This window comes from Shewanella sp. SR1 (assembly GCF_020447145.1).
GTDB classification, from domain to species: domain Bacteria; phylum Pseudomonadota; class Gammaproteobacteria; order Enterobacterales; family Shewanellaceae; genus Shewanella; species Shewanella baltica.
Genome location: NZ_JAJAEF010000011.1, coordinates 1 through 57671 on the forward strand (window position 1 = coordinate 1; position 57671 = coordinate 57671).

Consider the following 57671-nt stretch of genomic DNA (forward strand, 5'->3'; position numbering starts at 1 on the left):
GCCTTGTGGAACCACCTGATCCCATCCCGAACTCAGAAGTGAAACGCAAACGCGCCGATGGTAGTGTGGGGTCTCCCCATGTGAGAGTAGGTCATCGCCAAGCGCCTAATTATCTCATTGAGATGTAACGAAGCCAGCTGAATAAGCTGGCTTTTTTGCGTCTGCAATTTGTAAAACTCAGCCTGTTCTTCATTTCATTAGTAAGTTTTGCTCCCGTTATTCTCTCCACAACACCAAATGTGCTGATTTAGTCCCCATAGCTATCAATGACCAGATACAAAAAAGCAGCCATAAGGCTGCTTTCTTCAATTGATTCACAGCTATCGCGAGGTCTAAGCTTCTTTAAGCCACTGGGCGGCACGTTTAGCGAAGTAAGTTAAAATACCGTCTGCGCCTGCGCGTTTAAAGCAAAGTAGAGATTCCATGACGATGGCCTTTTCGGCTAACCAACCATTTTGGATGGCGGCCATGTGCATGGCGTATTCACCACTGACTTGATAGGCGAATGTTGGCACTGCAAGTTCAGTTTTAACGCGATGCACTATATCTAAATACGGCATGCCTGGCTTAACCATGACCATGTCAGCACCTTCTTGAATATCGAGTGCGACTTCATGCAGAGCTTCGTCACTGTTTGCTGGATCCATCTGGTAGCTGTGTTTGTTGCCACCCTTGAGATTACCTGCTGAGCCTACTGCGTCACGGAACGGGCCGTAGTAGCTCGAAGAGTATTTTGCTGAATAAGCCATGATTTGGGTGTTTACATGGCCTGCTGCTTCTAAGGCTTGGCGAATAGCGCCTATGCGGCCATCCATCATGTCTGACGGTGCAACTATGTCTGCACCGGCTTCAGCGTGTGACAATGCTTGCTTCACTAAAATCTCGGTAGTGATGTCGTTTAGGATGTACCCAGTCTCATCTATGATGCCGTCTTGACCATGAGTGGTGAAGGGGTCCAATGCTACGTCTGTCATGATGCCAAGCTGTGGAAAGGCTTTTTTAAGCTCACGTACAGCACGTTGCACTAAGGCATCGGCGTTATAAGCTTCTTCTGCCATTAAGGTTTTTTTCTCTGCAGGCGTCACAGGGAATAGCGCAATTAATGGGATGCCTAACTCAACCAGTTCTTCGGCTTCTTTTAGTAGCAAATCGATTGAGTAACGTTCAATACCTGGCATAGAGGCGATCTTTTCACTGCGATTGGTGCCCTCTAGAACAAACATGGGATAAATCAAGTCATTGACCGTTAGTTGATTTTCGGCCATGAGACGACGGCTAAAATCATGTTTACGCATGCGGCGCATTCTACGCTGAGGGAAGGCACTGGTAATGATATTCACATTTGACTCCTAATTAGGTACTGGTCCTGCTTGAACTGATGAAAATAAGCTGACTTGATTACGTCCACCATTTTTCGCTTGGTAGAGGGCTTTATCCGCTTGTTCTAATAATTTAGTGCTGTGCTGATCGTTAGTGACGATATCGGCACTGACTCCGATACTGATAGTCAAAGGTATCGCTACACCTTCCCATTCGAAATTGATAGAGGCAACTGCGTCCCTTATCGTTTCAGCGACTTGGAGTGCACCATCTTCTGCTGTATTAGGCAGGATGATAGCAAACTCCTCGCCTCCATAACGTGATACGAGATCTGTTGGCCGCTTTAAATGTTGCTGTAATGTTTGGGCTATGGTTCGTAAGGCTTCATCGCCTGCAAGATGGCCGAATCTATCGTTGATCAGCTTGAAGCGATCGATATCGAGCATCAACAGGGCTATGGGTGTTTCTTGCCTGCGGCTGATCCGGCTTTCAGCGATCAAACGTTTATCGAAAGCACTGCGGTTTTTGACCCCAGTTAAACTGTCGATAGTGCTTTGTTCGGTGAGCTTTTGGTTTACCTCATGCAATTCTCTGAGGGTGATTTCAAGTTCTAAGGTGCGCTCTTGCACCATTTGCTCGAGTTTCTCATTGCTCTCGGCTTCCGCTTTTAGGGCTTCTTCCCGCGCGCTGCGAATTTTCTGTGCTTGCTTCAAGGCCTCTTGCTGAATACGTAACTTAGCTTTGCGTTCATCGTTATAGCGGATGGCTAGCACCAGAGACATAAAGATGATTTCAAACGTCAGGCCGAGCATGACAGGCGTTTGCGGTTTTAAATTGAGGTCAATCACGCTGAGATACAACAAGCTACTGATGCAAGCTCCTGTCAGCATACTCACCCAGCCAATAGTGTACATACGTGCCAGTTTATGGCCATTGATGGCCTGAGTAATAGCAAAGACCATCAGTACCAGGCTGAGCACTGCAACGGAAATGATCTCGATATAGAGCGCCGTTCCATATTGGATAAAAGGCGTGGCGAGTCCAATACATAGGATATACACAGCGCTATAGCGACAAGTCAGCAGCATGCGGCGGTTTAAATATTTGAGCTGTAATATTTTTTCAGTAAACATCAGCGCAAACGCCATAACGATTGGCAGTAAAAACGGCACCATAACTTGCTGTAATATTGGCCAATTTGGCCAGAGGAATCGAAAGGCAAAACCGTTGATGGTAGCGACGAGCAAGGTCATGCTCAGCACATAGCCGGAATAATAGCTGTAACTGAATGAGCCCGATGCAATAGCAATAAAGAGGCTAAAGATACCAATCGCGGCCAGTACGCCGAGTTGGAAACCATGTTCGACGGCGGTGGATTCGGCAATCTGGGCTAAGTCGTTAGATGACCAGAGATTCAACGATACCGCCGCGCTGCCTTCGGTCTGAATATGCAAATAAAAAGTATGGGTATCATCCATGTTGAGCTTAAAAGGATACAGGAAGATATTGCTCAAAAATGGTCGTTCGTTATAGGGAAAGGTGTCGCCCATAAGCACAGTATTAGCGAGCTTATTATTGACTAAATGGTAGATAGTCACTTTGTCTAACAAGGGGTTATCTAACGCTAAAATGCGTGAAAGTGTTTCGTCTGGGCTAGTTAAGCTGAAACTCAGCCAAAAATCATGGCCGCTGAGTTTTTGAATGTCTTTATTGGTGAAGTTGTGCCAATCCGTTTTTGGCAAGGCTTGGATCTCGGTAAACTCCTTCGCCGAAGTGGGGTGGCTCACCATCAACCAAGGCGTAAGGTTTAACGGTGTCGCCGTTGATTCATCAATGCTTAATAGGGTTGCGAATGAAGGTGTTGAACACAGCCATAGCCACAGCAAGAGTATGAGTGACGAGTTTCGTTTAAGCATGGACTCGGTCCAAATTAAAAAAAGCTACGCTATTCTGGTAGCAACGCGCTGCAAACTCATCAGCATTTTCACTGCGCAAGTTTGCAATATAACTCGCGATGTAGGGGAGATATTCGGGCTTGTTCTTACTCGATTTAGGCTTAGGCCGCATGCTGCGAGGCAATAAGTACGGGCTATCGGTTTCGATTAAAATGCGGTTCTGCGGAATAAATGGCACGAGTTGCGCTAACTCTTGGCCACGTCTTTCATCGCAAACCCAGCCTGTAATACCTAAATGCAAATCGAGGTCGATATAGGCTTCCATTTGGGCGTGAGTGCCAGTGAAACAATGTAAAAGCGCGCCACTAAGCTGTGGGCGATATTCCCGCAGGATAGCAATAAAGTCTTGGTGGGCATCGCGTTCGTGCATCAGCACGGGCATTTGCAGTTCAACGGCTAAGGCGAGTTGGGCAATAAATGCTTGGCGCTGGATGGGACGAGGAGAGAAATCACGATTGTAGTCTAAGCCACATTCGCCAATGGCAACCACTTGCGGTGCTTGGCAGAGTTCGGCTTGTCGCTTGCTTGAGTCAGCTTGCCAGCCACTGGCATGGTGAGGATGTACGCCAGCAGTGCAATAAAGTTGATTGGGATATTGTTGGCAAATCGCGATGGCAGCTGCACTTTCAGTTAAATCGCTGCCAATAACAATTAACGGCGAAACCCCTTGGTCCGCCGCCGCTTGTATTATCGATGCTGTGTCTGGCTCGAGTGCGCTGCCAAGTAAATTGACAGCGATATCTATGTATGAGGGCATTAGTTTAGGCGTTTTACCCGTGCCTTGGCATTGCGCTCATCAGTGCCCATTAAGAAAGAGCCTAGGGCTGCTTTTTCAATGTAGACTTTTTCGCCTTGCTTTAAGTTGAACTTACGGCCGTCGGTTTGTTTCCATACCTGACCATTAGTGAATGTTACTTTGATAGCACCGTAGGGATCTTCAGTAATAGACTGTACTTCCAGATAAATCTTATCGACCGTATTTTCTTGAACGCGCTTAGCTTCCATCCCAAAGTCATCGACAATATTAGCGGCTGGTGCTTGGGGCGTGGTGGCCGCTACTGCTACAGCAGTCGGGGCTGCAACGGTTGCTACAGTCGCAGGCGCAACTTGAGTGCTCGCCAAAGCTGGTGTTACGTCTTTGACGCTTTCTGCTAGCTTGTCATAGCAAATCAAGCGGTCGAGTTTATCGGCTGTTGCTGCACATTGGGTTAACTGCTGTTCAATGCTGGCATTTGCTTGGACTGATACCAGCATAATTGCTGCTGCCATAAGAGTTAAGCGCATGAGAATGTTCCTTATTATATTATTCCCCTAACGCCATCGAGGACGTTAGTCGTTTGTTTGTTCGTTATCTTCGTCTGACTCGTCGTCACCTTGCTTACTGTAGAAACGAGCCGCTAATAAACCGCCTTCGAACAATAACAGCATTGGTACGGCAAGCATAGTCTGGGAAATCACATCGGGTGGGGTTAACAGCATGCCCACAACGAAGGCGCCTACGACGATATAAGGACGTTTTTGCTTAAGTTCTTCAGGTGTTGTCACACCAGCCCAGCATAGTAAAACAACGGCGATAGGGATTTCAAAGGATAGACCAAAGGCAAAGAACAGCTTCAGAATGAAGTTAAGGTAACTGGTAATGTCGGTCGCAACTTGAACGCCCTCTGGGGCATTGTTAGCAAAGAAGCCAAAAACGACGGGGAATACTATGTAATAAGCGAAGGCGATACCGAGATAAAACAATAAGGTACTGCTAAATAGCAGTGGCATCACTAAACGTTTTTCATGTTTGTATAAACCCGGTGCGACAAAGGACCAGATCTGGAACAACACATAGGGCACAGCCACAAAAAACGATAATACTAGGGTCAATTTAAAAGGCGCGAAGAAAGGGGCAGCGACATCGGTCGCAATCATGCTGCCACCAAGGGGTAAAGACTGCATTAAAGGTATTGCCATGTAATGGTAGATATCATTTGCCCAGTACACGCTGCAAATGAACACTAATAACACGCTGGCAATGGATTTTAGCAGCTTGGACCTAAGTTCAAGCAAATGGCTGATAAGTGGCTGCTGTTGCGACATGAATTATCCGTTGGCTTTCGGGTTAGAACGGGTATCCGCGCCCTGAGATGGCTCATTTGGAGTAGCGGGAGATGCCGACGTTGGACTCGCCTCTACAGTGGCAGTCGGATTAGCTTGGCTCGCTTGAGCTGGACTAGTTTGAACTGGGCTCGCAACTGGAGAATGTATTTGATTCTCTGACGCAGGCGTGTCTTTTACCGGATCCTGAACTTGATAAGGACGGTTTACCGACTGTGCCGCTTGCTTCAGTTGTTCAATAGACTCTTTGAGTTCAGGTGAGAGGTTAGATAAACCTTTGCTCTCGGCTTTTTTAAGATCTGCATGTAATTGCTCGATCTTCAGCTCCTGCTCAAGTTCTTCTTTTACCGAGTTAGCCATGCGTTTCATCGCACGGATCCAACTCGTTATCGAACGCACCGCAACCGGTAGACGTTCGGGGCCAAGAACCACTAGCCCCAAAACACCGATCAGCAGCAGCTCCATAAAGCCGATACCGTCAAACATAAAGAGTTACGCCTGTTCTTTGTTAGACTCAGGTTTCTTTTCAGTCGCCTGTTGAGTCGTTTGTGCTGTTTTAGCCGCTTCGGTGTCTTCTAATGCCTTTTTATCTTCCTCTGAAGACATAGCGTTTTTAAAGCCCTTAACAGCACCACCTAAATCACCACCCAAAGAGCGTAATTTCTTTGTTCCAAACAATAAGACAACGATTAACGCGATGATAAGAAGTTGCCAAATACTAATGCCACCCATGAAGGTATCCTCTTAATTGATATCGGTTCTATTATGAACCTCTGATTAATTAGTGCTAGCTAAAATTTACGATTCTTTGGCCTAGATCGCCATCCGATAATCCACAACACCGCGCCTGAAATCAGACACACGTAAGGGCTCCACAGTGTAGCGTCTTGGTTGAACAATAACGTGCCGCAGATCAATAAAATTGCAGAAGTGATGAGCAAGTAATTACTCTTGTGTGCTTGCTGCTGATATTTCAGATACTTATCTAGCATTTGTTGCTGAGAACTCAGCAATTTCCTGCCTAATTTAAGATTATCGTAAATTAGCTCAGGGAATTCCGGAAGCTTATCAGACCAATATGGCAGTTTTGTGGATACCTTTTTAAACATTGCCTTAGGGCCCACTTGCTCGGCCATCCACTGTTCTAAGAAGGGTTTCGCCGTTTGCCAGAGATCCAGCTGCGGGTAGAGCTGACGTCCTAAGCCTTCGATGTAGAGTAATGTCTTCTCCAGCAGCACCAGCTGAGGCTGCACAACAATATCGAAGTGGCGTGCGGTGCGGAACAGTTCTAATAACACATGGCCGAAGGAGATTTCATCTAAGGGCTTGTTAAACATGGGTTCACAAACGACTTTGATGGCTTGCTCGAAGGCTTGTAGATCGGTTTTTTCCGATACCCAACCCGACTCGATATACAGCTGCGCGATACGGTGGTAATCACGATTGAAAAATGCGAGGAAGTTTTCCGCTAAATAGCGCTTATCGACTTCGCTGAGTGTGCCCATAATGCCGCAATCAAGGCCGATATAATAAGGATTCTCGGGATGATCGCGGGAGATAAAAATATTCCCTGGATGCATATCGGCATGGAAAAAGTTATCGCGGAAGACTTGGGTGAAAAACAGCTCTACGCCACGCTCGGCCAAGAGTTTAAAGTTAGTGCCCTGTGCCTTCAGTGCGGCGATATCCGATACCGGAATACCGTAAATGCGCTCCATCACCATTAAACGTGGATAGCAAAACTCTTCGTAAACATACGGAATATAAAGCGCGTCTGAATCGAGGAAGTTATTGCGCAGCTTAATGGCATTGAGTGCTTCAAGCTTAAGATTGAGCTCACCTAAAATAGTCACGCGGTAATCTTCAATCACCTCAGAGGGGCGCAGGCGATTCCCTTCACCGAGGAGATAATCGATGACCTTAGCCGTTTGCGACATCAACAGCAGATCGGCTTGGATTTTAGTTTCCACATTCGGGCGCAGCACTTTTAAGACCACGGCCTTGCCGTTGGATTTGAGCGTGGCGGTATGCACTTGGGAAATCGAGGCTGAGGCTAAGGGTGTTTCGTCAAAGTCGTCGAAGTAGCTCTCGATGGGGGCTTTAAGTTCGGCTTCAATCGCTTGACGCGCCAAGGCGCCATCGAAGGGCGGAACTTTATCCTGCAACATGGCAAGTTCATTGGCCCACTCATCGCTGAGTAAGTCACGGCGAGTTGACAGCATTTGCCCGAGCTTAATATACACAGGGCCAAGCTCTTGCATCGCCAGCTTTAAACGCTCGCCGCCAGATTTGCCTTTGTGCTTATTGCGGATCCAAAACAGGCTGTTGCGGGCGAGTTTAAAGTACCAAGGGGTCATCTTTGGCGGTAATACGTCATCTAACCCATATTGCAGTAGAGTTTTAATGACATGATAACCGCGGCGGATACTGGCAAGGGTCATGGCTTAATTTGGTCTCTTAATTTGGCAATCCGTTGTTCGAGCGCACGAGTATCGTCAACTAAGTCATCCATTTGATCGCGAAAATGAATGAGTTCAATCCGGTGTGGCGCAAGGCGATATTCTTCGATAGCGAGTTGCCCCAAATGCGAGCGGGTTTTACGCAGTACTTCAAGTGCTAAGGTTTTAGCCTGCAGTCCCGTGCTCAGTAGTTTATGGGTCAGCCCATCGCCTAAATAGCGCGACAGTGGCTCGGCAAAATCAAACTCTATGCTACGCAGATAATGGCTGAAGCTTTGTAATAGATTGAGGTCACCTTCGAGGCTGAGCTTATCCTGCTTGATGAGTTCGGTGAGGTTAGCACCCTCTGTCACACGGTAGAGCGTCGTGGCATCGGCATGTAGACTGACATCCACATCGCCTTCATAGCGACTCAGCACTTGGATTTCTTTAGCGAAGACCAAGTAAATTGGCCAGCTGAGTTGTGATAATTGAATGCGAAAGACTTTGCCATGTAACTGACGCTGGCGAGCATAGGCGTCGCCAGCTTGGGTCTGAAGTTGCTTCAAACCCGTCTCAATGGCGGCGCAGGCAAGTAACACCACTTCTTGCGGCATCATTAGAATTTATAACCGCGGTGCAGGGCAACAATACCGTCGGTCATGTTGGTGTAATCGACCTGCTCAAAGCCTGCATCGACCATCATTTGCTTGAGGGTCTCTTGGTCTGGGTGCATGCGAATCGACTCGGCTAAATATTCATAGCTGTCGGCGTCTTTCGTAATAATTTCACCCATTTTCGGCAGCACTTTAAAGCTGTATAAGTCATAGACTTTGCGCATCAGCTCGTGTTGCGGCTTAGAAAACTCCAACACTAATAACTTACCGCCTGGCTTAAGCACGCGATTCATTGAACGCAGCGCCGCGTCTTTATCGGTCACGTTACGCAGACCAAAGGCGATAGTGATGATATCGAAGTGGTTATCGGGGAAGGGCAGTGCTTCGGCGTTGGCTTGCACATAGCTCACATTGCCAACGATGCCGCGGTCACGCAGTTTAGTGCGGCCCACTTTCAGCATAGAATCGTTGATATCCGCTAATACCACTTCGCCTTTATCACCCACCAGATGGGAGAACTTAGCGGTTAAATCGCCAGTACCACCTGCAAGATCAAGCACTTTCATGCCAGGGCGAGCACCAGAGACTTCAATGGTGTAACGCTTCCAAAAACGGTGAATACCAAAGGACATAACGTCATTCATGATATCGTATTTAGCGGCAACCGAATGAAACACGCCAGCTACGAGATCGGCCTTTTTATCCGCCTCTACGGTTTTATAACCAAAGTGGGTACTTTTAGATTCACCCTCAGACATCAATGTATTCCTATTGTTTTGCAAAGTATTAGTGGCGAGTGTAAGCCATCGCCTGCATTTGCTGAATCTTTGATCTATCACTCTGTGATCGAGCTAGTAAACTCTCCTTAAGGCGTTAACTTAAAGAGTTTGGCTTTTACCAGTGTTTAGTGTGTCGACCCGATAAAATGGATTGGCATTAGACCACAATATCAGGATTTGGTGAATAGCTTAGCGCCCACAAAGGGCGCAAGCTTAACAGGCTATTGGGCCAAAAAATGACGCCTTGCCTGTACATAGGCATAGATTAACTCGCTGATACTCTGGCCGACATCCCTAAACCCGGCTTCAATACCCGCCTCATGGCAACTCGGCGCAGCCTCGGCTAAATGCAAATAAGCACAAGGGCAGTGGCGGGCGATATAACTGACATAATGCGCCGCATCTAGCAATGGCACACCCGCTGCCGTTGAGGCGCTACTGGGCATTTTAGCGATAGCATCGACGTCGAGTTCCAGCCCTACGGGCAAACCTGTGTCATTCAGTTTGGCGGCGATCTCAAGCAAGGCTTGGCTGAGGCTGATTTCGCGGCGCACCCAAATTTGTTGCAAGCTATGCCAAGTGCCACCAAATTCGCTGAGTTGACTTAGATTGGCTTCGCTGTTTTTTAACTCATGTAAACCCAGTACATGATAGCAACCTAAGGCGCCGCGATCGGCTGCGTAACTAAATCCATTGCCGCTGTGACGACCTTCGAGCAGACGAAAATCCGAATGAGGGTCAAGATTTACCGCTGCAACTTGGCGCTGATAGTGGCCGTAGGACGCCATCAATAAACCATAGGCATTGTTATGCCCACCGCCGATGAGTATGGGTTCTAAACCCGCCTTTAAAATTGCACTAACGATGCGGATCACGCGCTCATCGAGTTGCTCCACCGCATCACGTAATTCATCTAAGGTGACGTTAGTGTTAGCTGTTGTATTACTCGCGGTTTGTTGCTGCAGATCGGCGGTGTTCACTTGGCCTAACACTAGGCATTCGGCGCCAGAAAGAAAGCGATTAGATTGCAGATTGAGCCATTGGCGCATGCTGGTAGTGAACGCATCGGTCGCGCCGCCGCGGCCTAAGTTGGCGCGTGGGCCGATATCTTCACCGACGCCGAAAATGGCGAAGCTTGCCCCGTGGGCTTTGGCAGTGGCGAGTATGGTCTCTAACGTATGTTCGTGGTTAGCCAGATGGACGCATTGGCCTAATTTAGTTTCGCCGGTTCTTGGGCTGACTAATGAGGCAATATCTGTCTGGGTAAAGGGAATAAATTCAGGCATAGATTGATATTCTTATTCGGCCGGAGTCGAGCTATTGTGGCCAGTGTGGCGCGAGGATTCAATGGGGAAACGCTGAAAATAGTGAATAAAAAAGCCAGCTTAGCTGGCTTTCTTGGCTGAACAGTGAGATTACTCAATGTCGAGTGGTTCAGGTGATAAAATCACACCTGTGTTATCAGCATAAATGTGATCGCCGGGTAAGAAAGTCACACCGCCAAAATTGACCGGAATTTCCACTTCGCCCACTGAATTGCCATCAGCACCCACTGGAATTGAGGCAAGGGCTTGAATACCAATGTCCAACTCTTCCAATGCATCCACATCGCGTACAGAACCGTAAACGATAATGCCTTCCCAGTTGTTGCTAACCGCAAGTTCAGCGATAGCACCATCGATCAGCGCACGGCGTAATGAGCCACCGCCATCAACGAGTAAGACTTTACCTTGACCATCCTCTTGTAGGACTTCGGTGATTAGGCCGTTGTCTTCAAAGCACTTGATGGTGCTAATAGAACCGCCAAAAGAGCTACAACCACCGTAGTTACTGAACATGGGCTCGACTACATCTACGACATCTAAGTACATGTCACATAATTCTGAGGTGTTGTATTCCATATTTACACTCCTATTGATCCGCGTTGCGTACAGTTTAGCGAGTTTACGCCAGTATAAAAGGGATTCTTGAAAAGAAAAGTGTTATCAATCACGGTATTGTTGCCACTGGGCCGTTAACACATCTGTAGTAAAGTTTCGTCGTACTTTAGAGCTTATGCGGTAAAACTTGATATTAGTCATTAAATGACGGTTTTTTATTACAACTCTGTTGCATGCTTTGGTATTATATCCCAAGTTTAAATTAACTTACTTAACTTAATTTGCTTTAGGGGCATGGACCCCCCGTTACGCTTATGGACGGTAGAGGGCCTTCGAGAGGTGCCTATGGAAGCTGTAAATACGATTGAAATTATTGGTTATTTTGCCTCTGTAATGGTGGCGATCTCTCTAATGATGAAGAATATCATTTGGTTGCGATGGTTGAATTTTGTGGGATGTACCCTGTTTGTTGTTTATGGGGTGTTTATTTCTGCTTGGCCAGTGGCCGGCATGAATGCGTTTGTTGCTTGTATTAATATTTACCATTTGACTAAAATTTACCGCGCTAAGGCGAATACACCCGCCGCAGCCTAAGTTTATTTGATTGTGTTGCTCTTGGAATTCACATTTAGAGCAACACAATATCCTGCCTCAGCCCTATCGCTATTCCTGAAAAAACCCTTTAGCCCCAGCATAACGTCCCTAGAATCCTTCTAGATCAAAGCTCCAGCCATGCTTCTTGTCATAAAACCTTCGAGCAGATGTCACTTAGCCGTCACAGGTCTTTCTTAGTCTCAAGTTATCTAATAGTGCTTTAGCTAATTCGACTCGGGTTTGACCATTAGTAAACCGTAAATTAGCCAGCAAACGGTAAATAACGAATTCAATCGTGAGTAGGGCCTTGGTGAGTCGGTTGCGTGATACCAAGCACTCTAAGCGTCGTCGAGAGAATGCACAGATTAACATCGCAGTAAAACTCGCTGGCATGCCAGCAAGGAGCCTGTTTTATGTTGAGTTACGTTGCAGACTTAGATAAGCGAATGTTTTGTCATATCGTGAGTTTCACCCAACGTCATGGTTTATATGCCCATGCAAAGCGGGTATCGGCGAGTGGCGATGGGCATGTGTATTTATATTTGTCAGTGGGCTTGATGCTGACTCACGCTCAAGGGCAGGCCTTATTCAACTTGATGTTAGCGAGTTTTCTGGTGGAGTTGCCGCTGTATTTACTGTTGAAAAATAGCATTCGCCGTACACGACCCTGCCATGCGCTTGTGGGATTTGAGAGTGGCTTTGAGCCATCTGATCGCTTCAGTTTACCGTCGGGTCATACGGCCGCAGCCTTTGTGATGGCAATGAGTGTGGCGCAAGTTTACCCAGCAGCGGCTCCTATCGTGTTTTTATGGGCTTTTAGCATAGGGGGCTCACGTATCGCACTCGGCGTGCATTACCCCTTAGATATTTTGGCAGGAGCTTCATTGGGGAGCGGGGCGGTATTGCTGGTTCATCCGGTGATTTAATTCAAACAAGCGCACGTTAATCATTTCATCTCATTAGTTGGAATTCTCCTTCACTCATCAGTTTAAGGATACGTAATGCGAATACTCTACGGAGTTCAAGGCACAGGGAATGGCCACTTAAGTCGTGCACGCGTCATGGCTAAAGCACTGATGAAACAAGATATTGAAGTGGACTTTTTATTTTCGGGGCGTAAGCCTGATCAGTTTTTCGATATGGAATGTTTTGGCGATTATCGCGTACAAGCGGGCATGACGTTTGCGACTCACTCTGGGCGCGTGAATGTGCCGCAAACAGTTCGGCAGAATCTGTCACTATCGTTATTTAAAGATATTAAAGCCTTAGATCTCAGTTGTTACGATCTCGTGCTCAACGACTTTGAGCCAGTATCGGCTTGGGCGGCGCGGCGCCAAGGCGTGCCATCCATTGGCATTAGCCATCAGGCGGCGTTGACTCATCCTGTGCCAAAACTCGGTAGTACTTGGTTTAATGAAATGCTGCTCAATAACTTTGCCCCTGTGGATGTGGCGATGGGTTGTCATTGGCACCACTTTGGTTTTCCTATCTTGCCGCCTTTTGTCGAAGTGGATGCCAGCCCATTCGAACACACGCATCAAATCTTAGTGTATTTGCCATTTGAGGATGCGGATGTGATTGCTCGTTTCCTGTCGCATTTCAGTGACTATCAGTTTTTGGTGTACCACAGCCAACAGCCTAAGGGACAAGTTGCGGAACACATTAAGTGGCACGGCTTTAATCGTGATGGCTTTAAGCAACATCTTGCCAGCTGCGGCGGTGTGATAGGCAATGCGGGCTTTGAGCTTGCCAGCGAAGCATTAACCTTAGGTAAAAAGTTGTTAGTGAAACCACTGATTGGCCAGTTTGAGCAATTATCGAATGTGGCAGCGCTGCAACTTTTGGCGGCCGCAGACAGCATGATGAGTCTCGATGTGAACGTCGTGAAGCGCTGGCTGAAAACCGCATCACCTAATCCGATTGCCTATCCTCAGGTTGGGGATGCGCTGGTTAAATGGATTGATGGCGGCGATTGGCACGATAGTCAGCCGCTATGTAAAGAGCTGTGGAGCCAAGTTACGCTGCCTGATACCTGGCGTTAAATTAGCTCATAAGCTGTGGTGAAAAACTATTTAGGCACTAGCTGGGTCAATGGGGTTAGCGTATAATTTCGGCACTTTTGCTGTTAGCCCCTTTCAGCACGTCTATTTTGGCCTAGCTTGGCCGTTAATTATGTTGTTATAAATGAGCCTGAAAAAGTTTACCCAGTACAAGTTACTGTTTTTAATGTTGTTGTCGCTTTGTGTCTTACTCCCTTTTATTCCAGATCAGGCTTACCACATTCCCAGCCCAGATATTGCGAAGCAAAACTTCCATGTGATTGAGTTTAACGATCAAGGCCAGCCCCATGACGAAAGGCAATGGCAAGGTCTAGAGGCGCGCATATCCCAGCCTGAGCCTGCACAGATCCCAGAATTATTGATCTTTGTCCACGGCTGGCACCACAGTGCAGAGCCTAAAGATGAAAACTTTATCGCCTTCGAGCAGTTTTATCAGCAGATGGCGGCGTCCGATACGCAGCGCAACTTATTGGGTTTGTATATTGGCTGGCGCGGCGATAAATACGATCCCTTCTGGCTCGATGGCTCAGATGATGCGAAAAGCTGGATTGAACCCTTAGATTTCCCTACCATTTTACAGCGTAAACGGGTTGCTAAACGCATAGGTCAGCTAGGTTTATCTCAACTGCTTGATAAGCTCGATGGCTTAGTGACAGAGCATAAACTGCTGCGTTATACCGTAATTGGTCATAGTCTTGGCGGTGCGGTTGTTTTGCATGCCAGCAAAGACCGCATCAAGGCTGCTATCGATCATCAGCAGGATAATCCTAATTTATTCTTACTGTTAAACCCTGCAGTGCCCGCGAAGGAGTACCAGCCACTTGATACCTTGGTGAGCTTAGATAGGCAAAAGCCGAGTATGGTCGTATTGCAGTCGAAGGGCGATTTTGCGGTGAAAGAAGCCTTCAATTACATCAAGGATGGCGAGCGCGCCGTCGGTAACTCTTGGGCTATTACCCACGATATCGACAAATGCTCAGGTGGCAATTGCACTACGCCAATGAAGATGCCGTCGGCCTTGATGGCGCACGATCAAATCCCTGGCTGTATGATGACCTTGCCCCATTCTGGCTGGAAAATTCGTGCTCGTCTGCAGGCCCGTCGTACCGTGCAGACCTGTCCCGATGCCAATATGCAGGCCGTGTGGGTGCTGGCGGTGTCAGATGAAATCGTCTCAGGACACAATGGTATTCTCACACCGGATCATGCCAAAGCCTTGTCTGAAGTGATGAGTATGATTGATTTGTATCGAAATCAATTACCTAAACATGCGGTGGAAAGTCCCGCAAACCAAGATCTCGGTACTTTAGCCCCAGAGTCAGAAGCTGCAACGTCCACACAAGGTGAAGCGCCTGTGCCACAAGAGCCGGTGATGATTGTCGAGCCCTTACCTGAAGAACAAGGTTCACCGACGCCTGAGGTCAACGCACCATTGCAGGAACCAAACGTATCACAGGAACAAGATAAGTCTGCCGTAACTGAGGTACCGCACGCGCCAATCAAAGCGCCAGAACTAGAATCAAAACTTGAGGCTAAGCCAAATGACGGCGCAGAGCCTCAACCTAAGGTTGAGACTGACGGCATAAAGTGATTGAGTGCTAAATAGCTTGACCTTGTTTTGGAAGTGCTTTTAATGTGTGTTCCAAACAATGCGAAAGCGCTTCTTTTTAAAAAAGTGGTTAATGAGTAAATTTATTTTACTCATTAAAATCAAAAACAAATATTTCGACATTCATCGTCAAGTCTTGCGATGGCGTGCTAAGTTCGGTAGGTTATCTTGTAAACTGAAATCAATTTTGGCTTACTATTTATTTAGAGTTATTGGTTTGAGTGAATAAGTATTAGGTATATTAACGTTATTTACAACTTAAGTACTATCAGGGTTAGTGGTTATTAATCAAAAAATAATTAGTGATAAGGCATTATTTTAATTCATTAAACAATGGAGTGTATATGAAGTGTTCAATTTTATCCGCCTTGGTTATTTTTGCGGTATCAAACTATAGTTTTGCAAAAAGTCATAATGTGTACGCGGATGTGCAAGTTACAGATATACAACCAACGAGTGGTTTTATTTGGGAGCGTGAAAATAAAAGTGCTCCTCAATATCCAATGGAACTCGCTCGCTCGAGCATTGCTGGTTGTGCTGTCATGTCTTTTGATATTTCAGAATCGGGTAAGGCCGAAAATATCGAAGTCGTTAAATCTGTTCCTCAAAAATCACTGGGCAAATACTCAAGTCAGATATTAAAAAAATGGAACTGGGTCCCCACTTCCGCTACGAACGTAATGACTTCTGAAAAAAGAACCATAAGGTTAGATTTTTGTATAGGTGATGAGTCGACGGAACAATCTCAAAATGCCTGTAAGCAACAAACGCAATTAGTATGTGGCTAACGTCAACTTAACCATTTCAAGTTGCAAGCAAAGCCAAATCGCTTACTGCGGATTTTTTGTTTGCCACCTGCGCCAAGTAAAAGTGATTAGCGCGGCGAGTATTAGGCTGACAATGGCCCATGTGGGGTATTTGTGCTGGTGGTAAAATGCCAGCATAGGAGCAATTTCATCGCGGATTAACACTGGGCCTAACCCAAAAAGTGCCACCCAAATGCTGGTGGCTAGGGCATTACCTATTACAAATTGCTTAAGTGGCATTTTAGCCAAGCCGCAGCCGATAAACATAAATTGTTTTAATCCCTCAACAAAACGACTCAGCACTAAAGCGGCAATGCCATATTGGCCAATAACGCCATGGATTTTGTCTTCCAATTGCGGTTTTATCCAGCCCTTCTTAAGCAACACATCACCAAAGCGCCAACCGATAAAATATCCCAAACTGTTACCGCAGAGTGCAGCGCAAGCTGCGACGATCAACACCAATGGCAGTGACATTTGCCCTGCAGCAGCTAATAAACTTGCGACAATCAATAAGGATTGCCCCGGCGCTGGAATGCCAAAACCCTCGACGGCAATCGCGACAAATAGCAGCACATAGCCATATTGCTGTAGCCAAGGGGTGAGTTCGGTGATGATATGTTGTAGCGCTTCTGGCATGGATGAAAGTGATCAAATCAGTGGGACAATTAGCCCATCATACTCGCCAACTTCTCTGGCTGGATAGATTTATGAGCAAAGTTTCATGCCAGTTTTAGTTAGCGGCGGTGAATAAGTGTAACGCAGGGGTTATTAGCTTTTACCTGAAATATAAAAAAGGCCGAACTCAGTTCGGCCTTAATGTCAGTACTGTCGCGTCGATAAAACGACTATGCGAATGCCGCTTGTAGCTGTGGAACGACTTGTTTTTTACGGCTTAATACGCCGTCTAACCAGACTTTACCATCGACGGTATCTTTACCGTAGGCGCGTTGGGTCAGGTCGCTATCGTCAGATACGATTAACAGCTCTGAGCCTTCTTTCATGATATCAGTCAGCAGTAACAATACGCTGTGGCGATTGCCTTCCACTTTCAGTGCTTTGATATCGGCTTCTAACTCGGCCTTGATATCGTCAAATACTGACAGGTCGATGACTTCTAACTGGCCGATACCGACTAAGTTACCGTTCATGTTGAAGTCTTTAAAGTCACGCATAACGAGGTCGCGTGCTGGCGTGCCTTGCACAGCTGATTTCACTTTGAACATTTCCATGCCCAGTTCTTTGAAATCTTCAACGCCAGCAATTTCAGCTAACGCTTCAACGCAACGAATGTCGGCAGTGGTGCAAGTCGGTGATTTGAAAATCACGGTATCGCTCAGAATGGCGCACATCATGATGCCAGCGATATTTTTAGGGATAGCGACTTGGTAAAAGTCGAACATCATCTTTATCACTGTGTTGCTGCAACCTACTGGGCGGATCCAGCATTCTAACGGGGTATCTGTGGTCAGATCGCCAAGTTTGTGGTGATCGACAATCCCGACGATCGTCGCTTGGGCGATATCATCCGGTGCTTGAGTCAGTTCTGAATGGTCAACGATATACACTTGCTCGCCAGCGTAGCTGGTTTTGTATTCCGGTGCTTCGAAGCCGAAACGTTCCAGAATAAAAGCGGTTTCGGGTGACAATTCACCTAAACGTGCGGCAATGGCTTCTTCACCGATTTGGTTTTTTAAATAGGCTAACGCGATAGCACCGCAGATTGAATCAGAATCGGGGATCTTGTGACCGACAACGTAAATAGGCATTTCAGGGACTCTCCTTTAAATTTGTGGCAATTTTAGCAATATTTGGCTCGGATCGGAAATAGCCAAAGCGCATATCACTGCGCGCTTAAGACGCTATAACGCTAAAAATCCCGAACTGAGGTTCGGCAAAGATGGCTTAAGGGTTAGATCTTTACTTTTATCACGACTTTACGCACTGCAGTGGCGATATCGCCAGTGCCTGGCATATGCATGTCACCGGGGAAAAATAGCGCAAACATACCCGCTTTGAGTTGCACAAAAGAGGCATTGGCTTTGTTTACCTCGTAATCAAACTCGGCGTAATCGTGTTTGTCAAAATAGGGCTTTGAGGGTGTTTGGCCCGCTAGTGGCAAATAACCAAACTCTTCTTCACCACTGAACACATATTGCACATCGATATATTTTTGATGCACTTCAAAGGGTTCTGTCGATTTATGCTTAGTGTGATAGTCGTTGACTATCACAAAAATATTGTCGCCATCGAGGGGATAATTGCCCACGGGCAGCTGACTAAAGTCTGTGGTGGCAAGATGTTCTAATGCTGTGGCAAGCCGAGGGCTTAGGGATTGATAAATATGGCGGTTTGCTATGGTATCGACGATCATCGGTTACTCGACATGGCGGATGTGAATGAGTGAATTGTAAAGATTATAATCAGATAGTCGCCGTTAGGACATAAGCTTTAGACATAAAAAAACAGGCCGTAGCATGGCCTGTTTTTATATCAAGTGTCACTTTGTTCGCTAAGACGCGCTTAGTAAGTGTATTTAGCTTCTAAGAAGTAATAGCCACCATTAAAACCAAACGGGGTGTTGGTTAATGGGTAGACGAAGATGCCTCCGAAGTTATTGTCATCAGGGCGTTTTTCTGGATACACATCAAACAGGTTTTGTACCCCAGCGGTGAAACTTAGCGCATCGGTTGCCGCGTATCTCACCGACAGATCCATCACCCATTGATCGCTGTAATTCACATCGCCCGTTGAATAGCCGACAGTGTAATCACCAAAGTAGCTGAGGCGAATATTGGTCTTAAAGTCGCCTAGCTCATGGGTCAAGCCCAAGTTACCCGTGTTATGCGGTGTCGCCGAGGTCATGCGAGTTTGTTCAATGCTATCGAATAGTTTAGGGCCGAGTCCGTCTAAAATCTCTGGGAAATTAATATCTTGGATTTCAGTCTTATTGTAGGCATAGGCTAAGTTAGCCCGTAAATCACCCCATGAGCCGATATCAAAATCTTGGCTCACTACAAGGTCTACGCCACGGGTACGGGTATCGACGGCGTTGATAAAGAAGCGCGCCGATTCTGCATTGGTGCCCGCTAACGCGGCTGCTACGGCGGGCGAATCATCTGGCGTCACTGAGCTCGACAGAATAATGCGATCATCGATGGAGATTTGATAGGCATCTAATGTCAGTGCTAAACCCGTGTCATTGGTGTACACCAAGCCTAAGCTAAATGATTGGGATAGTTCGGGATCTAACTCATTAATACCCAGTGCTTTGGTCACTGGCGATAGGGTGTTGAAAGTGCCTGATTCAATAGGCACCAACTGGCCAGTCACAGGATCGGGATTAAACAGCGTCGAGATATTGCTGAAGTACAGTTGTTGTACGCTCGGCGCTCTAAAGCCAGTGTTGATGGTACCGCGCAGGGCTAAGTTATCGGTGAAGTCGTAACGGCCCGCTAATTTCCAACTGGTGTTGCCACCAAAGTCAGAATAGTTTTCGTAACGCAGCGCCGCCGCCCAGTAAAACTCATTGGTTAACTGGTTTTCGAGTTCCATATAAACGCCGGTGTTATCACGGGTTTCATCCACTTGCGACTCAGGGGTAAAACCGGTGAAACCTTGGCTACCCGCAGCGCGGTTGTCGTAACCCCCATTGATGTATGAACCCGTTTCGCCAGCTTCAATTTGATAGCCGTTTTGGCGCCACGACACACCTGTCGCAAACAGGATTTCAGAGTCATTGGCAAAGGCAAAGTAGCGCGAAGCATCAATATTAAGATTGGTTTCACGGGTCGTGAGTGTGCCCGCGTCAAACTCGGTTGGGCTATCTGGGCCTAAAGAGGCGTTTAAGGTATTAACAATATTGTAGTTAAACGAGTTTTCGCCATGACCAGCCGAAGTATCGATATTCCACTCGCCTAGGCTGAATTCATACCCCAGCACTAAGGAAGCATCGATAATTTTAGGATTGATTTGTGGCAAGAAACCATCTGGATAGATTTCAGTTAAGTTACGGGCGTCGAGTGCGCGGCGGTAAAAGGCGCCTGACTTAGTCTCACGTTGGCTGATGCCACCAAACGCATAGAGTTTGCCATCTTTTGTGATGGGCTGGGCAGCGTTGATAAATAGACCTAAGTTGTCATATTCGGCATCGCCGACCTGGTGGCTCTTACGGTTAAATGTGGCTTCGCGGGGATCGGCTGATCCATCGGGTAAATCATTATATTGTTTACGCTCATCTAATCCGGCGCGGTTAGTGCTGTCTTTATGATGGGCTTCTAGTGAGACATTCACAAAGCCATCGTCACTTAAGCTGATGCCGTGGTTTACACCCACACGCCATTGCTCGCCATCACCTATGTAGGTTTGTCCTGCTTGAGCCGAGATGCTACCGCCTTGGTCGCTGTCCTTTAGCACCACGTTGATGACGCCGGCAATTGCATCCGAGCCGTATTGTGCCGAGGCACCATCACGCAAAATTTCGATACGCTTAATAGCTGTCATAGGGATAGCGTTTAAGTCGACGTTAGATGAACCTTTACCCACAGTGCCACTTAAATGCACTAGCGCTGAGCCGTGACGACGTTTGCCGTTAACGAGTACTAAGGTGTGGTCGGGTGACAGGCCGCGCAAACTCGCGGGGCGCACCGCATCTGAACCGTCAGTCACTGAGGAGAATGGGAAGCTGTAGCTTGGAGCGGCAAATTGCAGTGCTTTAGCGGTTTCAGTCATGCCGGTCGATTCGAGCTGCTCGGCGGTGATAATGTCTACAGGGGCAACACTGTCAGTTGCCGTGCGCAGCGCTATGCGTGAACCTATGATCTCGATTTTCTCGAAGCCAGGCTGTAGTTCTTCGGCTTGAACAGCTGGAATGGCCAGTGTGGATGACACTGCCAATACGATAATCCCTAGACGCATAAAAACCTCTCAATGATGTTTGTAACCCGATACTCGAACTTAAGAGTGCAGATTAAAGATAACGTAACAATTCAATGTGGAGAAGGTTATCACTGTAACAATTGTTACATCTAGACATAAATGTGCTAACTCAGAGCCGAGTGTTCTAGTTAATGTTTAAAATGCAGTTGAATATATGGATGAAACCTTGTTATCGGCAGATGTGCTTTGGGTGTTTTGGCGAGTTAAGTCGATGATATGAATTGTTTATTGACGTGCGCCATCGTGGTTTAATGCGTTATTTCGCTTTGATGGCATTTGTTTGAAGGAACACAGATTTGTCAGCGTTACGATTTCTCGCGGGAGCAACGGCATTTAATACCTTGGCAGAACAAGGTCTTAAATCTGAACATTTTACCCAGCTACTTGCCGCCTCTGGTGGACCCAAATGGCTTGGTATCGCTGGGTTAGATAAGTATCTGTTTTCTGAGTTTTTCAAAGCCAGACAGACACCGCTTTATACACTCGGCGCATCTTCAGGGGCGTGGCGTTTAGCGTGTTTGGCGCAGCAAGATCCCCTTGCTGCCTATGGTCGCTTAGAGGATTTTTATATTGGTCAGCGTTACGACAGCATGCCAACCCCGCAGGAAGTCAGTGCGCAAGTTAAAGGCGTAGTGCAGGGGATTTTAGGCGCCAGTGGTGCTAGTGAGATCGTCAATAACGCTCATATCCACAGTCATTTAGTAGTGTGCCGCGGCAAACATTTAAATCGTTTAACGGCTAAGTTACCTCTCGCTGCCGGACTGGTGATGACGGCGGCGACCAACTTATTGAGCCGCCGAAGTTTAGGCTGGCATTTTGAACGTGTGGTCTTTAGTCAACAAGCTGCAGCATCCCCCTTTTTGCAGCTCAATGATTTACCCAGTCGGCAGGCCGAATTAACCGAGGCCAATGTCGATGCTGTGATGTTAGCAACGGGGTCTATTCCGTTGTTGCTAGCCCCAGTGTCGCAAATTGAGGGCGTTGCCGATGGGCAATATTACGATGGCGGCATTACCGACTATCACTTCGATTTGCCTTTATCCCACGCAACTGGCTTGACGCTGTATCCGCATTTCTATCCGACGATCAGCCCAGGATGGTTCGATAAATCCTTGAAGTGGCGTCAAGGTCGAGCCAATTATCACAATGCACTCGTGTTGGCGCCAACGGCCGAATTTGTGGCTTCATTACCCTTTGGCAAAATCCCCGATCGCGAAGATTTTAAACAACTGGATACGGCGCAGCGGATGCAATATTGGCGAACAGCGGTGGCCTTGAGTGAACGTCTGGCCGAGGAGTTTGCCGAGGTTGTTGCTAAGGGAAATGTGCTGGAGCGACTAGAGCGCTTTTAGTTTTAAGTGAGGTTGCCCAGAAAACGGGGTTTAAAATGGCTGGTTTGAAATGCCCTGATTTAACCTAGTTGGGTCGCCAATTTATTTTTGCACTCAACGGCTTCAGGAAGGAAATTATTCCACCTGCTACACTCTAAGGTAATAAGGAATACGAATGCATTGATGTTCGTTTCCTTCTATTTGAGGGGCAGGAGGTTGCTATGCAAACACGAGAAATGGCGTTACTCATGCGCGATGCCTTGTTGCTGCCACAGGGACGGGTAGAGGTTCGTGTGGTCGATCCCGGTCATCTGCGCATGGTGGCCGATGTCTTTAAAGGAAAATATGCGCTCGCTTTTGCCACCACCAGACCCCGCGGCAGTCCGCCCTGTTATCCCACCGCTACCCAGTGCGACATTATCGATTTTAATCAGCTAGAAGACGATTCACTCAGCATAGTGCTCGAAGGGCGCCAGCGCGTTAGCATCCTCTCGGCGGCGCAGGCCAAAGATAAGCTGTGGATGGCGCGCACTTTACCCTGCCGTAACTGGCAAGAAGAGCCGATTAAAGGTGAATTTGAGCTAATAAGCGCTGCATTAGAGCAATTTTATGAGGTGAATCCCGATCTGTTTGAGCTCTATTCCCAAGTGCATTTAGAAGATGCTGCATGGGTAAGCCAGCGCTGGCTCGAGGTTTTGCCCATGTATAATAAAGATAAATTAGTGTTAGTGAATCAGCCAGATTGCCACAAAACCTTGGATTTCGTGCTGCAACTTATCAAGTCCCATGTGGACTGAAAAACCACAAAAAGGCTAGAATAGCGGCTTTCTATAGCCGCTTTTTTTGTGATATGACAGCATCTGCCCGCGCCGCCCAACCTTCTTACATAGTGCTCCCTGTGAATGCCACAGATATACCCACAGTGTTTGCCTTTCTCACGCAGCATTTTGCCCGCATAGGTGAAGATGTGTGGCGTCAGCGGATCCTCGATGGAAAAGTGCATTGGCGCGACGGCAGTTTGATCGCCATTGACACCGAATATCGTCCAGCGGCGCGGGTATATTACTACCGTGAAGTGCCGGTCGAAGCGAAGATTCCCTTCGAAGAACAGATCCTATTCCAAGATGACAATGTCATTTTGGCCTATAAGCCACACTTTTTACCTGTGACCCCAAGCGGCAACTATGTGAACGAATGTCTGGTACATAGACTGAGATTACGCACCGGTATAGACACTATCGCGCCCGCTCATAGGCTTGACCGTGAAACCGCAGGGGTGATCTTGATGACGGTCGCGCCCGAAACCCGCGCCCTTTATCATCAATTATTTATCGACGATGCTATTCGTAAAGACTATCAAGCGATTGCCAAGCTGACACCAGAGATTATTGAACAATACCAACAGGGAAACTTAACTTTGCCCCTGCATTGGACGGTAAAAAACCGCATGCAGCCGAGCGACCCGAGTTTTACCATGAAAATCGTTGGAGGCGAGGCGAATACCCATTCTGAAATCAGCCTAGTGGCCATAAAAGGCGATCTTGGTTTGTTCCACCTGAGCCCGATTACCGGCAAAACCCACCAGTTGCGGGTGCATATGCAAAGCTTAGGTATGCCATTGTTAAACGACAGATTTTATCCAAGCTTATTACCCAAAGGGCCGGATAAGTTTGCGACGCCTCTTAAGTTGATGGCGCAGCGTTTACGTTTCATTGACCCTGTGAGTGGGATCCATCACGACGTGCAATGTGAGGGTTTTGCGTTTTAGTCAGCGGAAAGCATTATTTCCAGTCCGCTTGAAGGAAATGATCGGGTGCAATTGTGCGCTTGGCCCTGTGATGGTATGAATACAAGCTGCAGTATCTGAGTCTCTGCCATAGGGAGCCATATTACGATTGTTTGAAGGAAGTCCATTATGACCAAATCTGCGATGATCTCTATCTTACTTTGCGCTGCGGTATTAGTGGCGGCCATGTTTTTTGGCGACTGGACGAAACAACCTTATTTAAAAGATATTGCCGCAGAGATCCGCAAGGGGACTGCGGTGATCGAACCGAAGAAACCGAGTTCGTCTGCGGCATCGGCCATTGAGGCTGATGATGCAAATCAGCACTCTAAGGTGATTTGGGATCAAATGGTGCATGAAAAGCCGGCGAATAAGCCGCAGCCAGAGGCGTTGATTTTCAATCAAGCCCAGCCGAAGAATGTCGAAACCGATGAGGCTTTATCTAAAAATCTTCCGCCGCTGGATTCGGGTTCTGGTGCCACTCAACCTGAAACGGTTAAACATCATAAACCTGTCTAATTCGTTATTCCTGTTTGGGTGGTTCGAACAAGGTTTCACTCATATCGCCATGTAAAACCGCAATTTTTGTCGGCGCACCATCATCCGCAAGTTCCAAAATCCCAATACCACTTTTATTCACTAAACGTTTGCTCGGTGCACCATTCGGTCTTCTGCCGCGCAGCGACATGCGTTTTCGTTTTGTCAGTAAATTAAGCGGCGAAAAGTGGCCGTAAAGCCAGCCATTGAGTTTATCGAAAATCGGTAACAGCTTCTCGGGGAAGTGATTTTTAATGCCGCTGCAGGTGATCTGGTAGATGTTAGGGCTGCTGCGCCTAAAGCGAATACTGATGTCGTAACTAAAGGAGTAATGCACATCGCCGGAGAGGATAACAAATTCCTCTGGGGTTTTACGGTGCATAAAAATACTCAGTAGCGCGTTGGCGGCACCGGGGTGGGCCATCCAGTTTTCGGCGTCCACCAACAAAGAAGCGCCTATCAGCGTGGCAGTGCGCTGTATCGCCTCAATCAATTTGACCCCAAACATAGGTGCAGGCGAGACGATAATGACCTTCGATTGGCCGAGCAATTCTTGCTGCAAATCCATTAACGCCTCCCAATCCATCAAGCCGGATGGTTTTGCGAGATTGGATTCGCTGCGCCAGCGGCGAGTGCGGGTATCGAGCACCACAAGTTTGGGTGAGGTCGCTAAGGTGTAATGCCATTGCTCAAATTTAAGTAATTCGTCGATGAGCAGATCCTGGCTTTCACTCTGTGGCTGTGCAAAAAAGGCATCGAGCAGCGGGCGGATCTCATCGGTAAATTTATCGGGTGCATTGCCAAGTCCTTGGAACAAGGTATAGCCAATCAGGGCGTTACCAATAATGCGTTTCGAAAATGCATGCTCGTAGGCTGCGAGTTCCCATTTGGCGGTCAGGTTCCAGTCGTCGGTAACGTCGTGATCGTCAAACATCATATAAACGGGAATGTGCGCCATAAAGCGCCTCACCTGCGTCAGCCCAGCTTTAAAGCCGAGCAAGTGTTGCCACTCATTTTGCCAGCGCGCGCTATTCGCGGGTGTTAAGCCATCGACATCCTTGGGTATATTGACTAATTCCCACAGCTCGGGCGACCAAGTGAGTAAATACAAGGCGATGATTTCATTCAGACTGACGAGATGATTCTCGGCGATGGAGGAAGTGAAAATCGGGTGATTGCGATACCAACGCCATAGCGCGGTTTTGGCTGGATATTGAGTGTGCGGCAGCAGATTTTTATGGCGCTGATACAAATCGGCGGGCTGATAATGCAGTGCTTCACTACTCGCTATGTTCGCCCCTTCAAATTGCTCATGCTGAAGGCCAAGCAAGTCGATGACTTGTCCTATGGCGTTTAACATGGGGCCAGCCACATCATCGATATACACTTGATCGCCACTCATCACGATAAGTGCGGGGCGATCGTCCGCTACACCCGTGTCGATTATTTGGGCTAAATGGGTATCGGCGGCGACGAGCGCATCGTCACTGTGGTGATGCGGATTGCGGCAAGAGCCATGGAATACTTGGGTTAATTCTGGGGTAAAACGCACACTTGGCGATGAGGCATCGCCATAGTTGAGCTGACTGATACTGGCAAAAATATCCCCATGTTGAGCGGCGGATACTTGGTAGCTCATGACTCGATTAGGCGTGAGTAACTCTGGTCGCGACAGTATGATTAGATATTGATGGGCGTGCTGCCCGAGTGGCACATAGTGCACATCGGCATCTTGCAGCGGAAACTCCTGTTCCCCTAAGCGCAACGTAAGCTCAGTTAATGGCTCACGACTCATAAACCACAAGGTAAAGTGTGTGGCATCGCAGTGGCGCAGCATAGGGCCTGCCAATATCAGAGGAAGTGTCGGACTCAAATTCAGCCTATTGGTGCTTAGGTTAATCTCAAGTGAGTTAACCCTAAGTAAGTTTGGTTTAAAAGAGTAAACAAGTGCGTTGAATATGAAAAGCTTTTAGAATTGTCAGCCATACACATGAGTTGAAACTGAATGGGGCAATATGGCTAAGATCATGGTAACTGGCGCGACTGGGCTACTCGGCCGAGCTGTTGTAAAACAGCTCGAATTAACGGGACATGAGGTTGTGGCCACAGGTTTTAGCCGCGCAAGTGAACGAGTGCATAAACTCGATCTGACTGCCCCTTTGGCTGTCGAAGCATTTATCGCCCGCGAGCAACCGCAAGTCATAGTGCACTGCGCCGCCGAGCGTCGCCCCGATGTGTCGGAGCAAAATCCGCAGGCTGCATTGGCACTTAACTTAACCGCCAGCCAAGCCCTCGCTATGGCAGCCAAGGCTAATAACGCTTGGCTTATCTATATCTCCACCGACTATGTGTTCGATGGCACTCAGCCTAAGTACGCCGAAGATGCCGCCACTCATCCGGTTAATTTTTATGGTGAATCTAAGTTAAAGGGCGAAGAAATCGTGCTTAACACTCGTGATGATTTTGCCGTGCTACGCTTGCCAATCCTTTACGGCCAAGTCGAGAAGCTGAGTGAATCTGCTGTGCTAGTGCTGGTTAACCAATTGATTGAAAGTCGCGCTCAGGGTGTCGATCATTGGGCGGTACGCAGTCCAACTTCAACCGCCGATATTGCCCAAGCCATAGATAAGATGATTGCACAGCATATTGAAGCACCTATCGTGCAGGGTATTTATCACTTTAGCGCCGCAGAGACCATGACCAAGTATCAGATGCTGCTGACCTTAGGGGAGATTTTACAACTCAGTACGGCGCACTTAACGCCTGAGTCGACACCGACGGATAATGCCAAGCGGCCAAGGGACTGTAGCTTGAGTTGTGCACGTTTAGCGGCGCTCGGTATTCGCTCCGATATTGATTTCGCCACTGGCGCACGCAAAGCATTAACGCAATCGAGTGGCGCACTGGCCGCACTCGGACTCACACTGTAGGAATGGCTATGGCTAAGATCTTAGGGACTAGTCTACAGGCCGCCGACCAAGTCGCATTACTGCGAACCTTAGGATTGCTGCTGCAAATTGGCTTAACCATGTTTGCCGCCGATACTTTTGGTCTTAGCCTGCAAATGGAGCCGTTAGTGCATGTGTTAGTGCTGGAGGTGTTATACCTGTCACTCACATTAGCCTTACGTAAACCTTTGTTTGCCAAGGAACGTGGCCTCTTTATCGCGCTTAGCTTAGACACACTATTTTGGATTTCTTGGCTGCACTTTTCCGGCGGCGCGACTAATGCGTTTATCTCGTTATTACTGCTGCCGATCGCACTTGCGGCTGTGACTTTGCCAATCTGGGCGCCTTGGGCACTGACGGCTATTTCAACCTTAGCCTACAGCTTGATGATTTTTACTGTGCCCGAATCCCCCATGCAGCACCACGGTATGGATATGAGTTCCCACTATTTAGGCATGTGGTTTAACTTTGTGATTTCAGCTTTGGTGATGACAACCAGCGTGGCGCTGATTACTAAACGTATGCGCCGCCAAGATGCGCAGTTAGCTTATATGCGCGAAGGACAATTACGTCAGGAACAACTTTTAGCCCTAGGTACGGCATCGGCGCAGATGGCACATCAACTGGCTACGCCGCTCTCAAGCCTGAGGTTGTTACTCGATGAAGTAAAAGAAGATATGAGCGGCACTTCGATAACGGTTGTGGAGATGGAGACTGCGCTAGGCCGATGTGAACATACGCTCGCCGAGCTGCGATTGGCGACAGAGTCGATCCGCGATCGCCGCCAGCGGCCACAAAAGATCGCTGAGCTGGTGGACGGTTTAAAGCAGAAAACCTTGCTGCTCATGCCACAGACCGAACTAAACTGGTTGTTCACCTGTGCGCCTGATCAGTTGGCAGATCAAAGCATTCTGACCGATATGAGTCTAACGCCTGCCATCATGGCCTTGATTGAGAATGCCGCCCGCGCCAGTGTCGAAACCCTAGGTGCCCCGCAGGTGGATATCAGCTTAGATATCGCGCCAAGTGAAGCTCAAATCTATTTGCAGATCCGCGATTATGGCGCAGGCATAGCGCCCTCTTTATTGCCGCAATTGGGCACCTTATTAATTGAGAGTCCCAAGGGCTTAGGTGTTGCGCTGCTACTCAGTCATGCCAGTCTAGAGCGTTTGGGCGCAGAATTGATTCTGGCCAATCATCCCCAAGGCGGTACTGTGGCACAAATTCGCTTTACGATTCTAAAGGACAAAGCTGCATCGTTATCGCCCAACACTCAGGCCGCTGACGGAGTCAGATCATGAAACGTTTATTGATTGTCGAGGATGATCTTTCTCTGGCGAGTATTTTAGGCCGACGGCTCACGCGCCACGGCTTTGAGTGCCGCTTAACCCATGATGCCAGCGATGCTCTGCTGGTGGCGCGGGAGTTTCGTCCTAGCCACATCCTGTTAGACATGAAACTTGCCGAAGCTAATGGCTTAGGGTTAATTGTGCCACTGCGTAATCTGCTGCCTAAAGTGACCATGGTGTTGCTCACCGGCTACGCCAGTATCGCCACTGCGGTGGAAGCAATTCGCCTTGGCGCCGATAATTATTTAGCTAAACCTGTGGATACTCAAACCTTACTCGCCGCGCTGGAAATGGAAGGGCATTCTCATACCCTTCAAGAAGATGAAGTCGATGACTCGCCCCTTAATCCTAAGCGTTTGGAGTGGGAACATATTCAGCAAGTGCTCAATGCTAACCAAGGCAATGTGTCCGCCACCGCCCGCCAACTCGGAATGCATCGCCGCACCTTACAACGTAAGTTGCTCAAGAAGCCTGTGGGTGAAAGTGGCCATTTGAAGTAACTAAAGCAACTAAAGCAATGTGTCCGCTACCGCCCGCCAATTGGGGATGCATCGTCGCACCTTACAACGTAAGTTACTCAAAAAACCTGTGGGTGAAAGTGGACATTTGAAGTAACCAAGGCAATGTGTCCGCCACCGCCCGCCAATTGGGGATGCATCGCCGCACCTTACAACGTAAGTTACTCAAAAAACCTGTGGGTGAAAGTGGCCATTTGAAGTAACGCTTTATTTTCATAAGTTGGCCAGTGAAGCTGACTCAAGCACATGACATAAGGATACTAACGGGATTGAGGCTGGCATAGTGCGCCGCATTTGAGCATAAAAAATGCCACTCAAAAAAGGCTGAGTGGCATTAACAAGAAACGAGAAGTTTATCGATGAGTCGGCGCTAGGATTTTACGCTAGCGCCACGATACGATTATCTTATGCGATTAAAAGTTAACGGTTTCTTCGTTTGAGCAAGGGCCGTTAGTTTCACACACTTTATAGCTGAAGCTAGTGCCAGCTAGGTCGGTGAAACGGTCAATAAACGATGAATTGCTTGAAGTACCTACCGCAACGCCGTTACGGAAGATAGTGTACTCATCAGCGTTATGACCTTCCCATGCGAGTGCAACACGAATGCTGCCGCGACGAGATTTGTTAGCGTTTTTCACTGTCATTTCTAACGCCACTTCTGGTACTTCAACTGCAAATTCTTCAGAAGTGCTTGCTGTTGCGCCATCGTTGTCAGTCACAGTCAATGTCACTGTGTAGTTGCCTGACTGAGCATACTGATGATTTACACTTGCGCCTGAAGCAGTTGTGCCATCACCGAAGATCCAGCTCCATGCAACGACATCACCATCGCTGTCAGTACTGGTGCTAGTGAAGCTACCGTTACCGTTGGCAAAGCTTGCCGTAAAGCCCGCTGTTGGATCTTGGTTTGGTATCTCATCGCCACCGTCATAAGCACCCACTAGGCTCACACCTGTGTAGCTGCTATAGCCACTAACCATGACCCAATAAGTCCCCGTTTGGGCTGGATCGATAGGGCAGCTTTCGGCATTGCCGGCTTTGTATGGACGGCAATCATAGCTACTAGAGGTAGGAGCTTGGCCGAATTTAACATACATGTCCGCATCACCCGTGCCGCCTGACATATTAAAGCTCAGGTTGGTTGCACCGCTTGCTACGTCGAGTTTGTAGTACTGTTTGCTACCTGACGCACCCGCTAAACCCGTCACAGCGACACCGTTCGCGAGCTCAGTGGCTTCTGGTGGTGGCGGTGGTGGTGGCGTTTCACAAGGTGTGATACCCACAGCGGCAAACGCAGTAACCACATCGTCAGCACTTAAGCCTAAGTCAGTCGCCGCAGATTTAACGCCACAAGCGCCTTGCCAGAACAAGCTGTCAGCTGTCCAATATAATTGGTTAGCGACCACAAATGTTTGGAATGCAGTGCGTGTATCCCAGCCCGGTAAGTTTGCGAGTGTGTAGAAGGCTTTGTTGAAGACACCTGAACTGTGGTGTACGTCGATGCCATCATAGTAATCGTCGATATGGCCGATTGAGATTCCGTCTAAGGTTGGATCTGCCATGTAACGCAGTGCGCCATTGCCTTTAAAGATATCAGCGCCGACTAACCAGTCGTTCGTGCCGTGCATGTAAAATTCAGCAGCTTCACCCGCCATATCTGAGAAGGCTTCGTTCATGCCACCAGATTGAGCATCGTAAATCAGGCCTGAGTTTTGCTCAGTGAAACCATGGCTCACTTCGTGTGCCGAGACATCTAAGCTCACTAATGGATAGAAGGTCGTTGCGCCATCACCGAAGGTCATAGCACTGCCGTCCCAGAAGGCGTTTTCGTAGTTGCTGCTGTAGTGAACCCGCATGGTTAACTGGAAAGTTAACGGCGCAGTGTTGTACCACTCGCTATACATGTTGTAGATCACGTTACCAAAATAGTGTGCATCGTTTAATGGCGAGTAAGCACCGTTGATCTCTTTAACGGTATTGCGTGGGCAAGTATAAGAGAAGGCTGTTGCGCCTGATGTGGCACCGTTTAAGTTAACGGTTTTCACGTTAGGTGAGTTCATGGTGCAGGTGTCACCGCTCACTTCAACGTCTAAGTAAGAAAAATCCGTACCGTATTCGTATTGGCCAGTCTTAATGTTACCGCCTGGACCTGTACCGCTCGCGGCGTGGTTAATCCCTTCCCAACGCTTGAGCACTTCACCTGAGTGCGCGTCAATCATAGTGAATGGACGGCTTGGCTCATCGCCATATACCACAAAAGACGTCACATAAACGAGGCGAGTTTTAGCCGCATCATCAAGGTAAAGCCATAATTTTGCTTGTTTGTTTTCAGCTTTTAGGCCGGCAACAGCTTTCTCAGACTTGCCACGAATGGCAATGTCTAACGCTTTGTTAGCCGTTAATGTGGGTTTGACAAAATCAGCCGACTTTTCAATATTTTTTAATACGCGGCCAGACATGTCGCTGTAGAAGCCCATGCTCGATTGTGACGTTGCAACAGAGAAACCATAAACAGGCACGTCATGGAAATATTGTTGTAAACGTTGCTTTTGCTTGCCTTGACCTAGGTCGAGTTTTTTCTCGACTTTGAGTTGGCTACCTGCGTCTAAGTTGAACTGAGACACTAAGTTATTGCTTGAAGACGCGCTTCTGAGTGTGCCGACATCGACAACATCAGCAGCAAATGCTGATGTGCCTAACGTGGCCGACACAGCAATGAAGAGTAGCGACAGTTTTTTGTTTAGCATCATGCTTAAAATCCTTTTTCCGTTTGTCATTAACGTTGGAATGCCATACTGCTTAACTGGCTCGGGCGAGCGTTTTTTTATTGTAATTTCTACAGGGTCGTCGGCATCCCTCTGCCATGGCCGAATAGAATGAGCTGTTGCTCAGGCGGAGATTCTCAGATTTTTATTCTGTGCAAAGCGTGAATAACCGCATGACCTTAGATGTTATTTAAATGTAAAAGTGTTAACAATCGTACAAAGGAACTATCTTCAGCATTCATTTAGGTGCTTTTAAATTTGAATTAGGACTTTTGGGTAATAGTGATTTAGCCTAGTCAAATGCGGGTTTTGTGAGTCGTAAAAAGTGCTTTATTGGTTTATTTTCATTGGGTTAGGTTGGAGCTGTTGGCGAGGTTAAGCGGGTAATTTCTAGGTGGGTGATTTTTAAGTGAGTAGATTTAAGGATTAGCGGTGCTTTTGGGCATAACCCTTTTTTAAGGGCAAAGATCCATCGCTTTGCCGGATTCATTTTGAAAAATGCACTTTGCAAGAGCCATTTGAAAGATGGCCTTTGAAATATGTTCGTGGCAAGAGCCCGTTCGCATCGCGCGACTTGGCTCACTGTTCAGCTTATTTCACCAAGGTAACTCAGTGCCATCGTAGGCGAAAAAGCACCCTGTTTGTGCCGGAGTGGCATTGGCAATGATGGGCAGCAAGCAGTTGGCGACATACTCAGGTGTAAACAGTTTGCCTTGAGGCACACTCTGTTGAAAGGGCTGAGACAATGGCGTATCAGTGGTGCCCGGATGCAGGGATAACACCACGCAGTGTTTCATGGTTCGTTGCCACTCAATCGCCAGTGTTTTGAGAAACATATTCAGCGCGGCCTTTGAGGCCCGATAGCTGTACCAGCCACCCAATCTATTATCGGTAATGCTGCCGACTTTCGCCGATATCACGGCAAATCTTGCTGAGTCACTTTGTTTTAATACATGGCAAAAGTGCTTTGCCAGCATGACGCTGGGCAGGGTATTGAGCGTTAAATTGTGCTGGAAAAAGGCGATATCCAGTGACTGTAAGCTTTTTTCTGGCCCTTTATCTTGGGTGTGTAAAATCCCGACACAGTTAATCAGCCAATCTAATTCAGTGAGTTGTTCACTCAGCTGTTTAATCTCTGCCTCATTGGTCACATCTAGCGCATGCCATTGGATATTATTCTGCCTGTCTTGTGGAAGATGATGCCTGTAGGTGGCGTGCACGGTTGCGTCGGGATATGCCTCTTGGACTTGCTTAACCATAGCTTGACCAATACCCCCACTTCCACCGACGATAAGTACTTTCATGGCAAACTCTCCCTATCCAAATCTCTATATCAAACTTTCCATATCAAACTCTCTATATCCAAGAGTCACGCTTAGGCCCAGTACTAATGCTAAGTACTAACAATCAGTACAAATGCTAAGCACTAACACTCAGTGCTAATGGTTCAGCTATAAACGGTTTAGATGAACGAGGTTGTGTTCGGCTGTGGCTAGTATGGCGTGCCTTACGGACTCGTCCATTTTGTCCCAAGTTTGGTATAGCATGCCGATCCTAGGATTTTGCGACAATCGCGCGCGGTGTTTGTCCATAAAGCGCCAATAAAAGCTATTGAATGGGCAGGCAAGTGCGCCGCTACGCTCTTTTATCTTGTAATGACAGCCGCTGCAGTAATCACTCATTTTATTGATGTAAGAGCCGCTGGCTGCGTAGGGTTTTGTACCGACAATACCGCCGTCGGCAAACAAGGCCATGCCGCGAGTGTTGGGCATTTCAACCCATTCGATGGCGTCAACATATACGCCTAAATACCACTCATCGACTTGATTTGGCTCGATTTCGGTTAATAAACAGAAATTGCCGATCACCATTAAACGCTGAATATGATGGGCGTAGGCAAAATCTAATGATTGGGATAACGCTTGTCGCATGCAGTTCATCTTAGTGTCGCCATGCCAAAAATAATCGGGCAGCGTCCCATGGGCATCGAGCGCGTTAGTGCTGGCGTACTGCGGCATATTGGCCCAGTAAATGCCGCGAACGTATTCTCGCCAACCTAATATCTGTCGCACAAACCCTTCGACTTGGGCGATATCAATTTCAGCATTGGTTTGATAGCTGTCGATAGCCGCATTGATGACTTCTAACGGACTGATTAATTTGCTGTTAAGGCTGAATGATAGCCGACTATGGTACAAGCTCCACTTGGCGGGATGTTGCGCTGTCATGGCATCTTGAAAGCGGCCAAAGGAAGGCAAGCAAACCTGACAAAAATACGTTAATAGCTCGAGGCTTTGCGCACGGTTTATCGGCCACAGCAATGACGCATCAATGCGACCCATGGTCGGGATTTGGTGACGCTCAAGCCTAGCGAGAATTTCAGTTACATCGAGGCTAAACATTAATGGCTCAGGCAAGACTTTTATATCCTGAGTTTTAAGCTTCTGACGGTTGTTGGCATCAAAGTTCCATTGCCCGCCTAGTGGCTTTCCATCTTGCATCAAGATGTTGAAGCGTTTACGCATACGGCGATAAAAGTGCTCCATCATAATGTGTTTGCCGACGGGGAACTGCGCATCGATTTCGTCAAACGGCAAGATAAAATGCTCTGTATCGACACAGTTCACCACGGCGGTGTTGAGCTTAAGCTGACTCAATTGCTCAAGTAGGCGGTATTCATCTGGCCTTTGGTATTCAAACTTGATCGCGCCAACCTGCGTCACTTGATGTTGAATGAGCCCCAGTAGATCGCTATAGCCCTGAATGTTATTGAAGGTGTCATCAAGGGTGAGATAGAGCACTAGATGCCCTTGCGCCCGCAGCTCTTGGGCAAATTGCGCCATTGCCGCAAAGAAGGCGCATATCTTTTGCACATGATGGGTCACATAAGTGTTTTCTTGGTGCAGTTCTGCAATCACATACAGTACTTGATCATCAACGCGGTTAAACCAAGAATGCTGGGCATTGAGTTGATCGCCTAAAATTAACCTGACTGTTTGGAATTGCTGTAATTGCATTAAGTGGACTCGTTGAATGACTTTCGCGGTTAAACATTTCGCGATGGGATATTGCAGGACATTACGAATTGGGTTGCTGTGAGGATCACAAGGCTGGGTATTTGTCGTGATTTCGACAAAGAGATTTATCTAAACTTGGTTTTATAGCTTTTAAAGCAAAGTCAAAGTCGTGGGGCTTCACCCCACACCCGACCAAGGAGGACTGCTCGTCCTATCCTCCTTGGATTCTCCAAGACGCCCCTAGCGAAGTTACATGCATTAGTTACTGGTCTCATACTCCTATAAAAATCGCCTAACGGCTCAGATGGGACATCCCTGTCCCCCCGAGCCTGAGCCATCATCCATGATGTCGCCACGGCATTTTTATCTGCGTATTTCGACAACTTCGCAGGGGAAGGTGAACTCCTGAAGTTTTGGTGTTAGCTGTTAATCTCAAAAGAGTTCTGCCTGTCCCATCTTTCAGTTTGCTCACAACCTGCTCTGACTAAAAATTTAACAATGGGGGTCTCAATAAAATTCCACTTGTATAACGGAGGGGGCTATCATGTCTGAAATCCTCCATTTTTGAGTAAATTAGCGCTACTTGTTTCCCTGGATGTCCCCTGCGACTTTTGGTAACTCTCACTTAAGCAATTTTAGCTGGCACAAGTTGTAGACAAACCGAAAGTGGATTATGTTGTTGATCTAAAATGGATAGCTTGATTTTTATTGCTGTTCAAATGGGGTAAGCGTGTATTCACACCATACAAATGTACAGTGGGGCCAGATATAGAATGGAAAATTACATCTCAGAACTACAAGTAAGGCTTAGTGCATGCACAGCCAGAAGTCGGGATAGGCTAGAATATGCCTTCTATCTGACCATCAAATGTGATGATCTTTGTCACTTGTACTTTGAGCACCTGAACAACACCGACATTCGAAACAAGATAGTCAGGCATTTAAAAAATAGGGCAGGTGCAAACCAAGATAAAATTCCGCCCTGGTTTTTAGATAAGCTTATGCAAGATTTCTATGGAGCGGAGGGACGCCACCGAATATCTCTAGGCACGGCAATCAAAGAGCTCTCAACGCTATATAGCCAAGACAAAATAAAGACTTTTATCGGGTGGCAAATTCTATCGCATGGCATTCTCGACAGGAAACGAGCATTTGCTCTTACCGGAGCGCATTATGACCCATACCTCGAAACCCTGCTGCTAAACTCGTGGTCTAAATTTGGAGCTGTAGGTTCGTTGGATGTGCTAGTAAAGCATGGCTCAGACGAACAGCTAGCTCAACTTTTCCCTGCTATATGGGCTTCAGTGCCCGTCAAATCCTATATCCGCTATATTGCTTTGAAGCGTGTGGCTAAGTTTGACTTCTCAAAGGTTGAATTTATAAAAACGGAGAAGCCTGTTTCTTATTTATCTGCTTGTGTTGCGGCAAGCAAAGATATTAGTGACGATTTTATCCTAGATGCTGCCAGAGCGGTTGATTCAATAAATGAGCTTGGATACATAGTTTGGTGCGCAGGTAAGCTCAAAAAAAGAAATGTACTTGATCATCTAATGGACGAAATCGGGACTATTGAAGCAAAGCTTCCACTAGAGTTTTGGGAACCGGAGTTCTATGGAGTCACTTAACGAAGCCAGACAAGGCGATTGTAGCTTCGCCTTCACGGCAAAGTTGTGCGTACTGGCGGCGTAGGGGGCTCCCCTCATAATTGAGGTCTTCCAGCATAGAAGATGGGACATGCAAGACTTTGTAGATTACCGTCAACACAGAAGTTACAGGAGTTCACCTTCCCCTCGGAGTTGCCGCAGGGCATTTGCGTTCGTTGCGTGAGCGAGGCATGGATGCCGAGATAGCGTCAGTCGAATCAGGGACGAGCGTCTGACGCGATAGCATAAGGACGCTAAATGCCCAAGGGGCTTTCAACTCTGTCGGGGGCGTCTTGGAGCATCCAAGGAGGATAGGACGAGCAGTCCTCCTTGGTCGGGTGTGGGGTGAAGCCCCACGACTTTAAGTGTTATCGTGGGAAATAGAATATTTATCAGTTTGATACTACCAACTCAGCCTTTAGCGCAGAGCTTTATAGCTTTGCACGATTAAGGTTTGGCGGGCTATTCAACCGATTAGCAACTGATTAGTTGTACTTTATATTCATCGCAATCAGCGGTTCGCGGGAGGCTTTTTCGGCGCGTAGGCGGGCGAGGTATTTTTCCCATAGATCCACTTGGTGGGTGGCGAGATCGTAGAGTACTTTCCACGAGAATAGGCCAGTGTCGTGGCCGTCATCGAAGACGATTTTTACTGCGTAGTTACCGACGGGTTCTATGGCACTGATGTTGACGTTTTTCTTGTGGGTGACCAGCTTGGGGTTGCCGTGACCATGCACTTCGGCTGAGGGCGAGTAGACTCTGAGCATCTCGCAGCTGAGCTGATATTGCTCACCATTGTCGAAACTGACTTCTAGAATGCGTGATTTACGTTTCAGTTTAAGATCGGTGACATTCGGCGTTGCTGTGGTCATAGGTTGGCTACCAAGAAAATGCTAAGGATAGGATAACGACTCATTAAAATAACACCTGACTAATGTAACCGCTGGCGGCCAAGGATACAAAGGGTAAGCTAGGGTCGCCTAGCGTTTGGAGCCGACTTTTCGGTTGAGTCACACTTTTGCATTGGCGTGGACGCTCACCGCCAAGTCGTTTGGGCTTGGCGGTGAGCGGGTTTTCACTAGAGGATAAAGCGGCTGAGATCTTCGTCTTGGACTAAGTTATCTAAGTGGGCGCTGACATAATCGGCGTCGATAACAAAGGCGGAGCCCGATTTTTCCGATGCCTCGTAGGAGATATCTTCCATCAGCTTTTCCATCACAGTGTGTAAACGACGGGCGCCGATATTTTCGGTGCGTTCGTTCACTTGCCATGCGGCTTTTGCAATGCTGTCGATGCCCGATTCGCTGAATTCAACTTTCACGCCTTCTGTGTTCATCAGCGCGATATATTGCTCGGTGAGTGAGGCGTGTGGCTCGGTCAAAATGCGTTTAAAATCATTGGCTGATAGTGCATCTAACTCGACACGAATAGGCAAACGACCCTGTAACTCAGGAATTAAATCCGACGGTTTAGACATCTGGAATGCGCCCGAGGCGATAAACAGAATGTGATCGGTTTTTACCATGCCGTGTTTAGTGGTGACAGTGCAGCCTTCGATCAGCGGCAGTAAGTCACGTTGCACGCCTTCACGGGAAACGTCTGGGCCTGAGGTTTCGCCACGCTTACAGATTTTGTCGATTTCGTCGAGGAACACTATGCCGTGTTGCTCAACCATTTCAATGGCTTGCTCTTTTAAATCTTCTTGATTGACCAGTTTGGCCGCTTCTTCTTCGATCAATAGCTTAAAGGCTTCTTTGATCTTCATCTTGCGACGTTTTGCCGGTGCTTGGCCCATGTTTTTAAACAGGCTTTGCAGCTGGTTGGTCATTTCTTCCATGCCAGGAGGCGACATGATTTCGACGCCGACCTGTGGTTGTGCCACATCGATATCGATTTCTTTATCGTCTAATTGGCCTTCGCGCAGCTTCTTGCGGAACACTTGGCGGGTGTTTGAGCTGGAATCGGTTTCTGTGCTTTCCCAGTCGTTTTTCGGTTTAGGCAACAGGGCATCGAGAATGCGCTCTTCGGCATTTTCTTCGGCGCGTTGGCGGCACTTACCCATTTGCTGTTCACGGGTCAGCTTGATGGCGATATCGGTCAAGTCGCGAATGATTTGCTCGACTTCTTTACCGACGTAACCGACTTCTGTGTATTTAGTGGCTTCGACCTTGATAAAAGGCGCGTTGGCTAGCTTAGCTAAACGGCGGGCAATTTCAGTTTTACCTACACCGGTGGGGCCAATCATCAGGATGTTTTTTGGGGTGACTTCTTGACGGAAATCCACGTCCAGTTGCATCCGGCGCCAGCGGTTACGCAGGGCTACAGCAACAGAACGTTTGGCCTTTTGTTGGCCAATAATGTGTGCATCCAGCTCGTGGACAATCTCACGGGGGGTCATTTCAGACATAATATTCCTCACGGGCTGTTTAGTAATTGAGTTCTTCAATCGTCTTGAATTGATTGGTGAATACGCAGATATCCGCGGCAATGGTCAGGGATTTTTCAGCGATTTCTAGGGCCGACAGCTCGGTATTTTGCAATAACGCAAGGGCCGCCGCTTGGGCATAGTTGCCGCCTGAACCAATGGCGACTAAGTCGTGTTCTGGCTGAACGACATCACCATTACCTGTGATGATCAGCGAGGTTTCGGCATCGGCCACGACGAGTAGGGCTTCGAGTTTGCGCAGCATACGGTCGGTACGCCAATCTTTGGCGAGCTCAACGGCCGAGCGCAATAAATGGCCTTGGTGCATTTCGAGTTTTGCTTCGAAACGCTCGAATAGGGTGAAAGCATCGGCGGTGCCGCCTGCAAAACCTGCCAGTACCTTGTTGTGATATAAGCGACGCACTTTTTTGGCGTTACCTTTCATGACGGTATTGCCTAGGGAGACTTGGCCATCGCCGGCGATGACAACTTGATTATTACGGCGTACTGATACGATAGTGGTCACAATGAATCCTCTTCTGGCCCGCAGCAAAAGTTGCGGTGGATGATGGGATATATATGGGGATGGATGACAATAATTCAAGTAATCGCGGCAAATGCCAAAGGAGTTTGCGATCTTTCGCTCTCCTTTAGCAATAAAAATAAGCGCTTATTGGGAAAGGGTTGAGCGACCGACTTCAGTCTTTCCACTATAGGGATAGTATTTAAAATCCCAGTTTTCACTGCCGAAGCTGCGATCGTCCGAGACATAGTTGAAAATACAGTAAGCATTGGGATCGGTAATGTCGACGGCACCATACCAGTAAACAATGTCGACATTGGGAACTGTGCGCCAAGTGTATTGATCGGCGATGATAAATTCATTATTAGCCAAAAGACCTTGCCATAACTGACCGCAATAATCGCCCTGCAATTTAACACCGGCATCAGCGGTTGCAGTCTCTGTTCCCAGTGGAAATCCTGTCGTGCTCGAGTCGAGTTTACCATCGCCATAGCAGGCGAGATCTTGGGTATAACCTGAGTGACCGCCTGCAAGCCAGCAGCTGTGGTAAAGCTTAACGCCAGAGGTAAAGGCCGCAAATGCGGTTTTGGCTCTAGCATCGTGGGCATCTTGGCCTAGGTTTAAAAACTTAGGTGCCGCAACGACGGCCAAGATCCCAAGGATGATAATGACCACAACCAGTTCTATTAATGTAAAACCCTTCGATGACTGCAAACGACTCATATTGCTCACCTATCTGTTAGAGGGGGATATTCTAACGGAACTTCGATTCGCAATCAGTAAGTCATTGATAGTATTTATTTGTTTAACATTCTGTTTAACGTTTTGGTTACATTAACTCAAATAGAAGAGGGCAAGCCGCAAAATGGCAGGGGTTAGCTTCGTCATTAATGTCATCGCCCGCAGGTAAACGACTTATAAAGTGGTGTCGTCTATCACTTGGTAGCGGGTTTGTACGTAGCCATTGTCATATTGCTGCGTGTGGATTGGCATTAATTGAAGCGCTTGAGCTAAGTCGCCAAAGAGGGGAATGCCTTTACCCAGTAAAGTGGGGATACGAGTGAGCGTGAGTTCCTGAATTAACCCCGCCGCTAAAAAGCCTTGGATCGTTTGGCCACCATCGATATAGAGATGCTTAAAGCCACGGTTTTTGAGTTGTTCGCTAATGCTTGCTGCATCGCCATTGAGCACTTGTACGTGCTCACTTAACGCCGAGGGTACAGTTACACCGCTGCGGCTTAATACAAATACTGGGATATTTACATAGGGCCAATCACAATCGAAGGAGAGGACTTTCTCAAAGCTTTTACGTCCCATCACTATCGCATCGACAGTGTCGATAAAGGCATGATAACCAAAGTCTTCATCGGGATTAGTACTGGGATGCTGGTTTAAAAAGTCGATATCCCCATCGGGAGTGGCGATATAGCCGTCGAGGGTCGCGGCAATAAAAACGGAGGCTTTCATTTATCTTCCTTAATGCTATTTTCGAGCGTGTTTCTCTAGTGATTCTTTTAGTGCCTGTTGCTGAGCGAGGCAGTCTTGTTTTGCTTTGCCCGACATATCGTTACACGTTTGACCTTTATCTGGGCCTTCTAATATGGCGGCTGCAACATAAACAGCGGCATCGGCTGCATTGCATTCTTGTTTGCTGTAGGGGGAATTTGTATCACATTTTGAATTAAGCGGCCCAACGCAGCCACTCATACAGCTTAAGGCTAAGGCGCTAAAACTGAGTAATATTAAAGGTTTGAACATTCGCTCTTCCATGATTCTTATTATTTGAGACGATTGGGAAGTATATAACTGCTTTACAGACGGAGCTAGAACTGGATCGTTCCATTTCCACTTTGGTTGTTATCTCGGAGTAAGGCATTCGCGGGTGGGAGAAAAAATCCCCGAGGGCATAGTTACCCTCGGGTGGAGGTTCAAAAAGCAGTGGATTTCTTGAGCGCCTGCGGGGCACAAAGGAAGGAACCTATGGCGTGATTGTGCGGGCTGATACGATATTTAACAAAGCCAAATGCACAAACTGCGACAGCTTGTCGCAGGTAGGATGAATTTGTTATGCACTAAGCCCACCTTACAGGGTAAATCTATATTGCAAAGTGAAGCTTCACACCTGTGATATTGCTTCACTTCGCTATATGTTCTCTTCTTGCTACAGCGTGATGCTGTTTATACGTTTAGGTATTTGTTTTTAAAAGGCAAATTGCGGCTGGCACACTGTCTATTCCGCATTCCTCTAATGTTTTGCTCATGCTTTGTACAAATTCAATTTTATGCTGCCTAACGACTTGATAAAGCTGAAAACACATCACAATATCACTTTCAGATAGTCCTTTATTTTTAAAAGCCATTGCAGATAAATAGCTGCGGATCATAAAACAATCGAGTACGAGTAAACGGAATGCTTCCCAAGATAATTGCTGTGAGTCTAGTAAGGGGAAATGGTAGTGGTAAATTGAATACAAAATATATCGTTCAAAAAGTTCCTTATGGTTAACCAATGCGGGTACTGCATGCTCAGCCCATGCTTGATTCAACGCATCAATTTGATAGTTATTTTTTTCATTACACAGTGCGGCAACAGCCTGATTTAAGGAAGTAAATCTTGCGCGTACACCTCTAGAATGAGTTTTACACAACTCATTATGGACAGTAATAAAGGCATGCGTCTGCGGCAGTGGGGAATATGGTAAGTTTTTATATTGCTCTGCCAATGCGCCTGATTGTGCATACAATTTTAGTTGTTGTAAGCGCTTATCTAGTTCTTCTATTGGTAAGATATTTTGACGAACTTGGTCACTGACCTTGATTAATAGTCCTATGGCTAGCAGTGCTTGTTGCCAACCACCTCCCAAATTCAATAATAGATCGAGACTGTATTCATGGGTTTTTTCTAGCCATGTAGGACTTGGCGTTGAAGGCTGTTTTATGCCACTTATATTGGAATCAAATTGGAAAGCATTAGGATTAAATAACACTGAGCGAGCGACTTCTGGGCAAGATAGATAGAGGCTTTCGTATTTGTTACCGCCAATGACCTTGTGGATCCTTGGATAAGTTTTACATGTATGACTTAAGGCCTGTTCACCCGCTTTTGCATGGATATCACAAAGCTTATGTTCGTTAACAAATGGACATGAACCTTGCGCATTAAGTCTAATGTCGGCCCAATCGCTTGTACTTTTCTTTGTTTCAATAAATGCTGTTTTTGCCGTTGTAGCGAGCAGTGGGTGTTTAATCGTGTTTTTATAGCTCTTTTTATCAAATGATATTCGCCAATCGTAACAGCAACTGTCTTCACATTCAGGTCCAACACATTGGAATTGAGTGACATAACCGGGTTTTATTATGAGGTTGTCCATCGGTAATTTCGTTAAATTTACAGTAATTTAGGATAAAGGTAACAAATCAAACTCCCTTATTCCAGTTTTGTTAAATGGCGATTAAATATCAGCCAATTTAGGTAGAATTAATATTTAACTATTATTAACTAGTGCGGTAGACGTTTTTTGATTAGAACTTGTACGCTTATTAGAATGCCATTTATTACGCACTTAATATTGATTCAGCATTTATAAAACAGAATGCAAATTCCCTAAGTGCTGCACTAGCTCTGCCATATTATTCACTTCGAGTTTCTTCATGATTTTTGCGCGGTGCACTTCAATCGTGCGTAGGGATAAAAACATGGCTTCTGAGATTTGCTTATTGGTCATGCCTTGGATCACATGGGCTAACACTTGTTGTTCGCGCTCGGTCAGTTGGTCAAACTTATGTTGCAGACTTTGCTGCTCGAAGGCCGCCTGGCTTTCACGCTGTGCTTTTTCTATCGCTTGTACTAATGCCTTGCCGGACACAGGTTTTTGAAAAAAGTCGCAGGCTCCCTTACGAAAGGCGCTCAGCGCCATAGGTAAGTCGCCGTGGCCAGTGAGAAAGATGACGCCAAGCGGACTGTGGGTTTCGAGCAGTTTTTGCTGCACTTCTTGGCCGGTGATCTCCGGCATTCGGCTATCTAAAATCACGCAGCCTGCCTGCGATAATGCACAGTGCGCAAGGAAGTCGCGGCCGCTGTTGAAGGTTTGCACTTGGTAGCCAAATTGCCCGAGCATAAAACCCAGCGAATCCAGAATCGCTTCATCGTCATCAACTAAATATAGTGGCAATTTTGTAGACATGGATTTCCTTGTGGAGGCGGGAGAGCTATATCAGCTTAAGCCGCGTCTGTGTCTGGCTCAATTTTAAGCCTAGGTCTTGGGAGGTTCATCACTAAATTAGCCGATTATCTTAGGGTAGAAACCAGAGTTTGGCGGCATTTCACAGCTTGATTTTTATCTGCGAGTTAAAGTCGTTTAATGGCATATCAGACAGGGTAATAGCGGCGATGGCGACGGGCTCTTGGTGTAAAGCGGTAGTGATGGGATTATGCCTAAGTGTCATTGGTCTCAATCAGTCCTATGCCGATGACGTGCCACAGGTGAACCACTTTAAAGTCGGAGTGTTGGCCAACCACGGCGTATTACAAGCCAAGCAGCGTTGGCAACCTATGATGGATTATCTGACTGAACAAGTGCCCAATAGCCATTTTGAAGTGGTGCCCGTTGACTTTAATGGTATGCGTAGTCAGTTACTCGGCCATGATTTGCAGTTTATCGTCACCAACCCCGGGCAATATCTACATCTAAGCAATAACTTCCCGCTGTCTTGGCTCGCGACGATGAAGAGCCGCAAGCATCAGGGCAGCACTTTTACCATAGGCGCGACTATTATTGTCCGCGCCGATAGCCCTATCCGCACCCTGCAGGATTTGCGCGGGCGCAATGTGGTCGCCAGTGATCCGCAGGCATTAGGCGGGTATCAGGCGGCCATGGGGTTACTGCATAAAATGGGCTTTTTACCCGAACAGTTTTTTGGGCAAGTGCGCTTCCTCGGTTTTCCATTAGAACCGCTTGTCTATCAAGTTCGTGACGGCAGCGCCGATGCCGCCATCGCGCCCTTTTGCACCTTAGAGGAAATGATCGCAACGGGTCTTGTTAATCAGGCCGATTATCGCGTGATCCACCCAACTAACCCCGCAGGATATGACTGCGAGGTCAGCACTCAGCTATACCCCAACTGGTCATTCGCCGCAGCGGATACGGTTGCACCTAAGCTGACGATGGCGATCACCCGCGCCTTATTCGATTTACCTGCCGACCATGTCGCTGCCATTACCGCCGATACCTTGGGCTGGACGGCACCAGTGAGTCAGTTGAAAGTCATTGAGTTATTTAAGGAATTACAACTGCAAGGTGCGTCGCCGCCACTCTATCAAACTGTATACAAATGGATGGCGAAAAATAAAGAATGGGGCGGTGTACTGCTATTAATCTTCATTATTTCGACTATTTATCACCTCTGGCTCGAATATAAGTTTCGCCAGAAAAGCGAGTTCTTACTCAATACTGAGCGGCAATTAAAGGATAAGGCATTGCAGCTTGAGCGATTGCAAAGCGCGGCAATTCTGGGGGAAATTGGCGCTGGCCTTGCCCATGAACTCAATCAACCCATAGCAGCCATTACCCAATACAGCGAAGGCGCCATGCTGCAATTGGAAAGACTGGGGCAAGATAATCCTGAACTCTATGATGTGCTTGGGAAAATTAATGCGCAGTCGATTCGCGCGGGTGCGGTTGTGCACCGTATTCGCGGTTTACTCAAGCGGCGTCAGGCCAAGACTGAGCCTTTAGATATAGTGCTGGTGGTGAAGGAGGCGTTAGCTTTACTGCGGCGTGAGTTAGACCGCGCGAATGTGCAAGTGAATGTGCGAGTGCAGGGTGAGCCTTTTGAACTGGTGGGCGATAGCGTTGGCTTAAGTCAAATGTGGGTCAATCTCGTGAAAAATAGCTTAGATGCGTTAGAAACCTGCGGTGATAACCGCGCGCGACAATTATGGATCGATATCTATTTTCAACCGCATGAAATCAAAGTATTAGTGATTGATAATGGCGAAGGGTTACAGGGGCAGGCTAGTGAGTTAATGGCATCATTCGCCTCAACCAAAGATGCGGGATTAGGGCTTGGCTTAGCCATCTGTAAGGATGTAGTCAGTCGCCACCATGGCAGCATTCAAATCGAAAACTGTCAGCAATCCACGCAAGCCTTATTGCCGTGGCAACAGGGCTGTGTGGTCACTGTGGTCTTACCTAAAGGCTAATGTACATAGTTCCATATATGCATAGTTCCACTTAGCTGCAGATTAATGGCATTAGGGCTGTGGATAGTCTTGGGCGAATTGACTAAGTTTTTCCACTAAAAACTCTATGGTGCGACGGATCTTATGGCTGGGATAATCGGTTTGTAGGTATACCAATTGCAGTGGGATCGGTGGGGCTATTTTATCGGCTAGCACTAGGTTGAGTCTGCCTTCAGTGACATCCTGCGCCACATCGAGCCAGCTTTTGTAGGCAATCCCACGGCCTTCGATTGCCCAATCGCGGATCACTGTGCCATCGTTACAGAAACGTTTACCCCTGACTTCGATTTCAACGGGTGCGCCGTTATGGCTGAATTTCCATTTCTGCCACGGCTCACCGCCGCGATTTAAAATCAGCACAGCATGTTGGCTGAGTTCATTTAGTGTGCTTGGTGTGCCGTGTTGTGCCAAATAAGCGGGTGAGGCGACCAGTACTCTTGGGGTCATGGCGAGTTGACGCCTTTTCAGATTTGAGTCGTCAAGCTGGCCATAGCGCAAAGCTAAATGGATATTTTGGTCGATTAAGTCTGTCATATGATCGCCAAAATACAGCTGCACTGTCAGTTCTGGGGCGCTGTCCATCAATTCATCGAGCCAAGCACGGATCTGGCTGCGACCAATATCCGAAGGTAAAGCGAGGCGTACTTCGCCCTTAAGCTCACCCCTGTGTTCGGCTAAATTGGCGCTGGCGGTTTCGAGAATCGCCAGTGCGGGTTTCGCCGAATCGAGAAAGATCCTGCCTTCTTCTGTGAGCTGTAAGCGCCGCGTCGAGCGAGCAAATAGCTGACATCCTAGTTTTTTCTCTAATCTTTGCAGCGCGGCACTTGCCGCTGCCGGCGTCATGCCGATTTCTTTACTGGCTGCCGAGAGACTCTCTAAGGCTGCGATACGCAGCGCTAATTGCAGATCGTTTAAATGATACATATCAAATTATTTTTGAAAATGATTTTAATAATAGCCTGATTATCAATATAGATTAACTAATGCACAATTGCACCACTGATGTTTCATCTTAATTTCTGGTTCGGAGTGTATATGAGTTTATTCATGTCTTACAAATTAGCGTCACTGGCGCTAAACAATCGCATTGTGATGGCCCCGATGACTCGGGCGCGTACCATGCAGCCAGGCAATATTCCTAATGACCTGATGGCGCAATATTATGCCCAGCGCGCCTCGGCGGGGTTAATCATCACAGAAGCGACACAAATCTCCGATGACAGTCAAGGCTATTCATTTACGCCGGGCGTGTATACCGCTGAGCAAATTGAGGGCTGGGAAAAAGTCACTGCGGCAGTGCATCAGGCTGGCGGTAAAATCTTCAATCAAATTTGGCATGTTGGCCGGGTATCACACCCGATTTTTCAGCAGGGTAATGCCCCGATTGCGCCATCGGCCATTGCGCCCGTTGGTACAAAAGTATGGATTGTGGATGAAGCGCATCCTGAAGGGCAAATGGTGGATTGCCCAGAACCTAGTGCTATGGTGCAAGCGGATATAGACCGTGTTGTGGTCGATTTTGCACAGGCGGGAGTGAATGCGGTTGCGGCGGGTTTTGATGGCATCGAAATTCACGGCGGCAATGGTTATCTGATTGACCAGTTTTTACGCACCAATTCAAACCACAGAACTGATGCCTACGGCGGTTCTCAGGAAAATCGCATTCGTTTTTTACTCGAAATTGTCCAAGCCGTGAGTGCGAAAATTGGTGCCGATAAAGTCGGGGTTCGCCTCGCTCCTTACGTGACGTTTAAAGATATGGCGTGTCCTGAAATTGTAGACACTATTCTGTTAGCGGCTAAGCATTTATCGGCATTAGGCGTGGCATATGTACATCTTTCAGAGGCGGATTGGGATGATGCGCCGCAGGTGCCAGAGTCCTTTAGAGTCGAGCTGCGCAAAGTCTTTAAGGGCAGCATTATTGTTGCGGGTCGCTATGATGTGGCGCGTGCCAATGAAGTGATTGATAACGGTTATGCTGACTTAGTTGCCTTCGGTCGACCTTTTATTGCGAATCCTGATTTGCCTTACCGTTTAATGCATCAATTGCCTTTATCTGCATTCGACAAAGGGCCCTTGTTTGGCGGTAGTGCGGCGGGTTATACCGATTATCCTACACACAACGAAGCATTGAGAGCCGTCATCCGATCCGCTGACGATGAGGTGGCATAATGGATCGGGTTAACACTTTGTATGTTCAACGCTTACCCGCTTGGCTCAGCTTAAGTCTATGGTTTTCAGGCTTTATGGGTATTGCAATTGTGGGTTTTAGCTTAGCAAGTCTGAGCATGGATGCGTTAGCCGCTCAAGGGGCAACAACACAGGATAGTGCTAAAGTGCGAGCGGCGTTAGTGCCAAAAGTAGCGGCAATGGAAACAATTTCTGATGAATCACCGCAGGCAGTAGCTATCGCCCGCGCCGCTTTGTTATATGCCAGTTTTTGGTACACGGGCGATGCAAGTTTTGCCCACGGCGCATTGGCGACTGGTTTTATCGACCGTACTCTGCCCGCTGGCCGCGCACAGGGAATCACGGGTCCACTCGAAGCCTCAAAGGCATTTAGGGCAGCGGTCCCCGATCTCTCTGTTTCAGTTGAGCATTTGCTAGTCGTTGGCGATCGTGCAGTGGTGCGTCTGCGTTTTAATGGCCGCTTCACTGGTGTCTTTGGTGAGCAAAAAGGCCAAGGGCAGAAAATCGATTTTCGTGCTGTTGACATGTATCGAGTACGGGATGGTTTCATCACAGATAACTGGCACCTCGAAGATTATCAAACGCTATTTTCTCAATTAGCTGCAGGGACTCAATCATGAATCAACGTCGACGATTTTTAATGGCAGGTGGCGCCATCGCTGCTGGGTTCGGCCTAAGCCAAACGGCGCTTGCTATTGGTTTACCATCATTAGATACCTTAGAAAATGACTCCAAAAGTTCAGGTGGCAGTGGGATGAACAAAATATTTTGGCCAAGTGGTGAGCAGTTAGTGATTTCAATCTCAATGCAGTTTGAAGCAGGTGCTCAAGATAAAAATGCCGAAGGGCCGTTTCCGCCGATGGAAAAGGGCTATCCAGATACCATTACCCCGACTTGGTACGATTACGGTATGAACGAAGGCATTCCAAGGCTGCTGCGCTTGTGGCGTAAGCACAATATCAAGGTGACCTCTCACATGGTTGGGCGCGCCGCTGAGCTACATCCTCAACTTGCCAAACAAGTTGTAGATGAGGGGCATGAGATTTCGGGCCACGGACAAACGTGGACGCCACAATACAGCATGTCGCCAGCAGAGGAACGCGCCTCCTATGTGGCGAGTATTGAGACGCTGCAAAGGATCACAGGTCAGCGCCCCTTAGGTTTTAATGCCTTTTGGATGCGCCACAGCACTCAAACCCTCAATATTTTGCAGGACTTAGGTTTTATTTATCATATCGATGATCTATCGCGGGACGAACCTTCAATTATCCCTGTAGGAAATAAGCCTTTTGCTGTTGTGCCTTACACTTTACGTAACAATGATATCGGACGTTTTGGTGGCAACACAGCTATGACGGCCGCGGCCTTTTTACAGGAACTAAAGGATGAGTTCGATATGCTCTATCAAGAAGGTTCGACGCAGCGACGGATGATGTCGATCAGTGTGCACGACCGTATTGGTGGCGCTCCTGGACTTGTGACCGCTTTAGATAAGTTTATTCAGTACGCTAAAGATCACACCAATGTAGGCTTTATGCGTAAAGATGCTATTGCTAAGTGGGCGCTGGCGCAAAAGGACACACCGACCAATCCTGCAAGAACATTTTAGCCTGCTGTAGCTTTGTTGGAAGAGGTTTTAATGGTTAACAAAAAGCGCGTTGTTTAACGCGCTTTTTGTTTTTGGGAACCCTTATTACTGCGAGTCGAAAGTGATTAACGCATGGCCAACATGGCCCAAGTGCGGCGACCCTGCTCCAGAATTATCCCCACGGCAAGTCCCGCAGCGGCGTTTATAGCGAGGCAAGTCACAGCGGTTGATAAAATCACAAAGATACAGAAGGGCTTACCATCGATTAAGCGTTTCGACCATGCTAATTGCAGCCCCGCAGTGGTCAGTAAACTGCCGAGGATTGCCATAGGAATAAGGCTTAATAGCCAAGCGATATTAGTACCCCAGCACAGGGCTATCATTAAGCACGTACTGCCAAAAATTAACGGCGCCAGATAAGTGCGAGCACCAAAATGGTATTGCACCGCAAGTCCGCCCGCACCGTGGCACATGGCCGAGGCACCAAAGGGCGCGAGCAATAAGTTGGCAAGACCTGAGCTAATGGCGAAGTTTTTGGGTGTGAGTTTGGCGGCATCTTCAGGGAATTTCTCCTGCGCCATTACAGATGTAGCAATCACTGCATTGGTTAAGGTGAGAGCCAGTTGTGGCAAAACCAACAAAAGGGCGGCAGAGGTCCATTCAACTGATGTCGGCCACGCTAATTGAAATGGCGCTGTCATTGCTTGAATATCAAAGTTAGTGGCTAAACTAGTTTGTGTACTTGCTTGCCAAATCATCCCCGCTGCTATGACTAAGGGCATGGCAAGGTAACGCAGCGGCAAAAATTTACTGATAAATAACAGTACAAATGCCCCCACGCCAACCAGCCAAAATTCACTCATCATCTTAGTGCCCATCCACATCAGTTGCAGACCTATGGCGAGTTGAATGCCAACACTCACAGCTTGGGATAACTGTTTGGCTAACCAAGTGATGGCGCCGCTAAAGGCGAGAATTAACAGGATAATGCCCATTAACATGGCGCTTGCCTGCAACATGCCTGGGGTTAAGCCCTGAGCGATCACCAGTGCAGCGATGACTTTCATCGGTTGTACCGGAATCGGGCGACGGTAAAACAGCGCGCTGAGAATAGCGAATAGACCAAACCCCAAAAATATCCCTTCGGGCGAAAATTGATTGAGGGCAATTAGCCCTAGCACTAAAGGTAAAAAAGTGCCTAAGTCGGCAAAAGCGCCACTGGTTTCACCGAGTAAACGGTTGAATGAAGGATTGGATACTGTTTGGGAAATTTTGCCCGAGGTCATACTGATTGCCGTAATTGAACACGCTATGACTACGCAAAATAAATGCCATAAAAATCAGATGATTTGGGGGGTAAACAGAGTCAAACTACCGTATTGAGTCACTCAATGAGACAAACTGGGGCAAGGCCGAAGAATGGCTGAGTCTAATTGTCTTTTTGGGTGAGAGTAACAAGATAATAAAAAAAGAGATCTTAGTAAAAACTAAGATCTCAAAGGGTATTACCGGGAACTCGATTTGGTTCATCAGTTGTGTTCACTTCGATGCCTTACTAAAAGTAAGATATCTGTGATGCTCAAATCAGTGAACGATTCAATCAAGGCTGTTTGTGTTTTGGCCCTTGTTTACTTTTCATCGGGTCACCTTGATAACCTAGGGCTTGCCAATCGAGTCTTGTGCCTTTGTTATGGCAGTCGTTACAATTTAATGCTTGCTCCTTGGGTGACACCATATGGTTTATCCGCCACCACATTTCAGTGGCTGCAAAGTCATATTCACCACTGTATTTGATGCCTTTCTCAAGCATAGTCGTGTTCGCTTCCATTCCTAGTTTTGCCGCTAAGTTCCAATCAAACTCGCTCCAGAATCCCCCTTTGCCATAGGTTTTCGGTGTGATAAAAATATTGAGTTTTTTATCGTAAATCTGTTTACCCGTGTGCACTTTGAAAGGATAGATTTTTGCTTTGGCATCATTTATATCGCCAATGGGATAGGTCAATTTAGTGACTGTACTCGGATCCATTTTATCACCTGCCATATAAGCATTGGCTGTGCCGTTGTACCAAGCGTATTGGGGTTTGACCATTTTTTCCCAAACAAAATCTCCTTTTTTCTTTTGGTAGGTATGCTTACCGTATTGGTTGAGTGTTTCTTTTTTATCATCTCCAGCCGTTGACCAGTCCCAGCGCATTTTTGTCGGTTCGTTTTTAGCAAAATACGGAATATGACAGGTTTGACAGGCAACTGCCGCTGTATGAGTATTGAGTTTTTTGTTCGCGTGCGGCGCTGATTCGTGGCAGTTTTCACAGCCAATATGGTCTACACCACCGGGTGAAACCCCCATAGCATTACCTGAGATCATGTGTTTCTCAGTGGTGTGGCAGTTCTGACATTGAAAGTTATTACCGTCGCTATCCATATGCACATCCGTCGCTTTGTCTGGATAAGACATGGATGAGTCTAAGTCCCCATGTTTTACCGCGTCACCACCGCCACCATAGAAGTGGCAACTACCGCAGTTATCCCGTACAGGTTCGCCAACGTTTTGAGCTATTTTAGTCAGATCGAGCTTTGCCATAGGTTCACCTGCGCCAGCGGGAGCTTTAACATAAGTTCCTGTAGTGTCGTGACAAACTAGGCAGTCGACTTTGGTTTTATCTTTAAAGTCAAAGTTACTGTCTTTCCAACCATAACCCGCGTGACAACTGGTACAGCGGGGTTCATTGCTGGAAATGGCGACGCAGAAGTTATTAATGCTGTTTTTCTTACCTCTTACGACTGTCCTATCGGGAAGTTTTTGTTCTAACTCCCAAGTCCAATGGGAGGTTTTCATCACGTCAGTCGCTTGATTTTCATGGCAGACTAAACATTGTGTGGTCACCTGTGAGCCTGTGGTAAACGGGCCTTTAAGTGCCTCTTTATGGGGATTAGCGGCGTAGGCATTTAATGTCATGCCCGCTAAGGCAATGAGGATGAGCTTATTCATTTTGTACTCCCGCCCTCGATGTAACCGAGGGCTGATAGTTGTTATCAATGACGGATTAGAAGTTGATGGTGAGTGAGGCGTTGACATCAAACGCGGTATCAACCACTGGCAACATGGAATAAGCAGAGCCAGCTAGCACATCGTCGATTTTTTGTGGAGTACCCACAGGTGTGCCGCTACCTGTGTATTCATAGTCGTAGTAAAGCCCGGCCAGTTTGATAAACATTTTGGGATTGATATCAAAGATGTAATAGGCTTCGGCCACATGACCACGGGTGGCAAGTTTGCTACCGATAGGGTCGTCTTGGGCTTGGGTGAAGGGTGTCCAATATTTAGAACCATAGTTATATTCCAGACCAAACTTACCGTAGGGTGCAGGAATTTGTACGCCGACATAGATGCCGTAACCGTCTTTGGTATCACTATCGTCACTGGTTTTAGGCACCATAATGATCTCAGTACCAGTGCTATTTAACTCAGCCTCGAAGATAGCATCGGATAACATGCCACCAAACATACCTGCGTTGCCATTGGGCTCGGCGCGAGTCCAGCCGAGTGAGGCAAACCATTTAATATCGTTTGCTTCTTCCCGTGCAAAGCCAATCCCGCCTAAGTACATGTCACCAATCACACCGCTGGGTTGTACTCGGGTAACAAAGTTAAAGTTGTCGAACTTTTGCATATCTTGGTACATGGTCGGAGCAAAAATTCCCGCTAATTGGGTTGGAAAGGCCATAGTGCCTTTAAAGCCGTCATTTACGTTTTTCGCGCCAAACAAGGTGAATTGCAGGAAGTTAGTTCCATCGTTGATGGCATCGATATTAAAACCGCCGAGGTGAGTATCTTTAGTGACTATGTCACCGAACATTTCGCCATTGCCCCATTGTGATTCAAAGCCTTGGCCGTAACAGAAGCGGACGACTTGGCCTTCTATCCTGGTGATTTCCCCTAGGTTATAACCTAAGGTAGCGCCATCGAAGTTGAAGTTAACTAAATGGCCTGAAGGCGTGCCGCCGCGTAGCTCGTTTTCACGGTAGTGGCTTGGTGGGCCATAGGTTGAAGGGCGACGGCCAATGGAGAGATAAAACTCGGAGCCGTTGATTTTTTTCCAGTCAAAATAGGCCCGTTCGACCCGCAGCCAGTCGCCACTGGTATTGCCGCTGCTGGTGCCATCCATAGTGAAAGACCGCCAAGAGTCAAATACTTGCACCCCAGTGGAGTCGCCCCAGTTTTTGAACATACTGAGACGGCCAGCAAAGCTGACGTTATCCCATACTTTTGCCTTGAGGTTGAGGCGCAGACGAGTGGTGTAGTAGATGTCGTTATCTATGTCCTGCACGCTTTTGGGGGGCGAGCACATAGGGCATCACGCCCTGCAACATGCCATTCTGGAAGGCGGCGGCAAGGTCTGGATTGGCTTGCATCATTTTTCCAAGTGGCGAATTTAGATCGTTGGGCATACCGAAGGCGCCAGACATAGCTTTGGCACCAAAGTCGTTGAAGTTAACCTTCATCGCGGGGCTCCAGACTACATCTTGGTAATGCAATGAATGGGCTTTAGTGCGGAAATCACCTGTAATTTCAAGTCGATCTAAGGATGTGTGTCGCTCGGTTTTATCTACGCGATCATTAAGATCATCCAATTGCTCGGTAATATCGGCAAGTTGCTGCTTGAGTTCGGTAATTTTTTGCGTTTCATTTTGCACATCGTTCGGTGCCGCAATGGCTTGGCCAGACATAAACAAGGCATTAGCAACGAGTATTGAGATAAGGGTACGCATAAGGTTTCTCCCTGAGTTTTTCTGTTGGCGCTATCTCGCTAAGAAGCATTTCGCCAAATTTACCCAATAGGAGTCCCTGAGGTGTTTCCCCATTTTTCTCGCATTGGGTTTTTAAATTTTTAAGTCAATGAGTTAGGTCGCAGTTGCAGGGCTGCTTTCTACCATTGCCTTAGGCCGTTAAATTGGCAGAGATCAGCCGCAGGTTTGTGGTTGGTCTGAGTCGGCGGCGTGGTCATACAAAAATTGCTGTATGTCCTTGAGGTCTTGTTCTGTGAAGCCGTTGAATACCTCTGGTTTGAGTTTGTGCTTATCTTTATCAAAGAAGCGATCCCATTGGCTCATGGTCTTGGTCATCGGGGTGAGTTCACCGCCTTCGCCACCTTGGCTATGGCAGGCTTTACATTCTTTTTTGTATAAATGTTTACCTTTTTTTGGGTTACCACCGTCTGCTGCGTAGGCATTGATACCTAAGCTGCCGATTACGGCCATTGCTATTACTATCTTGGTTGACGTTTTCATCATCTCGTTCCTTACTTTTGTGGCCATTTGTATGACTTTGTTGGTGAAGTGTTTTTATTGATTCCGTCTTGTGAAGAAATTTATCAAAAAAAACAGCGGATAAATTTGAGGTGCATCACTTCCATTAAAAAAATCTAATTGATAAAAATATCATTGATAAAAATCTAATTGACTGTGTTTTGTAGCGGTTCACTCAATTTTTATTTCAGTAAAACCAATAGGTTGATTTTATGGCTAAATTAGTCATGATGATTTTATCTATGGTGTTTGGTACTTAAAACGCAAAAAGTGACTGTGACTTGGTTAACGCTTTGTAAAATATGCATTAACTAAAGTAGCTATTTTAAAATTAGCGAGATGGTGGCGGGATGTGGCACTAAGCTATAAATGCTAGAGCATGATCTGACATTTTTAGTTTTTTGGCTTGGGTTGATGAGTGTTTCTGAGCCGTATTCGCCTAAACAGTCTAGGCGAATACGGACTCGGGACGGATTAAGGTTGCTGGCGCGTTGGTGCTAGAACGATTTCGCGTACGCACACATTTTGCGGTTGTTGCCATGCAAACAGTGCGGCAGCGGCGACGTTTTCAGGCGCGATAACGCCGCCCATTTCTTCTTTCCAGTCATGGTAACCGGCTTTAATGTCATCGCTGGTGGTATGACTTAGCAACTCAGTTTCTACTGCGCCTGGGGCGATAGTGATAAGGCGTACGTCATCCATGGCGACTTCTTCACGAATGTTTTCTGTTAAGGCGTGCACGGCAAATTTAGTGGCGCAGTAAGCAGCGTGGTTTGGAAAGGTTTTACGCCCCGCCACTGAGCTGATATTAATGATAGTGCCAGTTTTACGAGCTTTCATGTCGGCTAATACCGCATGAATGCCATTAAGTACGCCCATCACATTGATATTGAGCATGCGGCTCCATTCGTTAGGATCTTGCACATCGATCTGACCCAGCAACATCACACCCGCGTTATTGATAAGACAGCCGACAGGGCCAAATTGTGCTTCTGCTTGAGTTATGGCGGTTTTAATGGCTGCAGCGTCGGTGACATCGACGCTGATAGAGAGGCTGTTAGGTAATTCAAGTGCTTGCATTGCTTCAACCCGGCGTGCCAGTAATAACAGTGGGTGGCCTGCGGCGCTAAAACTTTTGGCCATAGCGGCGCCAATACCCGATGAAGCGCCCGTGATGACAACCAGTGATTTAGTAACTTGATTCATTAGTATTTCCTATTAATTGAAGTCAATCTGAGCCGTAAACAAACTGTTTTTCGGCGTCTTTAAGTTGGCAATCAGTATAGGCTGGGGATTTTTAGCCGAAAAATACTTATTCCAGCTGGATATGATAGGCTCAGCCTATGACACTATTATCGAACTTTGTACTAATTCGCCGTTGTCGGAGAAGATAAAATGGTTGATTTACGTTTACTGCGTTTCTTTATCGCAATTTTTGAAGAGAACAATATCACCGCAGCGGCTAACCGTTGCTTTGTGAGCCAGCCTTCACTGTCAGCTGGTTTAAAGCAATTGGAAGAAGAGTTAGGCGGCCAGCTATTTGAGCGTAGTAAGAAAGGCGTTAAACCCTTAGATAGCGCCCATTATTTGTATCCTTTGGCGGTTAAATTAGTTGAGGAGGCGAGTAAATTGCCGGGTCTGTTTATGGCGAAGGCGAGCCGACAAAAGCTACGTTTGGCTGTGATGCCAGATCTCAGTCAGCGGCGTTTGGCGGGATTTTTACAGCAGGTGAATCAAGCCATTGAGAAGCTAGATCTGGAGCTGGTGGATTACCAAAGCCCCGCAGATTGTCGTTTAACTATCGACAGTTTACGCCATGAAGATGAAGTGTTTTTCCCGCTGTGGGAAGAAGATTATGTGTTGTGCGTCCCCAAGGAGCATGCCCTCGCCCAAGTAGATAGCCTACGCCCCGAGCAGCTAAATGGTTTTGACTTTATCGAGTGTCCACCCTGTGAAGCTCATCAGCAGACGATAGGTTTATTGGCGTGCAGCAATATGTCGCTCAATTTAGTCGCTAAGGCCGAATCTAAGTCTCTCGTGATGTCGCTGGTGTTGGCTGGATTTGGGGTGAGTTTTTTGCCTGATGGTTTAATTGAGGATGAGCCTAGACTCAAGCAAGTAAAATTTGATGGTCCGAGAATGTTTCGTCGTATTGGTCTGTGTTACCCGTCCCATCAGACGATTGCGCCAACGCTGGCAGCCTTGTTACGGCATTTAGCCGCACACGCGCATTAATTCCAAGTTAGTTTTGGGTTATCAGTATTCAGATCAGTGAGTCGCTAAGGGCGATTCAGTGAGATTAAGCGGAGGCTCGACGCCATAGGACTCAAATAGCCGAGTGATTTCACCTGAGGTGCGCATGTCGTCGACTATCTGGTGAACTTGCTTGGCATATTGATGCAGC

Annotated in this window: 52 protein-coding genes, 1 rRNA gene and 3 pseudogenes (1 of these 56 running past the window's edge); 21 read left to right on the top strand and 35 right to left on the bottom strand. The window is 47.3% G+C overall.

Annotated features, from left to right (window positions below; translation table 11 throughout):
- Window positions 1-103: ribosomal RNA gene (gene rrf / locus KV201_RS11990) — 5S ribosomal RNA — on the top strand; the annotation flags it as partial.
- Between the two features lie 229 nt (window positions 104-332).
- On the opposite strand, the gene hemB is transcribed toward rrf, so the two are convergent.
- The 12 genes from hemB to rraA form a co-directional block, all read right to left on the bottom strand.
- Entirely contained in the window at window positions 333-1340 is a 1008-nt protein-coding gene (gene hemB, locus KV201_RS11995) for a porphobilinogen synthase (protein ID WP_006087116.1), read from the bottom strand.
- 9 nt (window positions 1341-1349) lie between these two features.
- Window positions 1350-3236, bottom strand: a complete 1887-nt coding sequence (locus KV201_RS12000; protein ID WP_107402771.1) for a diguanylate cyclase — start codon at window positions 3234-3236, stop codon at window positions 1350-1352.
- Window positions 3229-4032, bottom strand: coding sequence for a TatD family hydrolase (locus KV201_RS12005; protein WP_107402770.1), 804 nt, complete (start codon window positions 4030-4032; stop codon window positions 3229-3231). Before KV201_RS12005 ends, KV201_RS12000 begins: the two co-directional genes overlap by 8 nt.
- Window positions 4032-4559 carry a hypothetical protein gene (locus KV201_RS12010; RefSeq protein WP_107402769.1) on the bottom strand — a complete coding sequence of 176 codons (528 nt, stop codon included), beginning with the start codon at window positions 4557-4559 and terminating at the stop codon, window positions 4032-4034. The genes KV201_RS12005 and KV201_RS12010 overlap by 1 nt, the downstream gene beginning before the upstream one ends.
- 45 nt (window positions 4560-4604) lie before the next feature.
- Window positions 4605-5360 (bottom strand): twin-arginine translocase subunit TatC, encoded by a 756-nt coding sequence (tatC, locus tag KV201_RS12015; RefSeq protein WP_063884292.1) that lies wholly within the window; start codon window positions 5358-5360, stop codon window positions 4605-4607.
- Window positions 5361-5363: 3 nt separating this feature from the next.
- Complete coding sequence (gene tatB, locus KV201_RS12020) at window positions 5364-5864, bottom strand: Sec-independent protein translocase protein TatB (RefSeq protein ID WP_226059453.1); 501 nt, start codon at window positions 5862-5864, stop codon at window positions 5364-5366.
- Window positions 5865-5870: 6 nt separating this feature from the next.
- On the bottom strand, window positions 5871-6110 hold the full coding sequence (tatA, locus tag KV201_RS12025) for a Sec-independent protein translocase subunit TatA (protein WP_011790907.1): 240 nt from the start codon (window positions 6108-6110) through the stop codon (window positions 5871-5873).
- A 59-nt stretch (window positions 6111-6169) separates the two neighbouring features.
- Entirely contained in the window at window positions 6170-7819 is a 1650-nt protein-coding gene (gene ubiB, locus KV201_RS12030) for a ubiquinone biosynthesis regulatory protein kinase UbiB (RefSeq protein ID WP_226059454.1), read from the bottom strand.
- Window positions 7816-8436, bottom strand: coding sequence for an SCP2 domain-containing protein (locus tag KV201_RS12035; protein ID WP_226059455.1), 621 nt, complete (start codon window positions 8434-8436; stop codon window positions 7816-7818). The genes ubiB and KV201_RS12035 overlap by 4 nt, the downstream gene beginning before the upstream one ends.
- Window positions 8436-9191: a bifunctional demethylmenaquinone methyltransferase/2-methoxy-6-polyprenyl-1,4-benzoquinol methylase UbiE gene (gene ubiE, locus KV201_RS12040; protein WP_133182237.1), complete on the bottom strand. Its 756-nt coding sequence runs from the start codon at window positions 9189-9191 to the stop codon at window positions 8436-8438. Before ubiE ends, KV201_RS12035 begins: the two co-directional genes overlap by 1 nt.
- A gap of 242 nt (window positions 9192-9433) precedes the next feature.
- Window positions 9434-10498, bottom strand: a complete 1065-nt coding sequence (locus tag KV201_RS12045; RefSeq protein ID WP_226059456.1) for a formimidoylglutamase — start codon at window positions 10496-10498, stop codon at window positions 9434-9436.
- Window positions 10499-10627: 129 nt separating this feature from the next.
- Window positions 10628-11113: a ribonuclease E activity regulator RraA gene (gene rraA, locus KV201_RS12050; RefSeq protein ID WP_006083324.1), complete on the bottom strand. Its 486-nt coding sequence runs from the start codon at window positions 11111-11113 to the stop codon at window positions 10628-10630.
- Window positions 11114-11437: 324 nt separating this feature from the next.
- On the opposite strand from rraA, the gene KV201_RS12055 reads away from it, so the two are divergent.
- The 5 genes from KV201_RS12055 (at window position 11438) to KV201_RS12075 (ending at window position 16143) form a co-directional block, all read left to right on the top strand.
- Window positions 11438-11686 carry a YgjV family protein gene (locus tag KV201_RS12055; protein ID WP_006083323.1) on the top strand — a complete coding sequence of 83 codons (249 nt, stop codon included), beginning with the start codon at window positions 11438-11440 and terminating at the stop codon, window positions 11684-11686.
- Window positions 11687-12099: 413 nt separating this feature from the next.
- Complete coding sequence (locus tag KV201_RS12060) at window positions 12100-12612, top strand: phosphatase PAP2 family protein (RefSeq protein WP_011847985.1); 513 nt, start codon at window positions 12100-12102, stop codon at window positions 12610-12612.
- A gap of 75 nt (window positions 12613-12687) precedes the next feature.
- Window positions 12688-13728 carry an MJ1255/VC2487 family glycosyltransferase gene (locus tag KV201_RS12065; protein ID WP_226059457.1) on the top strand — a complete coding sequence of 347 codons (1041 nt, stop codon included), beginning with the start codon at window positions 12688-12690 and terminating at the stop codon, window positions 13726-13728.
- 142 nt (window positions 13729-13870) lie between these two features.
- Complete coding sequence (locus KV201_RS12070; protein ID WP_071938754.1) at window positions 13871-15337, top strand: thioesterase; 1467 nt, start codon at window positions 13871-13873, stop codon at window positions 15335-15337.
- Between the two features lie 362 nt (window positions 15338-15699).
- Complete coding sequence (locus KV201_RS12075) at window positions 15700-16143, top strand: energy transducer TonB (protein ID WP_226059458.1); 444 nt, start codon at window positions 15700-15702, stop codon at window positions 16141-16143.
- 42 nt (window positions 16144-16185) lie between these two features.
- Here KV201_RS12075 and KV201_RS12080 read toward each other — a convergent pair whose 3' ends face one another.
- The 4 genes from KV201_RS12080 to KV201_RS12095 all read right to left on the bottom strand — a co-directional run bounded on the left by KV201_RS12080 (window position 16186) and on the right by KV201_RS12095 (window position 21078).
- Window positions 16186-16800 (bottom strand): DedA family protein, encoded by a 615-nt coding sequence (locus KV201_RS12080; RefSeq protein WP_226059459.1) that lies wholly within the window; start codon window positions 16798-16800, stop codon window positions 16186-16188.
- A 209-nt stretch (window positions 16801-17009) separates the two neighbouring features.
- Window positions 17010-17930 carry a manganese-dependent inorganic pyrophosphatase gene (locus KV201_RS12085; protein WP_006083317.1) on the bottom strand — a complete coding sequence of 307 codons (921 nt, stop codon included), beginning with the start codon at window positions 17928-17930 and terminating at the stop codon, window positions 17010-17012.
- Between the two features lie 143 nt (window positions 17931-18073).
- Window positions 18074-18535 carry a YhcH/YjgK/YiaL family protein gene (locus KV201_RS12090; RefSeq protein WP_226059460.1) on the bottom strand — a complete coding sequence of 154 codons (462 nt, stop codon included), beginning with the start codon at window positions 18533-18535 and terminating at the stop codon, window positions 18074-18076.
- Window positions 18536-18684: 149 nt separating this feature from the next.
- Window positions 18685-21078, bottom strand: coding sequence for a TonB-dependent siderophore receptor (locus KV201_RS12095; protein WP_226059461.1), 2394 nt, complete (start codon window positions 21076-21078; stop codon window positions 18685-18687).
- A gap of 317 nt (window positions 21079-21395) precedes the next feature.
- On the opposite strand from KV201_RS12095, the gene KV201_RS12100 reads away from it, so the two are divergent.
- The 4 genes from KV201_RS12100 to KV201_RS12115 all read left to right on the top strand — a co-directional run bounded on the left by KV201_RS12100 (window position 21396) and on the right by KV201_RS12115 (window position 24735).
- Complete coding sequence (locus KV201_RS12100; protein ID WP_226059462.1) at window positions 21396-22451, top strand: alpha/beta hydrolase; 1056 nt, start codon at window positions 21396-21398, stop codon at window positions 22449-22451.
- A gap of 200 nt (window positions 22452-22651) precedes the next feature.
- Window positions 22652-23227 (top strand): LON peptidase substrate-binding domain-containing protein, encoded by a 576-nt coding sequence (locus KV201_RS12105; protein ID WP_226059463.1) that lies wholly within the window; start codon window positions 22652-22654, stop codon window positions 23225-23227.
- Between the two features lie 53 nt (window positions 23228-23280).
- On the top strand, window positions 23281-24198 hold the full coding sequence (locus KV201_RS12110; RefSeq protein WP_226059464.1) for a pseudouridine synthase: 918 nt from the start codon (window positions 23281-23283) through the stop codon (window positions 24196-24198).
- A 147-nt stretch (window positions 24199-24345) separates the two neighbouring features.
- Window positions 24346-24735, top strand: coding sequence for a hypothetical protein (locus tag KV201_RS12115; protein WP_226059465.1), 390 nt, complete (start codon window positions 24346-24348; stop codon window positions 24733-24735).
- 4 nt (window positions 24736-24739) lie between these two features.
- Here the strand turns inward: KV201_RS12115 and KV201_RS12120 are convergent, their stop codons facing one another.
- The gene (locus KV201_RS12120; protein ID WP_226059526.1) at window positions 24740-26590 is read right to left on the bottom strand and encodes an alkaline phosphatase D family protein; all 1851 of its coding nucleotides are present in this window, start codon (window positions 26588-26590) and stop codon (window positions 24740-24742) included.
- 178 nt (window positions 26591-26768) lie between these two features.
- Between KV201_RS12120 and KV201_RS12125 the strand changes: the two genes are divergently transcribed.
- The 5 genes and pseudogenes from KV201_RS12125 to KV201_RS12140 all read left to right on the top strand — a co-directional run.
- Window positions 26769-27683: an SDR family oxidoreductase gene (locus KV201_RS12125; RefSeq protein ID WP_226059466.1), complete on the top strand. Its 915-nt coding sequence runs from the start codon at window positions 26769-26771 to the stop codon at window positions 27681-27683.
- An 8-nt stretch (window positions 27684-27691) separates the two neighbouring features.
- Window positions 27692-29002 carry a sensor histidine kinase KdpD gene (locus KV201_RS12130; protein WP_226059467.1) on the top strand — a complete coding sequence of 437 codons (1311 nt, stop codon included), beginning with the start codon at window positions 27692-27694 and terminating at the stop codon, window positions 29000-29002.
- The gene (locus tag KV201_RS12135; protein WP_011847973.1) at window positions 28999-29550 is read left to right on the top strand and encodes a response regulator transcription factor; all 552 of its coding nucleotides are present in this window, start codon (window positions 28999-29001) and stop codon (window positions 29548-29550) included. Before KV201_RS12130 ends, KV201_RS12135 begins: the two co-directional genes overlap by 4 nt.
- 4 nt (window positions 29551-29554) lie before the next feature.
- Window positions 29555-29665, top strand: a pseudogene (locus KV201_RS22545) (helix-turn-helix domain-containing protein); the annotation flags it as partial.
- 7 nt (window positions 29666-29672) lie between these two features.
- Window positions 29673-29771: pseudogene (locus tag KV201_RS12140) on the top strand (helix-turn-helix domain-containing protein); the annotation flags it as partial.
- Window positions 29772-29981: 210 nt separating this feature from the next.
- Here KV201_RS12140 and KV201_RS12145 read toward each other — a convergent pair.
- From KV201_RS12145 to KV201_RS12155, 3 genes are all read right to left on the bottom strand, one after another.
- Window positions 29982-32318, bottom strand: coding sequence for a M4 family metallopeptidase (locus KV201_RS12145; protein WP_226059468.1), 2337 nt, complete (start codon window positions 32316-32318; stop codon window positions 29982-29984).
- A gap of 611 nt (window positions 32319-32929) precedes the next feature.
- Window positions 32930-33637: an SDR family oxidoreductase gene (locus tag KV201_RS12150; RefSeq protein WP_226059469.1), complete on the bottom strand. Its 708-nt coding sequence runs from the start codon at window positions 33635-33637 to the stop codon at window positions 32930-32932.
- 147 nt (window positions 33638-33784) lie between these two features.
- A complete protein-coding gene (locus KV201_RS12155; protein ID WP_226059470.1) occupies window positions 33785-35350 on the bottom strand; it encodes a cryptochrome/photolyase family protein in 1566 nt (521 codons plus the stop codon).
- Between the two features lie 773 nt (window positions 35351-36123).
- Between KV201_RS12155 and KV201_RS12160 the strand changes: the two genes are divergently transcribed.
- Entirely contained in the window at window positions 36124-36975 is an 852-nt protein-coding gene (locus tag KV201_RS12160; RefSeq protein WP_226059471.1) for a hypothetical protein, read from the top strand.
- Window positions 36976-37478: 503 nt separating this feature from the next.
- On the opposite strand, the gene KV201_RS12165 is transcribed toward KV201_RS12160, so the two are convergent.
- From KV201_RS12165 to KV201_RS12200, 8 genes are all read right to left on the bottom strand, one after another.
- On the bottom strand, window positions 37479-37865 hold the full coding sequence (locus KV201_RS12165) for a gamma-butyrobetaine hydroxylase-like domain-containing protein (protein WP_006083302.1): 387 nt from the start codon (window positions 37863-37865) through the stop codon (window positions 37479-37481).
- Between the two features lie 206 nt (window positions 37866-38071).
- Window positions 38072-39400: an ATP-dependent protease ATPase subunit HslU gene (hslU, locus tag KV201_RS12170; protein ID WP_006083301.1), complete on the bottom strand. Its 1329-nt coding sequence runs from the start codon at window positions 39398-39400 to the stop codon at window positions 38072-38074.
- Between the two features lie 19 nt (window positions 39401-39419).
- The gene (gene hslV, locus KV201_RS12175) at window positions 39420-39944 is read right to left on the bottom strand and encodes an ATP-dependent protease subunit HslV (protein ID WP_006083300.1); all 525 of its coding nucleotides are present in this window, start codon (window positions 39942-39944) and stop codon (window positions 39420-39422) included.
- Between the two features lie 144 nt (window positions 39945-40088).
- Window positions 40089-40664 carry a type II secretion system protein gene (locus KV201_RS12180; protein WP_226059472.1) on the bottom strand — a complete coding sequence of 192 codons (576 nt, stop codon included), beginning with the start codon at window positions 40662-40664 and terminating at the stop codon, window positions 40089-40091.
- A 192-nt stretch (window positions 40665-40856) separates the two neighbouring features.
- The gene (locus KV201_RS12185) at window positions 40857-41408 is read right to left on the bottom strand and encodes a dihydrofolate reductase family protein (protein ID WP_226059473.1); all 552 of its coding nucleotides are present in this window, start codon (window positions 41406-41408) and stop codon (window positions 40857-40859) included.
- Window positions 41409-41423: 15 nt separating this feature from the next.
- Window positions 41424-41699: a hypothetical protein gene (locus KV201_RS12190; protein ID WP_226059474.1), complete on the bottom strand. Its 276-nt coding sequence runs from the start codon at window positions 41697-41699 to the stop codon at window positions 41424-41426.
- Between the two features lie 428 nt (window positions 41700-42127).
- Window positions 42128-43312: a flagellin lysine-N-methylase gene (gene fliB / locus KV201_RS12195; protein WP_226059475.1), complete on the bottom strand. Its 1185-nt coding sequence runs from the start codon at window positions 43310-43312 to the stop codon at window positions 42128-42130.
- Window positions 43313-43522: 210 nt separating this feature from the next.
- The gene (locus tag KV201_RS12200; protein ID WP_012088094.1) at window positions 43523-44125 is read right to left on the bottom strand and encodes a response regulator transcription factor; all 603 of its coding nucleotides are present in this window, start codon (window positions 44123-44125) and stop codon (window positions 43523-43525) included.
- A 206-nt stretch (window positions 44126-44331) separates the two neighbouring features.
- Between KV201_RS12200 and KV201_RS12205 the strand changes: the two genes are divergently transcribed.
- Window positions 44332-46143 carry a PhnD/SsuA/transferrin family substrate-binding protein gene (locus KV201_RS12205; RefSeq protein WP_226059527.1) on the top strand — a complete coding sequence of 604 codons (1812 nt, stop codon included), beginning with the start codon at window positions 44332-44334 and terminating at the stop codon, window positions 46141-46143.
- A 51-nt stretch (window positions 46144-46194) separates the two neighbouring features.
- Here the strand turns inward: KV201_RS12205 and KV201_RS12210 are convergent, their stop codons facing one another.
- Window positions 46195-47106, bottom strand: coding sequence for a LysR family transcriptional regulator (locus KV201_RS12210; protein ID WP_226059476.1), 912 nt, complete (start codon window positions 47104-47106; stop codon window positions 46195-46197).
- 111 nt (window positions 47107-47217) lie between these two features.
- Here KV201_RS12210 and KV201_RS12215 point away from each other — a divergent pair, with 111 nt between their 5' ends.
- From KV201_RS12215 to KV201_RS12225, 3 genes are read left to right on the top strand one after another with little or no spacing between them, the layout of a single operon-like run.
- Window positions 47218-48354, top strand: coding sequence for an alkene reductase (locus KV201_RS12215; protein ID WP_226059477.1), 1137 nt, complete (start codon window positions 47218-47220; stop codon window positions 48352-48354).
- On the top strand, window positions 48354-48992 hold the full coding sequence (locus tag KV201_RS12220; protein WP_226059478.1) for an ester cyclase: 639 nt from the start codon (window positions 48354-48356) through the stop codon (window positions 48990-48992). The genes KV201_RS12215 and KV201_RS12220 overlap by 1 nt, the downstream gene beginning before the upstream one ends.
- Window positions 48989-49981, top strand: a complete 993-nt coding sequence (locus KV201_RS12225; RefSeq protein WP_226059479.1) for a polysaccharide deacetylase family protein — start codon at window positions 48989-48991, stop codon at window positions 49979-49981. The genes KV201_RS12220 and KV201_RS12225 overlap by 4 nt, the downstream gene beginning before the upstream one ends.
- A gap of 104 nt (window positions 49982-50085) precedes the next feature.
- Here the strand turns inward: KV201_RS12225 and KV201_RS12230 are convergent, their stop codons facing one another.
- From KV201_RS12230 to KV201_RS12250, 5 genes and pseudogenes are all read right to left on the bottom strand, one after another.
- Window positions 50086-51246, bottom strand: a complete 1161-nt coding sequence (locus tag KV201_RS12230; RefSeq protein ID WP_226059480.1) for a putative sulfate/molybdate transporter — start codon at window positions 51244-51246, stop codon at window positions 50086-50088.
- Between the two features lie 314 nt (window positions 51247-51560).
- On the bottom strand, window positions 51561-52949 hold the full coding sequence (locus tag KV201_RS12235; RefSeq protein WP_226059481.1) for a tetrathionate reductase family octaheme c-type cytochrome: 1389 nt from the start codon (window positions 52947-52949) through the stop codon (window positions 51561-51563).
- 55 nt (window positions 52950-53004) lie between these two features.
- Window positions 53005-54730, bottom strand: a pseudogene (locus tag KV201_RS12240) (DUF3373 domain-containing protein).
- 192 nt (window positions 54731-54922) lie between these two features.
- Entirely contained in the window at window positions 54923-55252 is a 330-nt protein-coding gene (locus KV201_RS12245; RefSeq protein WP_012088103.1) for a cytochrome c, read from the bottom strand.
- Window positions 55253-55741: 489 nt separating this feature from the next.
- Window positions 55742-56473, bottom strand: a complete 732-nt coding sequence (locus KV201_RS12250) for an SDR family oxidoreductase (RefSeq protein WP_126491060.1) — start codon at window positions 56471-56473, stop codon at window positions 55742-55744.
- 189 nt (window positions 56474-56662) lie between these two features.
- On the opposite strand from KV201_RS12250, the gene KV201_RS12255 reads away from it, so the two are divergent.
- On the top strand, window positions 56663-57502 hold the full coding sequence (locus tag KV201_RS12255; RefSeq protein ID WP_126491061.1) for a LysR family transcriptional regulator: 840 nt from the start codon (window positions 56663-56665) through the stop codon (window positions 57500-57502).
- A gap of 33 nt (window positions 57503-57535) precedes the next feature.
- Here KV201_RS12255 and KV201_RS12260 read toward each other — a convergent pair whose 3' ends face one another.
- Window positions 57536-57671, bottom strand: partial view of an ABC transporter substrate-binding protein gene (locus KV201_RS12260; RefSeq protein ID WP_226059482.1) — the 3' end only. 641 nt of this gene lie beyond the right edge of the window; only the last 136 of its 777 coding nucleotides appear in the window; the start codon falls outside the window, past its right edge — the gene reads right to left on this strand; it ends in the stop codon at window positions 57536-57538.

Coding starts and splice junctions, on each gene's coding strand:
- KV201_RS12000 (WP_107402771.1), bottom strand. CDS start 3,236: ATGCTTAAACGAAACTCGTCACTCATACTCTTGCTGTGGCTATGGCTG.
- KV201_RS12005 (WP_107402770.1), bottom strand. CDS start 4,032: ATGCCCTCATACATAGATATCGCTGTCAATTTACTTGGCAGCGCACTC.
- KV201_RS12010 (WP_107402769.1), bottom strand. CDS start 4,559: ATGCGCTTAACTCTTATGGCAGCAGCAATTATGCTGGTATCAGTCCAA.
- tatC (WP_063884292.1), bottom strand. CDS start 5,360: ATGTCGCAACAGCAGCCACTTATCAGCCATTTGCTTGAACTTAGGTCC.
- tatB (WP_226059453.1), bottom strand. CDS start 5,864: ATGTTTGACGGTATCGGCTTTATGGAGCTGCTGCTGATCGGTGTTTTG.
- tatA (WP_011790907.1), bottom strand. CDS start 6,110: ATGGGTGGCATTAGTATTTGGCAACTTCTTATCATCGCGTTAATCGTT.
- ubiB (WP_226059454.1), bottom strand. CDS start 7,819: ATGACCCTTGCCAGTATCCGCCGCGGTTATCATGTCATTAAAACTCTA.
- KV201_RS12035 (WP_226059455.1), bottom strand. CDS start 8,436: ATGATGCCGCAAGAAGTGGTGTTACTTGCCTGCGCCGCCATTGAGACG.
- ubiE (WP_133182237.1), bottom strand. CDS start 9,191: ATGTCTGAGGGTGAATCTAAAAGTACCCACTTTGGTTATAAAACCGTA.
- KV201_RS12045 (WP_226059456.1), bottom strand. CDS start 10,498: ATGCCTGAATTTATTCCCTTTACCCAGACAGATATTGCCTCATTAGTC.
- rraA (WP_006083324.1), bottom strand. CDS start 11,113: ATGGAATACAACACCTCAGAATTATGTGACATGTACTTAGATGTCGTA.
- KV201_RS12055 (WP_006083323.1), top strand. CDS start 11,438: ATGGAAGCTGTAAATACGATTGAAATTATTGGTTATTTTGCCTCTGTA.
- KV201_RS12060 (WP_011847985.1), top strand. CDS start 12,100: ATGTTGAGTTACGTTGCAGACTTAGATAAGCGAATGTTTTGTCATATC.
- KV201_RS12065 (WP_226059457.1), top strand. CDS start 12,688: ATGCGAATACTCTACGGAGTTCAAGGCACAGGGAATGGCCACTTAAGT.
- KV201_RS12070 (WP_071938754.1), top strand. CDS start 13,871: ATGAGCCTGAAAAAGTTTACCCAGTACAAGTTACTGTTTTTAATGTTG.
- KV201_RS12075 (WP_226059458.1), top strand. CDS start 15,700: ATGAAGTGTTCAATTTTATCCGCCTTGGTTATTTTTGCGGTATCAAAC.
- KV201_RS12080 (WP_226059459.1), bottom strand. CDS start 16,800: ATGCCAGAAGCGCTACAACATATCATCACCGAACTCACCCCTTGGCTA.
- KV201_RS12085 (WP_006083317.1), bottom strand. CDS start 17,930: ATGCCTATTTACGTTGTCGGTCACAAGATCCCCGATTCTGATTCAATC.
- KV201_RS12090 (WP_226059460.1), bottom strand. CDS start 18,535: ATGATCGTCGATACCATAGCAAACCGCCATATTTATCAATCCCTAAGC.
- KV201_RS12095 (WP_226059461.1), bottom strand. CDS start 21,078: ATGCGTCTAGGGATTATCGTATTGGCAGTGTCATCCACACTGGCCATT.
- KV201_RS12105 (WP_226059463.1), top strand. CDS start 22,652: ATGCAAACACGAGAAATGGCGTTACTCATGCGCGATGCCTTGTTGCTG.
- KV201_RS12110 (WP_226059464.1), top strand. CDS start 23,281: ATGACAGCATCTGCCCGCGCCGCCCAACCTTCTTACATAGTGCTCCCT.
- KV201_RS12115 (WP_226059465.1), top strand. CDS start 24,346: ATGACCAAATCTGCGATGATCTCTATCTTACTTTGCGCTGCGGTATTA.
- KV201_RS12120 (WP_226059526.1), bottom strand. CDS start 26,590: ATGCTGCGCCACTGCGATGCCACACACTTTACCTTGTGGTTTATGAGT.
- KV201_RS12125 (WP_226059466.1), top strand. CDS start 26,769: ATGGCTAAGATCATGGTAACTGGCGCGACTGGGCTACTCGGCCGAGCT.
- KV201_RS12130 (WP_226059467.1), top strand. CDS start 27,692: ATGGCTAAGATCTTAGGGACTAGTCTACAGGCCGCCGACCAAGTCGCA.
- KV201_RS12135 (WP_011847973.1), top strand. CDS start 28,999: ATGAAACGTTTATTGATTGTCGAGGATGATCTTTCTCTGGCGAGTATT.
- KV201_RS12145 (WP_226059468.1), bottom strand. CDS start 32,318: ATGATGCTAAACAAAAAACTGTCGCTACTCTTCATTGCTGTGTCGGCC.
- KV201_RS12150 (WP_226059469.1), bottom strand. CDS start 33,637: ATGAAAGTACTTATCGTCGGTGGAAGTGGGGGTATTGGTCAAGCTATG.
- KV201_RS12155 (WP_226059470.1), bottom strand. CDS start 35,350: ATGCAATTACAGCAATTCCAAACAGTCAGGTTAATTTTAGGCGATCAA.
- KV201_RS12160 (WP_226059471.1), top strand. CDS start 36,124: ATGGAAAATTACATCTCAGAACTACAAGTAAGGCTTAGTGCATGCACA.
- KV201_RS12165 (WP_006083302.1), bottom strand. CDS start 37,865: ATGACCACAGCAACGCCGAATGTCACCGATCTTAAACTGAAACGTAAA.
- hslU (WP_006083301.1), bottom strand. CDS start 39,400: ATGTCTGAAATGACCCCCCGTGAGATTGTCCACGAGCTGGATGCACAC.
- KV201_RS12180 (WP_226059472.1), bottom strand. CDS start 40,664: ATGAGTCGTTTGCAGTCATCGAAGGGTTTTACATTAATAGAACTGGTT.
- KV201_RS12185 (WP_226059473.1), bottom strand. CDS start 41,408: ATGAAAGCCTCCGTTTTTATTGCCGCGACCCTCGACGGCTATATCGCC.
- KV201_RS12190 (WP_226059474.1), bottom strand. CDS start 41,699: ATGTTCAAACCTTTAATATTACTCAGTTTTAGCGCCTTAGCCTTAAGC.
- fliB (WP_226059475.1), bottom strand. CDS start 43,312: ATGGACAACCTCATAATAAAACCCGGTTATGTCACTCAATTCCAATGT.
- KV201_RS12200 (WP_012088094.1), bottom strand. CDS start 44,125: ATGTCTACAAAATTGCCACTATATTTAGTTGATGACGATGAAGCGATT.
- KV201_RS12205 (WP_226059527.1), top strand. CDS start 44,332: ATGGCGACGGGCTCTTGGTGTAAAGCGGTAGTGATGGGATTATGCCTA.
- KV201_RS12210 (WP_226059476.1), bottom strand. CDS start 47,106: ATGTATCATTTAAACGATCTGCAATTAGCGCTGCGTATCGCAGCCTTA.
- KV201_RS12215 (WP_226059477.1), top strand. CDS start 47,218: ATGAGTTTATTCATGTCTTACAAATTAGCGTCACTGGCGCTAAACAAT.
- KV201_RS12220 (WP_226059478.1), top strand. CDS start 48,354: ATGGATCGGGTTAACACTTTGTATGTTCAACGCTTACCCGCTTGGCTC.
- KV201_RS12225 (WP_226059479.1), top strand. CDS start 48,989: ATGAATCAACGTCGACGATTTTTAATGGCAGGTGGCGCCATCGCTGCT.
- KV201_RS12230 (WP_226059480.1), bottom strand. CDS start 51,246: ATGACCTCGGGCAAAATTTCCCAAACAGTATCCAATCCTTCATTCAAC.
- KV201_RS12235 (WP_226059481.1), bottom strand. CDS start 52,949: ATGAATAAGCTCATCCTCATTGCCTTAGCGGGCATGACATTAAATGCC.
- KV201_RS12245 (WP_012088103.1), bottom strand. CDS start 55,252: ATGATGAAAACGTCAACCAAGATAGTAATAGCAATGGCCGTAATCGGC.
- KV201_RS12250 (WP_126491060.1), bottom strand. CDS start 56,473: ATGAATCAAGTTACTAAATCACTGGTTGTCATCACGGGCGCTTCATCG.
- KV201_RS12255 (WP_126491061.1), top strand. CDS start 56,663: ATGGTTGATTTACGTTTACTGCGTTTCTTTATCGCAATTTTTGAAGAG.